The organism is Streptomyces sp. NPDC054849, assembly GCF_053610945.1.
In genome coordinates, this window is record NZ_JBSGZI010000007.1 from 1 (window position 1) to 56,832 (window position 56,832).

Below are 56,832 nucleotides of genomic sequence, written 5' to 3' on the forward strand. Positions count from 1 at the left end.
TTCGGCGGGGCGGCGGACAATTACGCCACCCCGCCGACCACGAAGTGGACTAGCGGGATCCCACAATGCGGCCGGTGACCTCGCCGAGGCCGACACGCGTGCCGTCCGGGCCCGGGGCCCAGGCGGTGAGGGTGACGATGTCACCGTCCTCCAGGAACGTGCGCTTGCCGTCGGCGAGGTCGATGGCGTCGCGGCCGTTCCAGGTCAGCTCCAGGAGCGAGCCGCGCTGGCCGGTCTCCGCACCGCTGACGGTGCCCGAGCCGTAGACGTCGCCGGTGCGCAGGGAGGCGCCGTTGACGGTCATGTGCGCGAGCTGCTGGGCGGCGGTCCAGTACATCGACGAGAACGGCGGCTGCGCCACCTCCTGCCCGTTGATGGACACGGTGATGCGCAGGTCGAAGCCGCCGGGCCGGTCGACGGCGGCGTCGTCCAGGTAGGGCAGGAGCGGGAAGTCCCGGGCGGGCGGGGCGACACGGGCGGCGTCCAGGGCCTCCAGCGGGGTGACCCACGCGGAGACGGAGGTGGCGAAGGACTTGCCGAGGAAGGGGCCGAGCGGCACGTACTCCCAGGCCTGGATGTCCCGCGCCGACCAGTCGTTGAGCAGGAACAGCCCGAAGACGTGGTCCTCGAACGCGCCGAGCGGCACCGGGCTGCCCAGTTCGGAGGGGGCGCCGACGACGAAGCCGACCTCGGCCTCGATGTCGAGCTTGACGGACGGGCCGAAGACGGGCGCCGGGTCGGTGGGCGCCTTGCGCTGCCCGGAGGGCCGTACGACGTCGGTCCCGGAGACCACGATCGTTCCGGAGCGGCCGTGGTAACCGATGGGCAGGTGCTTCCAGTTGGGCGTCAGCGCATCGCCGTCGGGACGGAAGATCCGGCCGACGTTGGTGGCGTGGTGCTCGCTCGCGTAGAAGTCGACGTAGTCGGCGACCTCGTACGGAAGGTGCAGCGTGACCTCGTCGAGCGGCAGCAGGTGCGGCTCGACCGTGGGGCGGTGGCCGGGGTCGGTCACCCAGGCGGTCAGTGCGCGGCGCACATCGCGCCAGGCGGTGCGCCCGGCGGCCAGCAGCGGGTTGAGGGAGGACCGCCCGAGCAGCCCGGCGTACGGGGAGCCGAGCGCGAGCGCGGCCGCCCCCGCGTCGAGCACGTGCCCGCCGATCCGCACGCCGATCCGGCGGCGGTCCTCCCCGGCGGTCGAGAAGACGCCGTAGGGGAGGTTGTGCGGCCCGAACGGGTCGCCCTCGGGGACATCGAGGGGGCTCTGCTGGGGCATGGGGTACTGCCTCGCTTTCGACGCGGTCCGGGGGTGTCCCGGGGGCTGGTTGACACGTTACGTGGCTGATGGGGCCTGCGGGAGGCCGGATTCGGGCTCTATTTGTAGGACTTGTCCAATGGGGTCCGTATCCTTGGCGCCGTGACTTCCGCCCCGCCTCCGGCCCTCCCCTATGCCTTGATCGCCACTGACCTGGACGGGACTCTGCTGCGCGCCGGAGACACCGTCTCGGCCCGCTCCTGCGAGGCGCTCGCGACGGCCCGCGCGGCCGGCGCCCGACACATCATCGTCACCGGACGCCCGGTTCCACAGGTCCGACATGTCCTGGACGCTCTCGGTTACACAGGGCTTGCGGTGTGCGCGCAGGGCGCGCAGGTGTACGACGCGGCGCGCGGACGCCTGCTGCACTCCGTGTCCATGGACCGGGAACTGGCCGAGGTGGCCCTCGGCAAGATCGAGGCGGAGATCGGCGAGGTCTGGGCGGCGGTCAACCAGGAGGGTCTGGACGCGGAGATGCTGATAGGGCCGGGCTACCGGATGTGGCACCCGCACCTGCCGACGGTACGGGTGCCGCGCCGCACGGACCTGTGGTCGGCGCCGATCAACAAAGTGCTGCTGCAGCACCCCGAGCTGGACGACGACGAGCTGACGCGGGTGGCGCGGGCGGTGGTCGGGGACCTGGTGAACGTCACGATGGCGGGGGAGCACACGGTGGAACTGCAGCCGCTGGGCATCGACAAGGCCGGCGGGCTGGCGCGGGCGGCACACGTCCTGGGGGCGTCCCCCGCCGGGACGATCGCCTTCGGGGACATGCCGAACGACATCCCGATGTTCGCGTGGGCCGCGCACGGGGTGGCCATGGCCAATTCCCACCGCGAGCTGGTGTCCGTGGCCGACGAGGTCACGCTGTCCAATGAGGACGACGGCATCGCGGTGGTGCTGGAGCGATTGTTCGGCTGACCGCCCGCCGTACTCGTACGTGGACAGCCCGGGGAGCGTGTCCGGGGGCCCGGGTCGGCGCCCCGGGACCGCCCGCCAGGGCGGTTCGGCCGGCTCAGCCCGCCGCCCGCGGGAGCCGGCGTTCCCACGTGCGGTGGAAGACCACCTCGTCCCCCTCCCGGCACACCACCTCGTTCGACGTCAGGAAGCCGCCCTCGTCGCAACGGATCTCCGACCGGGTCTCCACCCGCACGTCCCAGCCCAGGTCCGGCCGGTGCAGGCGGATCCTCCACTGTGAACGGGTCCGCGCCGACAGTGCGTCGCCGTCCTGGATCTCGTACACCTCCTCCGCGTCCTCGCCGTACTCCAGACCGTCCGGGTACACCCGGGTGCCCCCGTACCGGGGGTCCACCTCCAGCCGCCACGTCCCGCGCGCGACGTCCCGTACGACCAGCCGTTCCGGCCGCGGTTCGTCCAGCGTGGCCGGGACGGCGACGCCCAGCGGCGGGGCCTGCTCCGGGGGCTCGAACACGATCCCCGCGTCTACGGACGACGCGGAGGACGAGGAGGACGCCGCCCGCACCGGAAGGGTCAGCGCGCTGCCCACCGGGTCCAGGGTCCAGCCGGCCTCGGACCCGGCCCGCGGCCAGATCCACGGCCAGTACGCGGAGGACACGGCGAGGCGGATCCGGTGCCCCGGCGGGAAGGCGTGGCCGATGCCGTTCAGCTCGAAGGTGACGTCTTCGTACGAGCCCACCCGCCACGGCACGGCCCGGTCGCGGCCGTGGCGGGCGGAGAGGTTCAGGGCGCCCCGCGTGACCAGCGTCGAGGAGCCGTCCGGGGCGACGTCGCACAGCCGGGCCACGACCTGCCCGTACGGCACGTCGAGCCGCAGCCGCAGGGTCACCGACGGCCGGCCCAGGATCTCCACCGGCTCCTCGCGGCCCACCGGGAACTCGAAGCAGGCGGACTTCGCGTCCTCCTCCCGCTGGTCCGGCGGCAGGTCGGCGTCGTTGCCGAAGGGGAAGAACCGGCCCGCGTCCAGTCCGGTGTGCTGCGGGGAGGCGACGGCCACCGGCGCGCCCTGGAGCACGTACGCGACGGGGATGACGGACGCCGAGGGCCAGGCCTTCTCGCCGACCCAGCGGCCGGGGAGCTCCTCGTACGCCGTCGCCGGCGGGTGCGAGTCGCTGATCCAGGCGCGCAGCAGCGGCTCGTCCATCACCCCGGTGTCGGCGCCCCTGAGCCAGTGGTCCCACCAGCGCAGGGTCTCCTGGAGGAAGCCGATCGCCGGCCCTGGCGGCAGCCCGCGGTCCGGGTACTGCTGCGACCAGGGCCCGATCAGACCCCGTACGCGCGTGGCCGGCAGGTGCTCGACGAGCCGCAGCACCGTGTCCCGGTACGGGTCGTGCCAGCCGCCGACCGCGAGCACGGCCGCGCCGATCGCCGGGTAGTCCTCGCAGACGCTGCCGTGGCGCCAGTAGGCATCGCGGGTCTGGTGCGACAGCCAGGTGTGGATCAGCGGTTCCACGGCCTCCAGCCGGTCCAGCCACTGCCGGCGCCAGCCGTCTGCGACGAACAGCGGGTCCGGCGGCCGGGAGGCGAAGGCCAGCGTGGCCGCCGCCCGGGCGTGCATGTCCACGGCCAGCACCGAGCCGCCCATGTAGTGCACGTCGTTGTCGAAGCGGTCGTCCGTGGAGCAGACGGTGACGATCGCCTTCAGCGGCTCGGGGGCCAGGGCGGCGATCTGGAGGGAGTTGCATCCGCCCCACGCGATCCCGAACATACCGACGGCCCCCGTGCACCACGGCTGCGCCGCCAGCCACTCCACCACCGCGACCCCGTCGGCCAGCTCGCGGGCGTCGTACGCGTCGCCTGGACGGCCTTCGCTGCACCCGTGCCCGCGCACGTCCACCCGTACCGAGGCGTAGCCGTGCCCGGCGTACCAGGGGTGGCGTTGCCGGTCGCGCGGCGAGGTCCAGTCGGTGAGCCGGTGCGGCAGGTACTCCAGCAGCGCCGGAACGGGCTCGTCCGTCACCGGGCGCCAGATCCGGGCGTACAGCTCGACGCCGTCGGGCAGTGGGATCCGGACATCCTCGTGGGTGGTCTCGTACGGGAACTCGGTTCGGATGATCATGTGCGAACCACCTCGGCGAACTCAGTGGACGGGGTGCGTCGCGGGAGCGGCCACGGCGCGGGCGCGCGCGAGGCCAGACCCACCGCCACCGCGACGCGCGCGCTGATCATGGCGGTCGCAGTTCTGGACAAAACGTATGCTCCGGTTGTTTCGGCTCTCGACGAACATACCGGTGCAGATCGGGCGGTGCGCGGGAGGTGGCCGGGAAGGCGCTCTCGGTGATCGAAAACAGACCCGATACGCTGGCTTGAGTGATGGCAGCGACACATCGACAATCCATGTGATCGTCAGCGTGATCGTCAGCAGACAGGAGTACCCCTCGTGACCGTCGTCGGGCCGTTCGGACTGAGCGTGCGGGACCAGGCTCTTGAGACCGATGTCCAGGCCGGACTGGCCGCCGTCGAGGCGGGTCTGCTGGAAGCCACCAAGAGCGAAGTCCCCTTCATCACCGAGGCCGCGCAGCACCTGGTCCGGGCCGGAGGCAAGCGGTTCCGGCCGCTGCTGGTGATGCTCGCATCCCGCTTCGGGGATCCGTACGCGCCCGGCATCGTGCCGTCCGCCGTCGTGGTCGAACTCACGCACCTGGCGACGCTCTACCACGACGACGTCATGGACGAGGCGGACGTCCGCCGCGGCGTGGACAGCGCCAACACCCGCTGGGGCAACTCGGTGGCCGTCCTCACGGGTGACTTCCTGTTCGCCCGCGCCTCCCACATCCTGGCCGACCTCGGACCCGAGGCCGTCCGCATCCAGGCCGAGGCCTTCGAGCGGCTGGTGACGGGTCAGATCCTGGAGACGGCGGGTCCGCGCGACGGCCGCGACCCCGTCGCCCACTACCTCGACGTCATCGCCGGCAAGACCGGCTCGCTGATCGCGGTCTCCGGCCGCTTCGGCGCGCTCATGTCCGGCGCCGACGAGTCCGTCGTCGACATCCTGACCCAGTACGGAGAGCGGCTCGGCACCGCCTTCCAGCTCGCCGACGACGTCCTCGACATCGCCTCCGACGCCCACGAGTCCGGCAAGACCCCGGGCACCGACCTGCGCGAGGGCATCCCGACGCTGCCCGTGCTGCGGCTGCGCGAGATGGCGGCCCAGGGCGGCGCTCCGGACGACCTGGAACTCGTGCGCCTCCTGGACGGCGACCTCACGGACGACGCCCGGCACGCCGAGGTGCTCACCCGGCTGCGCGCGCACCCCGCCCTGGAGCAGGCCCGCCGCGACACCATCCGGTACGCGCAGGACGCGCGGGCCACGCTCGCTCCGCTGCCGGAGTGCTTCGCGAAGTCGGCGCTCGAAGAGCTCTGCGACGCGGTCGTGCACCGCGCCGGCTAGGAACCGCAGTTGGCGCAACGGGCCCTTCGGCCCCACGACCCCTACGGGTCGGGGGAGGAGGGCCCCTTCCGTGTCATCCCACGGTCGTACGTCCAATTGCGTCCGGGGACTGACGCCCGCACGCCGCCGATTTGGTCAGATGGAGTCATCAACCCCACCAGATCGGGTGAGCGCGGCGACACTGGGTTTCGCCGCCGTCGACACAGAGGGCAGGGCACTGACATGGCAGCGAAAACGAAGACTTCTCGCAAGGTCGCCCGGTACGCCGTACCGGTTGCGGTGGCGGGTGTGGCCGCGGCGACCGTGGCGATGGTCCCCGCATTCGCCAACGCCGGCGGGCCCGACCTGCCCAAGGTGACGGCGCAGCAGCTCATCGAGAAGATCGCGGCCTCGGACGTGCAGCAGCTGTCGGGCACGGCCCGGATCAGCACCGACCTGGGCCTGCCGAAGATCGCGACCGGACTGCTCGGCGGGGGTGGCGTCGCGGGCGGCTCCGCCAACCCGGAGGACAAGGTCGCGCAGCTGGCGAACGGGACGCACACCGTGCGTGTCGCGGCCGACGGCCCGGACCGCCAGCGGCTCACGTTCCTCGACGGCAAGGACGAGTACAGCCTCATCCACAACGGCGACGACGTCTGGGGCTACGACTCCAAGTCGAACGAGGTCTTCCACGAGAAGAACCCCGAGCCGGGCGAGGGCAGCGGCAAGGACGCGGGCAAGGACGCGGGCAAGGAGCACAAGACGGGCGACCGGCTGGCCGCCTCTCCCCAGCAGATGGCCGAGGAGGTCCTGAAGGCCGCCGGCACCACCACGGACGTCAGCGTGGGCGAAACCGCGCAGGTCGCCGGTCGCGACGCCTACCAGCTGGTGCTCAAGCCCAAGCAGAGCGGCTCCACGGTCGGCTCGGTCCAGATCGCGGTGGACGCCAAGACCGGCGTGCCGCTGCGCGTGCAGCTGCTCTCCTCCCAGGGCGGCAAGCCGATCGTGGACGCGGGCTTCACCAAGGTGGACTTCACCAAGCCGTCCGCCGACACCTTCGCCTTCACCCCGCCCAAGGGCGCCAAGCTGACCGAGGGCACGGACGGCGCGGGCAAGGGCGACAAGGACGACGCGTTCAAGGCGCTGGAGTCCTTCCCCGGCCTGGACGGCCTGATGGGCGGGCCGAACGGCAAGGGCGACGTGAAGGTGCTCGGCGAGGGCTGGGCGACCGTCGCGCGGATCGACTCGGGCGCGGGCAAGGGCCTGAAGGATCTGGAGAACGACAAGAACGCCCCGAAGGAGGCCAAGCAGTTCCTCGACTCCCTCGGGGACAAGGTCACCGGGAAGTTCGGTGAGGGCCGGGTCCTGTCGACCCGCCTGGTCAACGCCCTGATCACGGACGACGGCAAGGTCTACGTCGGTGCGGTCACCAAGGACGCCCTGGTGAAGGCGGCCGACGCCAACAAGTAGTCGCGCACCGCGAGCGCGCCGGAAGGGTGGGCGGGGACTGTGTCCCTGCCCACCCTTCCGGCATTCCTGCTGCCCGTACAGCGCGCCCGCTGTACGGTGTTGGGCATGTCGAGACACGTCACCATCCGCCTGGACGAGGACTTCCACGAGCGCCTGAAGGCGCGTGCGGCGGCCCTGGGGACGACGGTCACCGCGCTGATCACCGAGGTCACGGAACGCGAACTCGACGAGGACCGGAAGAACTTCCTGTCCGGCATAGAGGAGTTCGCCGACCACTGGGGCTACTTCCAGGAGCGGTTCGGCAATTGAAGATCACCATGGAGTGGGCCTGGACCGCTCTGGCCCACCATCTCCCGTCCGACCCCGCCGTGTGGGATCCCTCCGGGGTGGCCGCCGCGGTCGCCCGGCACCAGAACGACCTCGTCCTGGTACCCGAACAGCCCGCCCCGGACACCGCGTGGCGGGCCGCCGCGTTTCTGCACACCCTCGCGGTGTGCCCCGCGCTGGAATCCCCGATGAACGAGTTCTACGCGGCCGCCGCGACCCGCTCGTACCTGCGCGTGGCCGGGGCCAGACAGCTCCCCTCGCCGGAGGAGCTCGGCGACCTGGTCGAGGCGGCGAAGCTGGGCCGCGCGGACGTCGCGGCCGTGGCCGAGGAGCTGCGCGCCCGGATCCGGGAACCGCTGCCGGCCTCGCTGCAGGGCCGCACCGACGACGCGTAGCACCCGCCGGCTCCCCGGGGTGCGGCCGGGCAGGCGCCGGTCAGGGTGGCGAAGACACTCCGGCGTGATCCGATCGAGTCGGATCACGCCGGATCTGCAGCTGGAGCTGGATCGGAGCTTTCGGGGGAGGGCCCCGGCGCCCGGAGGGCTAGAAGGTGATCTTCCAGCTGTTGATGTAGCCGACGTCCTGCGCTGCCCCGTCCTTGACCCGGAGCTGCCAGACCCCGTTCGCGACCTCGCTGGAGGCGTTGACGGTGTAGGACTGCACGAGGTTGTCCGCGCTGCCACCGCTGCGGTTGTGCAGGTTGTAGACCGTGCCGTCCGGCGCGAGCAGGTCGACCACCAGGTCACCGCGGTAGGTGTGGACGATGTTCACGTCGACCTTGGTGGTCGCGGGAGCGTTGCCCGTGACTCCGGAGGCCGTGATCGGCGAGGTCACCGCGGCCGCGGGGGAGTCCGGGATGGTCACGTCCGCCGTGTTCTCGAAGGACGGGCCGGGCGGGACCGGGGTGGAGGCGCCGAGGTTCCAGATCGCGTAGGCGACGGCGTCCGAGTTGCGGTCGAGGGCGGTGTCGCTGATGTTCGACAGGTTGTCGCACGAGGAGTGGTAGCAGCGGTCGAAGGCCTGACCGGAGGTGCCGCCCCACTTCTGCACCTGCGCCGCCGTCTTCGTCCGGCTGGCGCCGGTGAAGAGGCCGCCGACGGGGATGCCCACGTTCTTGAAGGAGGCGTGGTCCGAGCGCCCGTCGCCCTCGGTCTCGATCTCCGTCGCGACGCCGATCCCGGCGTAGTAGTTCTTGAAGGTCTGCTCGATCGTCGGGTCGTCGTCGTAGACGAAGTAGCCCGGGTTCGGCGAGCCGATCATGTCGAAGTTCAGGTACCCGGCGAACTTGGCGCGCTCGGCCGTCGGCAGGTTGTTGACGTAGTACTTCGAGCCGATCAGGCCCAGCTCCTCCGCGCCCCACCAGCCGAAGCGCAGGTGCTTGGTGGGCTGCAGGCCGGCCCGGGAGACGGCGAGAGCCGTTTCGAGGACGGCCGCGCTGCCGGAGCCGTTGTCGTTGATGCCCGCGCCCGACGTCACCGAGTCCAGGTGCGCGCCGGCCATCAGGACCGAGTTCGGGTCGCCGCCCGGCCAGTCGGCGATCAGGTTGTAGCCGGTGGCGCCGCTGGAGGTGAAGGTCTGCAGGGTGGTCGTGAAGCCGGCTGCGTCGAGCTTGGCCTTCACGTAGTCGATCGAGGCTTTGTAGCCGGTCCTGCCGTGGGCGCGGTTGCCGCCGTTGTTCGCGGCGATCGTCGAGAACTGCGACAGGTGGGCCTTGACGTTGGCCAGCGGTATGTCGGGCGGAGTCGGCGCCGCGGCGACCGCCGTGGGGGCGGCGAGCGCGGTGGGGGCGGTGGCGGCGAACAGGCCGGCGACCGCGAATGCGGTCACGGCGGCAAGGCGCCGGGAGACGGACAGGCTCATGTGGGGGCTCCGGGATTCCGCGGGGATATGACGGAACGAGCGGGATAGAGCAGGTGAGCGTTAGTGCGTCAGTGCGAGCCTGATGTTCAGTGAGGATGTGACTGTCCGTCAAGACCACAATTCGGTCAGGGTGGTTCGGATAACGGACGATCCCCGGTACGGGGTGTCCGTACCGGGGATCGTGAGGGTGAGGGGTTTGCCGGTGCGCGCCCACCGGGGGCGGCCCGCTGCGCCGTTTACGCGGGCTCGCGGGCCGGCGGCGCCACGACGGCCGGCGCCACTGCGAGCCTGACCCGGGACCGCCGCGCCGTACGCAGTGCATCCCAGGTGAGGAGGGCCAGCGCGGCCCACACCAGGGAGAAGCCGGCCCAGCGCTCGGGCGGCATGGCCTCGTGGAAGTACAGGACGCCGAGCCCGAACTGGAACACCGGGGCCATGTACTGCAGCAGCCCCAGCGTGGAGAGCGGGACCCGGATCGCGGCGGCGCCGAAGAACACCAGCGGGATCGCGGTGACCAGGCCGGTCGCGGCCAGCAGGAGCGAGTGCCCGACGCCGTGCGAGGCGAAGGTGGACTGGCCGTGCGCGCCCAGCCACAGCACGTACCCGAGGGCCGGCAGGAACAGCACGGCCGTCTCGGCCGTCAGCGACTCCAGGCCGCCCATGTTGAGCTTCTTCTTGATCAGCCCGTACGTCGCGAAGGAGAAGGCCAGGATCAGCGAGATCCACGGCGGCCGCCCGTAGCCGACGGCGAGCACCAGCACGGCGGCGAAGCTCAGGCCGACCGCCACCCACTGCGCGCGGCGCAGCCGCTCGCCGAGCACCAGCACGCCGATGGCGATGCTGACCAGGGGATTGATGAAGTAGCCGAGGCTCGCCTCGACGACGTGACCGTTGTTGACGGCCCAGATGTAGAGGCCCCAGTTCACGCTGATCACCAGGGCGGCGAGCGTGGTCAGGCCGAGCTTGCGCGGCTGGCGTGCCAGCTCCCGTACCCAGCCCCAGCGGCGCAGGGCGAGCAGCGCCAGGCCGACCACGGCCAGGGACCACACCATGCGGTGGGCGAGGATCTCGACGGCCCCGGAAGGCTTGAGGAGTGGCCAGAAGAGGGGCACCAGCCCCCACATCCCGTAAGCGCCGAATCCGTAGAGCAAACCCGTGCGCTGCTCGTTGTCCGCCTTCACGGGGCCTCCTGTGCGACTTCCAGCCAACTTCACGACGGTATCGCCGTGCGAGCCGGATGTCATGCCCGTAATCGGGAGATACTCATGACATCTTCAGGGGCTTGCGTGGCCGCAGCCACCTCGGCTCAGGCCAGCGCCGCACTGATCGCCTCGGCGACCGGGGTCGTCGGCCGCCCGATCAGCCGGGACAGGTCCCCGCTGGTGCCCGCCAGCCGGCCGCGGGCGATCGCCGCGTCCACGTCGACGAGGATGGCCGCGAAGCCCTCCGGCACCCCGGCGCCGGTCAGGATCGAGAGGTGCTCGTCCGCCGGGACCTCGGTGTACGCGATCTCCTTGCCGGCCTGCGCCGACACCTCGGCCGTGTACTCCGTGAGGCTCCAGGCGGTGTCGCCGGAGAGCTCGTAGACCCGGTTCAGGTGGCCGTCCGTGGTGAGCACCACGGCCGCGGCGGCCGCGTAGTCGGCCCGCGCCGCCGAGGCGATCCGGCCCTCGCCCGAGCTGGCCACGACAGCGCCGTGCCCGAGGACGGTGGGCAGGTTCCGCGTGTAGTTCTCGTGGTACCAGCCGTTGCGCAGGAAGGTGTACGGGATCCCGGAGCCGAGGATGGCCCGTTCGGTCGCGGTGTGCTCGGCGGCCAGGTCGAAGTCCGCCTCGGGGCCGCCCAGGATGCCGGTGTAGGCCAGCTGCGCCACGCCGGCCGTCCGCGCCGCGTCGAGTACGGCGGTGTGCTGGGCGACGCGCCGCCCGATCTCGTTGCCGGAGATCAGCAGGACCCGGTCACCGGCCCGGAAGGCGGCGGCCAGGGCGGCGGGGTCGTCGTAGTCGGCGACGCGGACGTCGACGCCGCGTTCGGCCAGGTCGGCGGCCTTCTCCCCGTTGCGGACGACGACGGCGACGCGGTCGGCGGGGACCCGCTCCAGCAGCTCCTCGACGACGAGACGCCCGAGGGCTCCGGTGGCTGCGGTCACGACGATGCTCATGGCTGCTCTTCTCGTTCGGCGGCGCATTGCGATAGTGCCACCCTACGGTAAGCGCTAACTTTTAGAAAGTGGTCGCTGTCGAGGTGCCGGCCGGCACGCCGAAGCCCGGACCCGTCGGGGGGTCCGGGCTTCGTCATGCCGGCGGTGTGGCGCGGCTCAGCCGACGACGGTCCAGGTGTCGTTTCCGGCCAGAAGTGCACCGAGGTCGCCCTTGCCGCTGCGGTCGATGGCCGCGTCGAGCTGGTCGGCCATCAGGGTGTCGTAGACGGGCCGCTCGACACTGCGGAAGACCCCGATGGGCGTGCGGTGCAGGGTGTCGGGATCGGCGAGCCGGGAGAGCGCGAACGCGGTGGTGGGGCTGGCCGTGCTCGCGTCGTGGACGAGGATCTGCGCCTCGTTGGCCGCGGTGACCTCGACGACGTCCAGGTCTCCGGTGGCCGGATTGCGTACGACGCCCTTCGCGTCGTCCGCGCCGAAGCGGATCGGCCGGCCGTGCTCCAGCCGGATCACGGCCTCCCGCGCCTGCTCGTGGTCCTTGAGGACCTCGAAGGCGCCGTCGTTGAAGATGTTGCAGTTCTGGTAGATCTCGACCAGCGCCGTGCCCTGGTGGTCGGCCGCCTGGCGCAGGACCTCGGTGAGGTGCTTGCGGTCGGAGTCGATCGTGCGGGCGACGAACGAGGCCTCGGCGCCGATCGCCAGAGACACCGGGTTGAAGGGCGCGTCCAGCGAGCCCATCGGCGTCGACTTGGTGATCTTGCCGACCTCGGACGTGGGGGAGTACTGGCCCTTGGTCAGCCCGTAGATCCGGTTGTTGAAGAGGAGGATCTTGAGGTTGACGTTGCGGCGCAGCGCGTGGATCAGGTGGTTGCCGCCGATGGACAGCGCGTCGCCGTCCCCCGTGACGACCCACACGGACAGGTCGCGGCGGGAGGTGGCGAGGCCCGTGGCGATGGCGGGGGCGCGGCCGTGGATGGAGTGCATCCCGTATGTGTTCATGTAGTACGGGAAGCGGGAGGAGCAGCCGATCCCGGAGACGAAGACGATGTTCTCCTTCGCCAGGCCCAGCTCGGGCATGAAGCCCTGTACGGCGGCGAGCACGGCGTAGTCACCACAGCCGGGGCACCAGCGGACCTCCTGGTCCGACTTGAAGTCCTTCATCGACTGCTTGCCCTCGGCCTTGGGCACCAGCGAGAGCAGGGTGCGTGCCCCTTCGGACACCTCTTGGGTCACCTCAGTCATCGATGGCCTCCTTGAGGACCGTGGCGAGCTGCTCCGCCTTGAACGGCATTCCGTTGACCTGGTTGTACGACCGGGCGTCGACCAGGTATTTCGCCCGGATCAGCAGGGCGAGCTGCCCGAGGTTCATCTCCGGCACCACCACCTTCTCGTAACGCTCCAGAACCTCGCCGAGATTCCGGGGGAAGGGGCTGAGGTGGCGCAGGTGGGCCTGGGCGATGGGGAGTCCGGCGATCCGCAGCCTTCGGACGGCGGCGGTGATGGGGCCGTAGGTGGACCCCCAGCCCAGGACCAGGGTGGTGGCACCGTCCGGGTCGTCGACGTCGAGGTCCGGGACCCGGATGCCGTCGATCTTGGCCTGGCGGGTGCGGACCATGAGGTCGTGGTTGGCCGGGTCGTACGAGATGTTGCCGGTGCCGTCCTGCTTCTCGATGCCGCCGATGCGGTGTTCGAGGCCGGGGGTGCCGGGGACGGCCCAGGGCCGGGCGAGGGTTTCCGGGTCCCGCTTGTAGGGCCAGAACACGTCGGTGCCGTCGGCGAGGGTGTGGTTCGCGCCGGTGGCGAACTTGACCTTCAGGTCGGGCAGGTCCGTGATCTCCGGGATGCGCCAGGGTTCGGATCCGTTGGCGAGGTAGCCGTCGGAGAGCAGGAACACCGGCGTCCGGTAGGTGAGCGCGATGCGGGCCGCGTCGAGGGCGGCGTCGAAGCAGTCCGCGGGCGTCTTCGGGGCCACGATCGGAACGGGGGCCTCGCCGTTGCGGCCGAACATGGCCTGGAGGAGATCTGCCTGCTCCGTCTTCGTCGGCAGGCCGGTGGAGGGGCCGCCGCGCTGGATGTCCACGATCAGCAGCGGAAGCTCCAGCGACACCGCGAGACCGATCGTCTCCGACTTCAGCGCCACACCGGGCCCGGAGGTGGTGGTCACCGCGAGCGCCCCGCCGAAGGCCGCGCCGAGCGCCGCGCCGATGCCGGCGATCTCGTCCTCGGCCTGGAAGGTCCGCACGCCGAAGTTCTTGTGCTTCGAGAGCTCGTGCAGGATGTCCGATGCGGGGGTGATCGGGTAGGAGCCCAGGTAGAGGGGCAGGTCGGCCTGCTGGCCCGCGGCGATGAGGCCGTAGGAGAGGGCCAGGTTGCCGGAGATGTTGCGGTAGGTGCCGGTGGGGAAGGCGCGGGTGGCCGGGGCGACCTCGTAGGAGACCGCGAAGTCCTCCGTCGTCTCGCCGAAGTTCCAACCGGCCCGGAAGGCGACGATGTTCGCCTCGGCGATCTCGGGCTTCTTGGCGAACTTCTGCCGCAGGAAGGACTCGGTGCCCTCGGTCGGCCGGTGGTACATCCACGACAGCAGGCCCAGCGCGAACATGTTCTTGCTGCGCTCGGCCTCCTTGCGGGAGAGGCCGAAGTCCTTCAGCGCCTCGACCGTCAGGGTCGTCAGCGGCACCGGGTGCAGGTTGTACGCCGCCAGGGAGCCGTCCTCCAGCGGCGAGGTCTCGTAGCCGACCTTGGCCATGGGGCGCTTGGTGAACTCGTCGGTGTTGACGATGATGTCCGCGCCGCGCGGCACGTCGCCGATGTTCGCCTTCAGCGCGGCCGGGTTCATCGCGACCAGCACGTTCGGGGCGTCCCCGGGCGTGAGGATGTCGTGGTCCGCGAAGTGGAGCTGGAACGACGACACGCCCGGCAGGGTTCCGGCGGGAGCGCGGATCTCGGCGGGGAAGTTGGGCAGCGTCGACAGGTCGTTCCCGAACGACGCCGTCTCGGAGGTGAAGCGGTCACCGGTGAGCTGCATACCGTCACCGGAGTCGCCCGCGAATCGGATGATCACACGATCGAGGCGACGGACTTCCTTGCCGCCCGGGCTCTGCGAGGTGCGCTGTCCACCGACAACCGCACCCCCGGCCCCGTCGGCCTGCTCGGCTGGACTGCTGACCTGGCTGGTCACTGAACTGGACCTCCTTCGAGGCGTGACACCCCCATAACCCACCCTACGTCGGTAGGGATCAGGTCCCCAGGAGCGACCACAGTCTGGACCGTAGGACCGCCCCTTGAGACGACCCGACCGGTATGGCATATCTGACAGAGTGTCAGTCGATCAAGATTTCAGATAGGTGAGAACGGCCAGTACACGCCGGTGATCCCCGTCACTCGGCGACAGGCCCAGCTTCATGAAGATGTTGCTGACGTGCTTTTCCACCGCTCCGTCGCTCACGACCAGCTGCTTCGCCACGGCGGAATTGGTACGGCCCTCGGCCATCAGCCCGAGCACCTCGCGCTCGCGCGGGGTCAGACCCACCAGGACGTCCTGCTTCCGGCTGCGGCCGAGCAGCTGCGCGACGACCTCGGGGTCCAGTGCCGTGCCGCCCCGGGCCACCCGGACCACCGCGTCCAGGAATTCCCGCACCTCGGCCACCCGGTCCTTGAGCAGGTACCCCACCCCGGTGCTCGAACCGGCCAGGAGCTCGGTGGCGTACTGCTCCTCCACGTACTGCGACAGCACGAGCACACCTATGCCGGGGTAGTCGCGCCGCAGCCGCACGGCCGCCCGCACGCCCTCGTCGGTGTGCGTCGGCGGCATCCGCACGTCCGCCACCACCACATCCGGCAGCGCATCCTCGGCGGCCAGCTCCGCCACCGTCTTGAGCAGGGCTTCCGCGTCCCCGACGCCGGCCACGACGTCATGCCCCCGGTCGGTCAGCAACCGGGTCAGGCCCTCGCGCAGCAGCACTGAATCCTCGGCGATGACCACCCGCACCCTGTCGTCCACGATTCAGCAGCTCCCGCGTCCACTCGTTGCCCGCATCAACACGACTCAGCCAAGCATCCCAGCCTCAAGCCCCGCTGAAGGCAGAGCCGGGACAACACGTGGGCCTGCGGAGGGAGTTTTCGCATGTGAAACGCCGGATGCCGCAAACGGACGGTGCGAACGGATGTCGCAAACGGATGGTGCGAACGGGTGGCGAGTACGGATGGCGCGGACAGGTGCGGCGCAGACCGGGAGCCGCGCGTGCCGGAGATGACGAAGGGGCGGGCAGCCGGGGCCCGCCCCTCCGCCCCGCCCCTCCGCCCCGCCCCCCCACCCCGCCCCTCCGCCCCGCCCCTCCGCCCTGTCTTCGCTTACGCCCGCACGTTCGCCCGCAGGTACGCGCCCACGACCGCGCGCTCACGACCGCGCGCTCATGCCCTCGAGCCTTACGCGCGCCAGGGCAGCTCGGCGGTGACCGTCGTCCCGCCACCCGTGGGGGAGTCGACGACCAGCACCCCGTCCACGGCGTCCAGCCGCTCGTTCAGCCCCGCCAGCCCCGTCCCGGCCCGGGTGCTCGCCCCGCCCCGGCCGTCGTCGGCGACCTGGATCAGCAGCCGGTCCCCGGACTTCCACACGTCCACCGAGGCCGACCGGGCCAGGGCGTGCTTGCTGATGTTCTGCAGCAGCTCCGAGACCGTGAAGTACGCGATCCCCTCGATCGCCGCCGCGGGCCGGGCCGGGAGATCCACGGCCACCCGCACCGGCACCGCGCACCGCGAGGCCACCGAGGACAGCGCCGCGTCCAGCCCGCGGTCGGTCAGCACGGCCGGGTGGATCCCGCGGGCCAGGTCACGCAGCTCCTGGAGGGCGATCTTCACCTCTCCGTGCGCCTCGTCCACCATGCGGGCGGCGGCCTGAGGGTCCTCCGTCAGCTTCTCCTTCGCCAGCCCCAGATCCATGGCGAGCGCCACCAGCCGGGCCTGCGCCCCGTCGTGCAGATCACGCTCGATGCGCCGCAGGTCGGCGGCCGCGGTGTCGACGACCACGCCCCGGTCGGACTCCAGCTCGGTGACACGGGTGGCCAGGCGGGACGAGCCGAGCAGTCCGCCGACCACGACCCTGTCGACGGTGGTCAGGGCCCGGATCACCCACGGGGTGGCGAGGGTGAGGAGCAGTCCGGCGAGGAAGGTGAGGGCGATCGCCAGGGGCGAGTCGAGGTACAGGGTGTACTCGCCGTTCTGGACGAGCTGCAGGCCGGGCTGGTCGGTGTAGGCCGGGAAGACCCAGAACCAGAGCGGGTACAGCAGGAGGGACCAGCCCGTGGCCCAGAACGTCAGGGCCAGGCAGAAACCGAACAGCGCCCACGGGAAGTGGATCACGGAGTACAGCACGTGCCGCCAGGCGCTCCCGCTCTTGAGCAGCGCACCCATGGCGGCGAGGGCTCCGGCCTTCTCGGCGCGGATCGGAGCGGGGTCGGCGATGCCCGCCCCGAGCAGTGTCCGCACCCGGGCCCGCTCCAGGTGCCCGAACCCGCGGCACATGGCGAGCACGCCGGCGAGGACCGGAACACCGAGGAAGGTGACGAGCAGCCCGGCGCCGAGGCTCACGCCGGTGATGGTGAGCGAGAAGTACAGCGTGCTCAGCGGCAGCCCCGTCAGCAGGTACCCGAACTCCCGCCACGTCCGTCCCTCGACCGGAGCCCGCAACACCCCGCCGACACCGCCACCGCTGCCCTTGCCGTTGCCCATGATCCCGCCCCGCCCTTCCGGTCCTCCGCTACGCCTCCACCCTGCCGCCCCATACCCCGCCGAACCATGCAGCGAGTAGGCATCTCCACCGGGGGGTTAACCCCACCCCACGCCTGAGCAGCCTCGTCGGCGTTCGAGGCGCGGGGGTCCGGGGCGGGGCCGCGGGAAGCGGCGCGGCACCGGCCACACGCCGGGGCGCATTCAGCCGCACCGACACCCGTGGCGCGGAGCCCGGCCATTCCAGCCTCGTCGGCGTTTGAGGCGCGGGGTCTGGGGCGGGGCCCCGGGAGACGGCGCTGCACCGGCCACGCGTATCGGGCCCCCGCCCACCTCGGTATTCAGCCTCGTCGGCGTTTGAGGCGCGGGGTCTGGGGCGGGGCCCCGGGAGGAGGCGGTGCACCGGCCGCACGTATCGGGCCCCCGCCCACCTCGGTATTCAGCCTCGTCGGCGTTTGAGGCGCGGGGTCCGGGGCGGGGCCCCGGGAGACGGCGCTGCACCCGCCACGCGTACGGGCCCCCGCCCACCCGGCAGGGGCCCGCTCACCACCACACCCCGCACGCCTCAGCCCCGCCCCCGCCACGGCAGCTCCGCCGTGACCACGGTCCCCGCCCCCTCGGGCGATTCCACGACCAGCACCCCGTCCACCGCGTCGAGCCGCTCCGCGAGCCCCGCCAAGCCGCTCCCCCCGGACGTCCGCGCCCCGCCCCGCCCGTCGTCCGACACCCGGATCAACAGCCGAGCCCCCGCCCGCCACACCTCCACCTTCGCGCCCCGCGCCTCCGCCCCCGCGTGCTTGCTCACGTTCTGCAGGAGCTCGGACACCACGAAGTACGCGATCCCCTCGATCGCCTCCGCCGGCCGCGTCTCCGGCAGATCCACCGCCACCTTCACCGGCACCACGCACCGCGCCGCCACCGACGACAGCGCCGCGTCCAGCCCCCGGTCCGTCAGCACCGCCGGATGGATCCCGCGCGCGAGGTCCCGCAGTTCCCGGAGCGCGAGCTTCACCTCCCCGTGGGCCTCGTCGACCATCGCCGCCGCGCCCTCCGGGTCCTCCAGCAGCTTCTCCTTCGCCAGGCCCAGCCCCATCGCCAGCGCCACCAGCCGGGCCTGCGCCCCGTCGTGCAGATCCCGCTCGATACGCCGCAGGTCCGCCGCCGCGGTGTCGACCACCACGCCCCGGTCGGACTCCAGCTCGGCGATCCGCCGCTCCAGGTCGTCGGACGGCGACAGGAGCCCCCGTACCAGCGCCCGGTCCGCGTTCGCCATCAGACGCACCAGATACGGCAGCACCGGCCACAGCACGAACAGCCCGGTCAGGGCTACCGTGAAGGTGAGAACCCCCCACGGCAGCCGGACGAGCTGATACAGCACCGTCCGCCAGCCGACCGGGTCCTTGATGCTCGTCCACAGCCAGGGGAAGAATCCGCCGGACCGCTTCGGACCGGGGATCGGGGTCGGCTCCTCCACCCGCACGCCCAGCAGCCAGCGGGCGCGTGCCCGGTCCAGCCGTCCCAGTTGCCGAGACAGATAAAGACCGCAGGCGAGCAGCGGAAGCCCGATCGCGGTCATGGAAAGACCGCCCGTCCCGGCAACCATGACAACTGCGTAAACGAAACCGACGATCGCCATCGGCAGATTGCTCACCAGAAAGGCGATCTCCTTCCACGTCACGGCGCTGAACACGGCGCGTACGGGGGGAGGTCGATCGTCGTCGGGGAGGACGTGGCTCGTGGTCATGCGCCACAGCCTGTCAAGCGCGCCTCGCCGATGCCATGGGGCGGCCGGGGTGCTGTGAACGGGGGATAACCCCACCCCGTGTGAGGCAGGCCCTAGACTCCCGTCCGTACCAGATCGTCGACAGTGACCGAGGAGCGAGGAACGGACGTGCCCGAACCAACGGTATCGACCGCAACCGTGCTCGCGGCGGACTACTTCCGGAGTTATTCGGTCGTCGGTCTGCTGGCCGCTCTCGGTGTGCTCTTCGTGGCCGTGGCGTTCGGAGCAGGCCGCCTGCTGCGACCCGTCGTCCCCACCCACGAGAAGCTGCTGACGTACGAATGCGGTGTGGACCCGGTCGGCGAAGGCTGGGCGCACACCCAGGTCCGCTACTACGTCTATGCGTTCCTCTACGTCATCTTCGCCGTCGACTCGATCTTCCTGTTCCCGTGGGCGACGGTGTTCGCCGCCGCCGGCTACGGCGCCACGACGCTGGTGGAGATGTTCATCTTCCTGGGCTTCCTGGCCGTCGGCCTGCTCTATGCGTACAAGAAGGGCGTCCTCGAATGGACGTGACACCGGCTGTGACGCCGACCGAGGGCGTGCTGCTCCCGGAGCCCAAGCGCCTCGGAGTCCTCTCCCGCCTGGCCCCGGAACCGATGAAGGTGGTCCTGAACTGGGGCCGCCGCTACAGCCTGTGGGTCTTCAACTTCGGCCTGGCGTGCTGCGCGATCGAGTTCATCGCCGCGTCCATGGCCCGCCACGACTTCATCCGCCTCGGCGTGATCCCCTTCGCGCCGGGACCCCGCCAGGCGGACCTCATGATCGTCTCGGGCACCGTCACGGACAAGATGGCACCGGCCGTCAAGCGGCTCTACGAGCAGATGCCCGAGCCCAAGTACGTCATCTCGTTCGGTGCCTGCTCCAACTGCGGCGGCCCGTACTGGGACTCGTATTCGGTGACCAAGGGCGTCGACCAGATCATCCCCGTCGACGTCTACGTGCCCGGCTGCCCGCCGCGCCCGGAAGCGCTCCTCCAGGGCATCCTCAAGCTCCAGGAGAAGATCGCCCGCGAGTCGCTGGCGGAACGCTACGCCGAGGGTCCGTCGGTCACCCAGCTCACGAGCGGCCTGGTCACGCCCCCGCCCGCACCCGCCCCGGGGGCCGGCGCATGAACCTCTACGACTCCCTCCCCGACGCGGCTCCGGCGGTCTTCGGCGCCGAGGCCGTCGCCGAGTTCTCGTACGACGTCCTCACGGTGGACGTGCCCGTCGGCAGCTGGATCTCCTCCCTCGAGATCGCCCGGGACAAGCTGGGCTGCACCTACTTCGACTGGCTGAGCGCGGTCGACGAGCCCGGCACCGGCTTCCGGATCTGTGCGCACGTCGCCTCGCTGGAGAACCACCGCGTACGCCGCCTCCTGCTGCGCACCACCGTCCCGCACAGCGCCCCCTCCCTGCCGTCGGCGGTCGCCGTCTATGCGGGAGCCGAATGGCACGAGCGCGAGACGTTCGAAATGTTCGGCGTCGTCTTCACCGACCACCCGCACCTGGTCCACCTCCTCCTGCCGGAGAACTTCGAGGGCCACCCGCTGCGCAAGGACTTCGTCCTGGCGGCGCGCGTCGCCAAGGCCTGGCCGGGCGCCAAGGAGCCGGGCGAGGGCGCGGACCCCGACGGCCCGAAGCGCCGCCAGATGCTCCCGCCGGGCGTCCCGGACCCCAACGACTGGGGTCCGATGAAGGGCCAGCTCCCGCCGGCCCCGGCCCGCCCGGCCCGTACCCCCCGCGCGGCCGGAGCGGCGGGCGCCGCCGCCCGCACCCCGCGCGAGGGCGCCCCGCCCCGCCGCACCCGCTCGGTCACCGAGGGCTCGGCCACCCAGCCCCCGGCAACCGCGGCAGCCTCGGAAACCCCGGAATCCGACACCCCGCGCCCGCCCCGCCGCACCCGCTCGGTGACGGAGGGCTCGGCCAGCCAGACCCCGACGCCCCCGGCAACCGCGGCAGCCTCGGAAACCCCGGAATCCGACACCTCGCGCCCGCCCCGCCGCACCCGCTCGGTGACGGAGGGCTCGGCCAGCCAGGCAGCACCCCCCGCGCCCGCTCCCCAGCCCGAAGCAGCAGCTCCGAAGCGCCCGGCCCCCCGCAGCACCGACGCCCCCTGGCACGACCCGAAGCCCGCCTTCGAGGACCCCGCGGCGAAGCCGGCGCCCCCGCCGACCGCTCCGGAGGCGACCGCGCAGGCGCCGACGCCCGCGTCCGAGGACCCCTCGGCGAAGCCGGCCACGCCCGGCGGGCCGACGGAGCCGCCGGCCACGGCGAAGCCGGAGCCCACCGAGCCCGCGGCCGAGACCGGGCCGATCGCGCCGGAGGCGACCGCGCACGCGCCGACGCCCGCGTCCGAGGACCCCTCGGCGAAGCCGGCCATGCCCGGCGGGCCGACGGAGCTGCCGGCCACGGCGAAGCCGGAGCCCACCGAGCCCGCGGCCGAGACCCCGCCGACCGCGCCGGAGGCGACCCGGCCGACCGCGCCGGAGGCGACCCGTGCTCCCAAGACCACCCCCACCCCCCATTCCACCCCCGACAACGGAGGCGACGCGTGAACGACGTCCTCGACGTCGCCCTGCGGCTGATCGTCGTCTTCGCCGTCTTCCTCGTGCTCCCGCTCGTCGTCGGGCAGACCGAGCACAAGGTGATGGCCCACATGCAGGGCCGCCTCGGCCCCATGTACGCCGGCGGCTTCCACGGCTGGGCCCAGCTCGTCGCCGACGGTGTGAAGTTCGCGCAGAAGGAAGACATCGTCCCGGCCAACGCCGACCGCCGGATCTTCCAGCTGGCCCCCGCCGTCGCCCTGCTGCCGTACCTCCTCGTCCTCCTCGCCATCCCGATCGGCCCGGGCGAGGGCGCGGTCGGCCAGGTCATCGACGCGGGCGTGTTCTTCGTGCTCGCCGTCATGGGCGTCGGAGTCCTCGGCTCGCTCATGGCCGGCTGGGCCTCCGCGAACAAGTTCTCCCTGCTCGGCGGCCTGCGCACCGCCGCCCAGCTGCTCGCCTACGAGCTCCCCATGCTGCTCGCCGCCGCCTCCGTCGCGATGGCCGCCGGGACGGTCTCCCTCCCCGGCATCGTCGAGAGCTTCGAGTGGTGGTGGCTGCCCTGGCAGATCGTCGGTGCGCTCGTCTTCTTCACCGCCGGCCTCGCCGAACTGCAGCGGCCCCCCTTCGACATGCCCGTCGCCGACTCCGAGATCATCTTCGGCGCGTACACCGAGTACACGGGCCTGCGCTTCGCCCTGTTCCTGCTCGCCGAGTACGCCGGCATCGTGGTCCTCTGCGCCCTCACCACCGTCCTCTTCCTCGGCGGCTGGCAGGGCCCCTTCGGCGCCGACGGCCTCGGCTGGGTCTGGACCCTGCTCAAGACCGCGATCCTCGCCTTCGTCGTGATCTGGCTCCGCGTGAGCTACCCGCGCCTGCGCGAGGACCAGCTCCAGAAGCTCGCCTGGACCACACTCATCCCGCTCGCGCTCGCCCAGATCGCGCTCACCGGCATCGTGAAGGTGGCGATCCAGTAATGCCCATCCCCGGATCCGGCCTCGCCAAGGGCCTGGCCGTCACCCTGCGCACGATGACGAAGCGCTCGCACACGGCCCAGTACCCCGACGTCCAGCCCGAACTGCCGCCCCGCTCCCGCGGGGTCATCGGCCTGTTCGAGGAGAACTGCACGGTCTGCATGCTGTGCGCCCGTGAGTGCCCCGACTGGTGCATCTACATCGACTCCCACAAGGAGACGGTCCCCGCGTCCACCCCCGGTGGCCGCGAGCGCAGCCGCAACGTCCTCGACCGCTTCGCCATCGACTTCTCCCTCTGCATGTACTGCGGCATCTGCATCGAGGTGTGCCCCTTCGACGCCCTCTTCTGGTCGCCGGAGTTCGAGTACGCGGAGACCGACATCCACGAGCTGACCCACGAGCGCGACAAGCTCCGCGAGTGGATGTGGACCGTCCCGGCCCCGCCCGCGCTGGACCCTGCCGCCGAGGAGCCCAAGGAGATCGCCGCCGCCCGCAAGGCAGTGGAGAAGGCCGAAGCCGCTGCGGCGGCCGCCGCCGCGGCCGAAGCAGCCTCCCGGGCCGCCGAGGCCGCCGAGGCCGCCGAGGCCGAACCGCCGACCACCCCGACCCCCGAGGGAGACGCGTGACCCCCGCCGCCACCCTGGCCGCAGCCACCGTCACGGGGCCCGGCTTCCTCTCCCCGACCGGCGTCGAGATCGCCTTCGTCCTCGTCGGCCTCGCCACCCTCGGCGCGGCCCTCGTCACGGTCACCACCAAGCAGCTGGTCCACGCCGCCCTGTGGCTGGTCGTCGCGCTCGGCGGCATCGCCGTCGAGTACCTGCTGCTGACCGCCGAGTTCATCGCCTGGGTCCAGGTCCTCATCTACCTCGGTTCCGTGGTCGTCCTCCTCCTCTTCGGACTGATGCTCACCAGGGCGCCCATCGGCCGCTCCCCGGACGCGGACTCCGGCAACCGCCGGATCGCGCTCGGCGTCGCCGTCGTGGCGGCCGGGGCGCTGGTCTGGGTCGTCGTCGACGCCTTCCGCACGACCTGGATCGACCTCGACGGACCCGTCCAGGGCTCGACGAAGGTCTCCGGCGAGATCCTCTTTCAGCACTGGGTGCTGCCCTTCGAGGCGCTCTCGGTCCTCCTCCTCGCGGCCCTGATCGGGGCCATCGTGCTGTCCCGCAGGAACGACCCCGCCGAAGCCGCCACCCCGGCCGGACCCGGCGAGAAGAAGGGCCGGCGCTGATGCACCTCGCCTACCCCGCCGTGCTCGCGGCGCTCCTCTTCTGCACGGGCCTGTACGGAGTACTCGCCCGCCGCAACGCCATCCTGGTCCTGATGTCCGTCGAGCTGATGCTCAACGCCGTCAACCTCAACCTGGTGGCCTTCGACGTCTGGCTGCGCGACGCCCTGCACGCCGGTCAGGCCCTCACCCTCTTCACCATCGCCATCGCCGCCGCCGAGATCGGCATCGGTCTCGCGATCGTGCTGATGGTGTACCGCAACCGCGGCACCTCGGACGTCGACCGGCTGCGCGACACCGCCGAAGGCCACGAGCCCGCCGAGAACAACCAGAGCGAGGTCACCGCGTGAGCACCACGACCCTCGCCGTCCTCGTCCCGCTGCTGCCCTTCCTGGGTGCGGTCGCGGGACTGCTGTTCGGCCGCAGCGCCCCCGGGTTCGTCCGGCCGCTCGCGATCCTGCCGACGCTCGCCGCCGCCGTACTGGCCGTGCTCGTCGCCGTCCGCCAGGGCGGCGGCACGGCGATCAGCACCGCGACCGAGCTGACCCCGACCGGCTCGGTGCCGATCGACCTATCGCTCTACATCGACGGCTTCGCCGCGCTGGTCGCCGTCCTGGTCGGAGTCGTCGCCACCTGCGTACAGCTCTACTCGACGGCGTACCTCCGTGAGGACCCGCGCTACCCGTCGTATGCCGCTCTCGTCTCACTGTTCACCTCCGCCATGCTGCTCGTCGTCTACTCCGGCGACCTGATGGTGCTGCTGGTCGGCTGGGAGGTCATGGGCATCTGCTCGTACTTCCTCGTCGGCCACTACTGGGAGACCGAAGCGGCCCGCTCCGCCTCCCTGAAGGCCTTCCTCGTCACCAAGCTCGGTGACGTCCCCTTCCTGATCGGTCTCTTCGCGCTCGCCACCGACGCCGGCTCCTTCCGGATCACGAAGATCCTGGGCACCGTCGCCGCGGGCGGTCTCGACCACCCGACGCTGATCGCGCTGCTCCTGCTCGCCGGAGTCGCCGGCAAGTCCGCGCAGTTCCCGCTGCACACCTGGCTGCCCGACGCCATGGCGGGCCCCACCCCGGTCTCCGCGCTGATCCACGCCGCGACGATGGTCGCCGCCGGCGTCTACTTCATCGCCCGTCTCCTGCCCGTCTTCGCGGCCTCCCGCGCTGCACTGGTGGTCATGGCCGTCATGGCGGCCGTCACGATGATCGGCTCCGGCCTCGCCGCCCTCGCCCAGGACGACATCAAGCGGGTGCTCGCCTACTCCACGGTCGGCCAGCTCGGCTACATGATCGGCGCCCTGGCCGTCGGCGACCGCGGAGCGGCCGTCTTCCACCTCCTGTCCCACGGCGCCTTCAAGGCGCTCCTCTTCCTGGGCGCGGGCGTGATCATCCACGCCGCCGGTACGAACTCCCTGGCCGCCATGTCCCGGATGGACGGCCTGTCCAAGCGCATCCCCGACGCCTTCTGGACGATGACGATCGCGCTCCTCGCGCTCGCCGCCATCCCGCCCTTCGCCGGCTTCTTCTCCAAGGAAGCCGTCCTCGTCGCCGCCGAGCAGACCGCCACCGGACACTCGGACCTCGCTCCCAGCGCCGCCGGCTGGGTGGTGCTGGTCGCCGGACTGCTGACCGCCCTGCTCACCGCCGCCTACGCCACCCGGCTCTGGCTGATGGCCTTCCGCGGCAGGGGCGCAGCCGCCCCCGACCACGGCAGGGAACCCTTCGCCATGACCGGCGTCCTGTGGCTGCTCGCGATCCCGACGGTCGGCTTCGGCCTCGCGGCGGGCCTTCTCGCCGACTGGTTCGACGGCAGGGCCCTCACCCCGACCGTGGTCACCTCGGTCCTCGGCACGGGCGCCGCGGTCATCGGCGTGATGCTCACCTACGCCCTCTGGCAGCGCGCCACGGCGAAGGCCGCCGCAGGCACCGCAGCCGGCGTGCCCGCCTCCGTCGCCGCCGCCGAATCCGCCGCGGAAACCCCCGAGGTGGCCGAGGTGACCCACGATCACCCCGCCGTCTCGGCCCGCCCCGCCGCCGACCCCGGCAAGGCGCTCCTCGGCCCGCTGCACCGCCACGCGGCCGACGGCTTCCAACTCGACGCCGTCTACGACCGGCTCTTCGTCCGCCCCGTCCGGGCGTCGGCGGGCCTGGTCCGCTTCCTCGACCGCGAGGTCGTGGACACGTACGTCCGCGGCGCGGGCACCGGCACCCGGCTGCTCGGCAGCCTCGTACGCCGCGCCCAGACCGGCAACGTGCAGAGCTACCTGAGCGCCCTGCTCGCCGGCGCCGTGGTCCTGGCGATCGCCACCGCCGTCCTCGCCAACGTCAACGCCGGATCGTGAGCCGTGAGTCAGCCGTGATTGATATCAGCCCGTCCGTGATGCAGTTCCTTCTGGCGTTCATCGTGGCCGCACCGCTCCTCGGCGCCGCCGCGGCCCTGCTGCCGGCCCCGCCCGGCCTCAAGGGCCGCAGCCCCGAACAGGCCGTGCTCCGCCACGGCGTGACCGTGACCGGCGTGATCCTCGCCGCGGCTATCGCCCTCACCGTGGGCTTCGACCACGACGCCCCGTCCCGCTTCCAGGCGACGACGGACATCAGCTGGATCCCGGCGCTCGACGTCCGGATCCACCTCGGTGTCGACGGCATCTCGCTTCCCCTCCTCCTGATGACCGCGCTGCTGTTCTTCCTCTGTGCGCTCTACAGCTATTTCAAGCTTCCCGAGGGCCCCTCCCCGAAGGCCTTCGTCGCGCTGCTCCTCGTCCTCGAGTCCGGCACCCTCGCGACCTTCGCCGTCCTCGACCTGCTGCTCTTCTTCCTCGCCTTCGAGATGGTCCTCATCCCGATGTACTTCCTCATCGCCCGCTGGGGCGGTGCTCAGCGGCAGCCCGCCGCCTGGAAGTTCATCCTCTACACCCTCCTCGGCTCCGTCGTCATGCTGCTCGGTCTGCTGCTGATCGGACTGAAGAGCGGCACATTCGACATGGTGGCACTCGCCTCTGACAACGGCCGCGAACTGTCCCACACCACCCAGCTGCTGGCCGTCCTCGCCATCGGCATCGGCCTGGCCGTGAAGACCCCGATGTGGCCCCTGCACAGCTGGCTGCCGGACGCGCACACCGCGGCGCCCACCGTCGGCTCCGTCCTGCTGGCCGGCGTCCTGCTCAAGATGGGCACGTACGGGTTCGTCCGCATCCTGCTCCCCGTCACCCCCGACGGAATGCAGACCTTCGCCCCCTACCTGGGCGCCTTCGCCGCCGTGGGCATCGTCTACGGATCGCTCGCCTGCCTCGCGCTGGCCCGCCAGGGGAGCAAGGGCGACCTCAAGCGCCTCATCGCGTACTCCTCCGTCGGCCACATGGGCTTCGTCCTCCTCGGCATCGCGAGCATGACCCCCACCGGAGTCAACGGCGCGCTCTTCGCCAACATCGCCCACGGCCTGATCACCGGCCTGCTCTTCTTCCTGGTCGGGGCCCTCAAGGACCGTTACGGCACCGCCGACCTCGACACCCTCGCCGGGGCCACCGGCGCCGCCCTCTACGGCCGCGCCCCCCGCTTCGGCGCGTTCCTCGCGTTCGCCGCCGTCGCCTCCCTCGGCCTCCCGGGCCTGGCCGGCTTCTGGGGCGAGATGCTGGCCCTCTTCGGCGCCTTCGACCCCGCCGAGGGCCTGTCCCGCCCCGCGTTCCTCACGTACACGGCCGTCGGCGCGTTCGGCACCCTGCTCACCGCCGCCTACCTCCTGATCGTCGTACGGCGCGTCTGCATGGGAGACCCGAAAGCGGGACCCGAGCTCGCCGTCGCGGACATCCAGCGCTACGAGTTCGCCGCCTGGACCCCGCTCGTCGCCCTCACCGTCCTCGCCGGCCTGTGGCCCGCGGTCCTCCTCGGCCTCACCGACCCGGCCGTTCAGAAGCTCCTCGCAGGAGGCAACTCATGACGGCCCTGACGGTCCTCTCCGCCGAAAGCCCCAGCCTCGTCCAGTCCGTCGACTGGCTGGCCATCGCGCCCGTGGTGATCACCGCCGCCGTCGGCCTGGTGGTCCTCGTCGCGGATCTCTTCGTGTCCGAGCGCCGGGGGCCGCTCCTCGGCTGGATCTCGGTGGCCGGCCTGGCCGCCGCGATCGCCACCCTGGTGCCGCTGCGCGCCGGCGACCGCAGCACCTTCTGCCTCACCGGCGACCCGGCGGCCTGCAGCTACACCGCGGACCACTTCACGCTCGTCATCCAGTTCCTTGTGCTGGCCGGCGCCCTGGTCACCGCCCTCCTGTCGGTCACCGCCGTCCGTGACACGAGCATGCCGGCCGGCGAGTACTGGTTCCTGCTGCTCTCCTCCGCAGCCGGCGCGGCCCTGCTGCCCGCCTCCCGCGACCTCGCCACCCTGATCGTCGCGCTCGAAGTCGCCTCGCTGCCCGCCTTCGCCCTCGTCGGCATGCGTCGCGGCGACCGGCTCTCCTCCGAGGCCGCCCTCAAGTTCTTCCTCTCCTCCGTCACGGCCACCGCCGTGTCGCTGATGGGCGTCAGCTTCGTCTACGCCGCGACCGGCTCGCTGCACCTCACCCAGGTCGCCGACCGCCTCGAAGACGTCCCCGGGCAGCTCGACACCCTCGCCATGGCAGGCGTCGCGCTCACCCTCGTCGGCTTCGCCTTCAAGACCGCGGCCGTCCCCTTCCACTTCTGGGTCCCCGACACCTACGTCGGCGCCCCCCTGCCCATCGCCGGCTACCTCTCGGTGATCGGCAAGGCCGTCGGCTTCACCGGCCTCATCCTCGTCACGGTGATCGCCTTCCCGGCGTACTCCGACATCTGGGGCCCGGCCCTCGCCGTCCTCGCCGCGCTCACCATGACGCTGGGCAACGCCGCCGCACTGCGCCAGTCCCCGGACCGCCCGAACAGTGCCGTGCGGCTGCTCGCCTGGTCCTCGGTGGGCCAGGCCGGCTACCTGCTGGTCCCGATCGCCGCCGCCGCGTACTCCGAGCGCGACCAGATCGGCTCCACCGTCGCCTACGCCCTCATGTACGCCGCCGTGAACCTCGGTGCCTTCGCCGTCGCCGCCCTCGTCGCCCGTACGAAGCCGCTCCACCGCATCAGCGACTACCGCGGCCTGTACGCCGAGCGCCCGCTGGCCGCCCTCTCGCTGGCCTTCTTCCTGCTGTGCCTGGCGGGCCTGCCACCGGGCATCATCGGCCTCTTCGCCAAGGTCACCGTCTTCCGCTCCGCGGTCGACGCGGGCCTGGGCTGGCTGGCCGTGGTCATGGCGATCAACGTCGTCATCGCCCTGTACTACTACCTGCGGTGGACCGCCCTCCTCTTCCGGATGCCGGAAGGGGCCGAGGGCGCCGAGGGCGCGGCGGGCCGTGCGAAGGCCCCCTGGCCGGTGACGGCGGCCATCGTGCTCACCGCGATCACGGCGGTCGTCCTGTCGGGCGCCCCGCAGCTGGTCCTGCGCGTCGCGTCGGGCAGCCTCTTCGCGCAGTAGCCCGTACACCTGACCCGTACGGAGTAACGCCCGCCGCAGCCGTCCGCAGCCCTGCCGCCGCCCCGCCGCCCCTCCCGAGGGGGCGGCGGCGGGCGGCCGCCCCGGTGCGCCCCGGGAACCGGACGCCCCCACCTCGCGTTGACCAGGAAGGGAGGGTCCACTGGACCGTAGACCCTCAGATCCATGACGGGGCTCCCCTGCCGCACCACTTGGAGGGCGTACCGTGCACCGCCGGCACAACGGGCTCAAAACCGCCGTACTCCTCGGCGGGCTGTCCGCACTCATCATCCTCATCGGAAGCTTCTTCGGGCGCGGCGGCCTGATCGTCGCCGTCCTCATCGCCCTCGGGACGAACGCCTACGCGTACTGGAACAGCGACAAGCTGGCTCTACGCGCGATGCGCGCCCGCCCCGTCAGCGAGTTCGAGGCGCCCGAGCTCTACCGCATGGTGCGCGAGCTCTCCACGTCCGCGCGCCAGCCCATGCCACGCCTCTACATCTCGCCGACCGAGGCGCCCAACGCGTTCGCCACCGGCCGCAACCCGCGCAACGCCGCGGTCTGCTGCACCGAGGGCATCCTGCGCATCCTCGACGAGCGCGAGCTGCGCGGGGTGATCGGCCACGAGCTCAGCCACGTCTACAACCGCGACATCCTGATCTCGTCGGTCGCCGGAGCACTCGCCTCGGTGATCATGTTCCTGGTGAACTTCGCCTGGCTCATTCCGGTCGGTCGGTCGAACGACGACGAGGGCCCCGGCCTCTTCGGCATGCTGCTGATCATGATTCTGGGCCCCCTGGCCGCCTCCGTGATCCAGCTCGCCATCAGCCGCTCTCGCGAGTACGAGGCCGACGCCTCCGGCGCCCAGCTCACCGGCGACCCGCTCGCCCTCGCCAGCGCCCTGCGCAAGCTCGACGCGGGCACCAAGCAGCTCCCGCTGCCGCCCGAGCCGCGACTGGAGACGGCGAGCCACATGATGATCGCCAACCCGTTCCGTCCCGGAGAAGGCCTTTCTAAGATGTTCTCCACACACCCTCCGATGGCCGAGCGCATCGCCCGGCTCGAACAGATGGCAGGCCGCCGCCCGTGAAGACACTCCTGAACGTCATTTGGCTCATCCTCAGCGGTATATGGCTGTTCCTGGGCTACCTCCTCGCGGGCGCGCTGCTCTGCATCACCATCATCGGCATCCCCTTCGGCATCGCCGCCTTCCGCATCGCGATCTACGCCCTCTGGCCCTTCGGCTACACCACGGTCGAGCGCCGCGACGCCGGGGCGGGCTCCGCCATCGGCAACGTCCTGTGGCTGGTCCTGGCGGGCTGGTGGCTGGCGCTGAGTCACATCTTCACCGGCATCGCGCTCTGCATCACGCTCATCGGCATCCCCTTCGGCATCGCCAACTTCAAGATGGTCCCGCTCGCCCTGCTCCCGCTGGGCCGCGAAATCGTCCCCACGGACGCTCCCTTCGCCTCTCGGTGACCTCGTCCGCCCTGGGGGGCGAGGGCGACGACCACGACGATGGGGCAACTGAGGCCCGGCTGTGGGCCCGTGCGGGGCGGCGGAGAACCTCTTCGCCGCCCCGCTGGCGCACGTACGACGCCGCAACGGCGTCCGACCGCGGGACAAAGGCGCCGGCATCGTGCCCGACTGGGTTGTCCACAGGCCCGGGCGGCTGTCAGTGGTGTGCGTCACCATGAACGCATGAACGAGACCGAGCAGTTGCTGGAGCAAGTCGCAGACCACGTGCGCAACTCCGTGCGCCGGCACGGAAAGGCCCTGCCCGCACCGCTGGGCAGCGGGGAGATCGCCCGGGCCGAAGGCATACTCGGCTTCACCCTGCCGCCGCTGCTCGCCGCGCTCTACACCCACATCGGCGACGGAGGATTCGGCCCCGAGCGCGGCCTGCTGCCATTGCGCGAGACCGTGCTGGCGTACGAGCAGCGGAGGTCCGCCGGATGGCGATGGCCCGAGGGCGTGCTGCCGATAGCCGACTTCGGCTGCGGCGTCGTCGCCTGCGTGGACGGCCGCTCCGACACCGCCCAAGTCCTGCTGTTCGACCCGAATCCGGGGGAGCCCGACCTCGCCTGGTCCATCGACAGCCCCAGCCTGGCGGGCTGGTTCCACGGCTGGCTCGACGGCACCGCCTGGTTCTGCGAGGAGTCCGCCCTCGGCGAGGAGTACGACCTGGAGCCGGCGCCCTGGGCCGGGTTCAGATCCCGGATCTGAGCCGACTCCTCACCCCGTAGGCCAGCGCGCCCAGCGCCAGCACCGCCGCCCCCGCGACCACCGACACGAGGGGCAGCGCGCACGCCAGCACCACACAGCCGGACAGCCCGACCGCTGCCACGGCCCGACCCTTGACAGCTGAACCGAGAGTCCACGCGGAGGCGTTCGCGATCGCGTAGTAGGCGAGCACTCCGAAGGAGGAGAAGCCGATCGCGCCCCGCAGATCGGCGGTTGCCGCGAGCACCGCCACGACCGCACCCACTGCCAGCTCCGCATGGTGCGGCACCTGATGCCGTGGATGTACGGCGGCCAGCGCACGCGGGAGATGGCCGTCCCGGGCCATCGCCAGGACCGTCCGCGACACCCCGAGCACGAGGGCCAGCAGCGAGCCCAGTGCGGCCAGGGCCGCGCCCACCCGTACGACCGGCGCCGACTCCGGCCGACCGGCCGCCCGAACCGCGTCGGCGAGCGGGGCCGCCGACTGCGCCAGCCCGTCGGCGCCGAGCACCGACAGCGCCGCCACCGCGACCGCGGCGTACACGAGCAGGGCGAGCCCCAGCGCGAGCGGCACCGCCCGCGGGATCGTCCGCGCCGGGTCGCGCACCTCCTCGCCCAGGGTGGTGATCCGGGCGTAGCCCGCGAAGGCGAAGAACAGCAGGCCGGCGCCCTGCAACAGCCCTATGGCGGTCCAGTCCGAGCCGCCCAGCCGCCCCGGATCGGCGGCGCCGGAGGACAGGCACACCACGACCACCCCGGCCAGCACCGCCAGGACCGCCGCCACGATCAGCCGGGCGATGCGGGCCGACTTCTGAACCCCGCCGTAGCTCGCCGCGGTCAGCGCCACCACCGCCGCGACGGCCACGGCGTGCTGCTGCCCCGGCCAGACGTACGCACCCACGGTGAGGGCCATCGCCGCACAGGACGCGGTCTTGCCGACCACGAATCCCCAGCCGGCCAGATACCCCCAGAAAGGACCGAGCCGCTCCCGTCCGTAGACGTACGTGCCGCCGGAGGACGGGTACCGGGCGGCGAGACGCGCAGAGGAGTGCGCGTTGCAGTAGGCCACGAGCGCCGCCAGGCCCAGAGCGGCCAGGAGCGCACCGCCCGCCGCGCTCGCCGCCGGGGCGAGGGCGGCGAAGATGCCGGCGCCCACCATCGCGCCGAGTCCGACGACGACGGCGTCGGACACTCCCAGGGTGCGCTTCAACTCGTTTTCCACGAGCGGAGGGTAGCCGGGCTAGATGACGCCCTCCCGGCCGGGGAGCGGCGCCCGGGTGCGCTCCCACCCCTCCAGGGCGGTCAGACAGGCGTGATCGAGGTGGCGCAGCCCGCTCAGATCGAGCCGCACCGGGTTTCCGTGCGGCAGCGCGTCCAGCGCGTCGAGTAGTTTCGGCAGCCGCAGGAAGCTGGCGTTCCCCACGACCCGCACGCACAGCTCCTCGCCTTCCCACACCTCCTCGATGTGCACGTGGGAGGTCTCCCAGGCGGCCTTGGCGACGGCGAGCCCCAGCCCGACCAGCACCCCCTCGAAGAGATTGGTCACCACGATCGCGAAGGCCGTGGCCAGCAGTACCACCGCCTCGCCCCGGTGCGTCCGCCACAGCGCGGCCACCGCCTTGGCGGGCAGCAGCTTCCAGCCCGCGTGCAGCAGCACCCCGGCCAGTGCGGCCAGCGGCACGATCTCCAGCACCTGGGGGAACGCCACGGCGAAGAGCAGCAGCCAGCCACCGTGCAGCACCCTGGCCGCCCGCGTGCGCGCGCCGGCCTCCACGTTGGCGGCGCTGCGCATGATCACGGCGGTCATCGGCAGCGCCCCGAGCAGCCCGCACACGCTGTTGCCCACGCCCTGGGCGATGAGCTCCCTGTCGTACTCCGTCCGCGGCCCGTCGTGCATGCGGTCCACGGCGGCCGCGCTGAACAGCGTCTCGGCGGAGGCGATCAGCGCCAGGGCGACCACGGTCCCGGCCGCGCCGACGGTGGCCAGCACCCCGAAGTCACCCCATGCGGGCGGGGACACCGCCGCCAGGACCCCCGTCACCCGCACCTTGTCGACGGGCAGCCGCAGCAGGACGGCCGCGGCGGTGGCGGCGGCCACCCCGACGAGCGCGCCGGGCACGACCCGCAGCCGGGCGGGCATCCGGCGCCAGGCGACCATGGCGGCGATCGTCCCGACTCCGAGCAGCACGGCGGCCCAGTCGGCCTGCGCCCCGAGCTCGTGCACCCCGCGCAGCTTCGCCAGGGTCTGCCCGGGAGCCTCCACACCGCCCAGGGCGTACAGCTGCCCGCAGATCAGGACCAGCCCGATCCCGGCCAGCATTCCGTGCACGACGGCGACGGAGATCGCCCGGAACCACCGCCCGAGCCGCAGAACCCCCATGCCCAGTTGCGCCACGCCCGCGGCCAGCACCAGCACGCCGAGCGCGGGCAGACCGTACGCCTGCACCGCCTCGTAGACGAGCACGGTCAGCCCCGCCGCGGGCCCGCTCACCTGGAGCGAGCTGCCGCGGAACCATCCGGTGACCAGACCGCCGACCACCCCTGTGACGATCCCCAGCTCGGCCGGCACCCCGGAGGCGACCGCCACCCCCACGCACAGGGGCAATGCGACCAGCGCGACGACGACGGACGCCCCGAAGTCATCGCGAAACGTGCCGGCCCCAGGCATGCGAGAACCCCCTGCCACGCGGTGATGTGATGCCACCCAGCGTGCTGGGCGCACTTCACGCACCCCAAGTGCCCACAGGAGCCCGTGGTGGCGCGTGCGCCGCACACGCCCCGCTCACACACCCCGCAACCGCCGCGGCCCGGCGGTCGGTGAAGACCGCCGGGCCGGCGTGGTGGCAGGTCGCAGACCTGGGTCAGCGGTAGTTCACGAACTGGATCGCGAAGTCCAGGTCCTTGCCCTTGAGCAGCGCCTGGACCTCCTGGAGGTCGTCACGGCTCTTGGAGCTGACGCGCAGCTCCTCGCCCTGGACCTGGGCCTTGACGCCCTTGGGGCCCTCGTCCCGGATGATCTTCGCGACCTTCTTGGCGTTCTCCTGGGAGATGCCCTCCTCGATCGTGGCGAAGATCTTGTACTCCTTGCCGGACAGCTGCGGCTCGCCGGCGTCCAGCGCCTTGAGCGAGATGCCGCGCTTGACCAGCTTGGTCTCGAAGACGTCGAGGACGGCCTTGACGCGCTCCTCGGAGTTCGCCTCCATCAGGATCTTCTCGCCGGACCAGGCGATCGTGGCGCCGGTGCCCTTGAAGTCGTAGCGCTGCGAGAGCTCCTTGGCGGCCTGGTTGAGGGCGTTGTCGACCTCCTGCCGCTCGACCTTCGAGACGATGTCGAAACTGGAGTCGGCCATGTGCTGTGGCTCCTTGAAGTCGGTTGTGATCGCCCCTGAGGGCGCGGCCGGACATCCCCGGCCCGCTCCGCAAAGCCTAGCCACCGCACTCACCCCCAGCGCTGATCAATCCGGTGGCGAAGCACCCCCGGTCATCAGGTATCGTTTACGTCGTTGCCAGGGAGCGCCGCCGCAAGGCGGAAAAAATGGCAGCAAATCTTGGCGGTGTGCCCGAGTGGCCAAAGGGAGCAGACTGTAAATCTGCCGGCTCAGCCTACCCAGGTTCGAACCCTGGCGCCGCCACGCGATGAAAGACCCCCGTTACTCGTAACGGGGGTCTTCACGTATGCCGCGCGACCCCCGGCGTGAAAAGCGTGGGGCCGGGGCGCACCGGGCGGACATCGGCCGCATCGTCGTGCGCTCCTGTTCGTTCACCGTGGGTGAAGTGGACATCTGACACGCGGGGGAAGGTCGGCGGCGGAGTGCTCATCGCTCTGCTCGGCGCGGGGATTCCGGCTCTGATGGGAGCGGCCCTCCACACGGAGGTGGGTGCGCCCTACCAGGAGACCCGGCTGTACTTCGGCACCGAACGCTCCGACGGGCGGGGGCCGGTCGGGGAGAAGGAGTTCATGCGGTTCCTGGACCGGGAGATCACCCCCGCCTTCCCCGAGGGGCTGACGCTCCACGACGGGTACGGGCAGTGGCGCGGCCAGGACGGCAAGATCGTCCGAGAGGCGTCCTACGAGGTGGTCCTGCTGTACCCCGAGAAGGAGGCCGGCGAGCGCAGTACGCGCATCGAGCGGATCCGGCAGGCGTACGAGGACGGGTACCAGCAGGATTCGGTCGGGCGTTCCGACGACAAGGTGAGCGCCGAGTTCTGAAGCGCCGCCGCGCGGCGGGTCGTCAGTTGCCGGCCACGGCCTTGACGGCCACCTGGACCGGTGTGGAGCCGGAGACCAGCTCCAGGGTCAGACCCGCCGTCGCCGGGGTCTCGATGAGTTCGGCCAGCACCGCCGCCACGTCGTCGCGCGGGACGGCCCCGCGGCCCGTCCGGGCCTCCAGGCTGACCAGGCCCGTCCCGGCGTCGTCGATCAGCGAGCCAGGGCGCAGCACCGTCCATTCCAGGCCCAGCCGGGTGCGTACGTGGTCGTCGGCCTCGCCCTTGGCGCGCAGGTAGACGTCGAAGACCTCGTCGCCCTCGTGGTGCGCGTCCGCGCCCATCGAAGAGACCATCAGGAAGCGCCGTACACGGGCCCGTTCGGCGGCGTCGGCGAGGAGTACCGCCGCGCCCCGGTCCACGGTGTCCTTGCGCCCGACACCGCTGCCGGGGCCCGCGCCGGCCGCGAACACCGCCACGTCCGCGCCCTGCAGGATCCCCGCCACGTGCTCGACCGTGGCCGACTCCAGATCGCAGAGCACCGGCTCGGCGCCCGCCTCCCTGAGGGCGTCGCCCTGTGCCGGGTCGCGGATGATGCCCGCGACCTCGTACCCGCGCGCGGCGAGCAGGCGCTCCAGCCGCAGCGCGATCTGACCGTGTCCACCCGCGATGACGATGCGCATGTCCCGACGGTACGACGAGCCGGGCACGCACGCCCGCGAACGAACGGCGAACTTCAGGGTCCTGGCTCCGTACGGCCCTGCCGGGGCAGGTCCAGGGCCACCGCGACGGCGGAGTCGCAGTACTCCCGCACGGCACTCGTACGGGCTACCACGCGCCCGCGGTGGATCACGATCCTGCTGTAGGCGAGGGACAGCACGCCCGCGATCCGGTCCCCGCGCACCGCGAGCAGCTCTGCGGGGAAGCCGGCCTCGACCCGTACCTCCGGCAGGCCCATGGCCTCGCGGGCACAGGCGCTGACCGACGCGTAGGCCTCGCCCGCCCGGAGGCCGCCCTGGGAGGCCAGCAGGTACGCGGCCTCCAGCGGGTCGCCCCGGCCGACCGGGTTCCCGGCGTCCCGCAGCGCTCCGCTGCCGGCCGCGACCCGTACGCCGGCGGCCCGCAGCAGCCGTACGGGGGCGGTGCGCAGCCCGCGGCGTTCCAGGGCCGCGCAGTCGCCCTGGGGCAGGCAGGTCACCCGTACGCCGGCCGCGGCCAGCTGGTCGGCGGCGCGGGCCGCCGCGTCCATCGGGAGCCGGGACAGGCCGCCGCAGGGGCCGATGGTCACCCCGGGGCGCAGCCCGCCGGCCATCGTCGCGAGCCGGGAGAGTCGGGCGGGATCGTCACCGTCCGTGTGCAGATCCACGGGGCAGCCGTGCTCGTCGGCGAGTTGCAGGACGGCTTCGAGGAAGCCGGTGGGGTCCGGGTCCAGGTCCGGGCAGCCGCCGATCACGGAGGCGCCCATCTTGACCGCGTCCCGCAGCATGGCGAGCCCGTCCGCACCGGCCACCCCGGTCAGCAGGCGGGGGACGGCCACGGAGGTCAGGTCGGTGAGCCCGCGCAGGGAACGTCGGGCCTGGAGCACGGCCTCCATGGGTCCGAGCCCGTGCACGTCGCCGATCCGTACGTGGGAGCGCACGGCGGTGGCGCCGTGGCCGAGCTGGAGCAGGGCTGCTTCGGTGGCCCGGCGCTGGACCTCGTCGGGGGTGTAGGAGACGGGCCCCTCGCCGTCGGCGGTCAACGCGGTGTCCCCGTGGGCGTGGGGCTCGGCCGGGGCGGGGAGCAGCAGGTAGCCGCTCAGGTCCACCCGGGACAGTGCGGGGGAGGGGAGGCTGCCCGCGGTGCCGACGGCCTGGATCCGGCCGCCGCCGAGGCGGACGTCGACGGTACGGCCGTCGGTCAGGCGGGCGCCTGTGAGAAGCAGGGTGGTCGCCTCGGCGGCGGCCGCATTGCCGTTGCCGCTGCGGGGGCATGGGGACGGCTGCTGCGGCGGGCTGTCGGACATCGCGCTCCTGCGGTGGCTCGGGCGGTTCCTGGAGCCGTGGCCGCGACCCGCGGCCCAAGATCACGCAGCGTGCTCAGAGCCTAGGGCGCGGCGCACCCCGCTTCACGGAAGAGCGCAATAGTCGTACCGGTGTGGTGCCCGTGCGCCGTGGCGCGCACGCGCACGCCCAGCCGGCCGGGGTGGCTCCGATCGACGGCCGTCGGGGTGTGAGCCCGCACACATTTCGCCCCAGAAGTGGGCCGGGAGGGACCTGCGGGGTGATCGGGAAGAGCGGGGGAACCCCCTCGGAGCCCTGTTCCCGCAAAGGATTTGGGCGATCGGTAGGCAACCGTGTAATGTCTTCATCGCTCGCCCCAATAGCTCAGTCGGTAGAGCGTCTCCATGGTAAGGAGAAGGTCTGCGGTTCGATTCCGCATTGGGGCTCTGGTGAGAGAGGTTCCCTGCCCTCGGGTGGGGAGCTGATCACATCAAAGCGGCGTAGCTCAGTCGGTAGAGCAAGCGGCTCATAATCGCTGTGTCACCGGTTCAAGTCCGGTCGCCGCTACACACAGTAGCCGATTGCGGGGTCGGTCTCCCGATCGGCTACTCTTTTATGCGTTCATCCGTCCCATATTCCGTCAAGGAGCACTCACGTGGCTGCCACCGACGTCCGCCCGAAGATCACGCTGGCCTGCGTGGAGTGCAAGGAGCGGAACTACATCACCAAGAAGAACCGGCGTAACAACCCGGACCGTCTTGAGATGAAGAAGCACTGCCCGCGTTGCAACTCGCACACCGCGCACCGCGAGACCCGCTGACCCCAGCGAAGTCTCGTATACAGGCACCGTCATGAGGTCGTCCCCTTCATTGGGGGGCGGCCTTGTGTCGTTTCCGTGTCCGTACCTTCTGTCTTTGTTCTTGCGTCTTTCGTGTCCCTTCATCAGGAGGTAGTGAGCATGGCTCTCGACCAGTCCTTCGTGGGGCGGAGCTACCCGCCCACCGATCCGTACGAGGTCGGCCGGGAGAAGATCCGCGAATTCGCGGTCGCGGTGGGTGACGCCAATCCCGTCTACACCGACCCCGAAGCCGCCAAGTCGTACGGCTACTCCGATGTGATCGCCCCGCCGACCTTTGTGTTCGCCATCACCTTCAAGGCGGCCGGGCAGGTCGTCGAGGACCCGCAGCTGGGCCTGGACTACAGCCGCGTCGTGCACGGCGACCAGAAGTTCGCCTACTCCCGCCCGGTGCGTGCCGGTGACCGGCTCTCGGTGACCTCCACCATCGAGGCCGTGAAGTCGCTCGCGGGCAACGACATCATCGACATCCGCGGCGAGGTCCACGACGAGACCGGCGAGCACGTGGTGACGGCGTGGACGAAGCTCGTCTCCCGCGCCCCCGAGGAGGCCTGACATGGCAGCGCAGATCCAGTACGCCGACGTCGAGGTCGGCACCGAGCTGCCGGCGGCGTCCTTCCCCGTGACGCGCGCCACGCTCGTCCAGTACGCCGGCGCCTCGGGCGACTTCAACCCGATCCACTGGAACGAGAAGTTCGCCCGGGAGGTCGGACTGCCGGACGTGATCGCGCACGGCATGTTCACCATGGCCGAGGCGATCCGCGTGGTCACCGACTGGGTGGGCGACCCGGGTGCGGTCGTCGAGTACGGCGTGCGCTTCACCAAGCCCGTCGTGGTGCCGAACGACGACCGGGGCGGACTGATCGAGGTCACGGCCAAGGTCGCCGCCAAGCTGGACGACAAGCGCGTCCGGGTCGACCTGACGGCCATGAGCGCCGGGCAGAAGGTCCTGGGCATGTCCCGGGCCGTGGTCGAACTGGCCTGAGGAAGAGCGAGGGTGGCGGGGAGGGGCCCTCCCCGCCACCCTCTACCCCCTCTGCGCTCCTCGCTGCCCCCGCCCGCCTTCCCCCGCGCCGGACCGGCGGTCGCCCTCCCCCCCGTTTCCGAGCTCCGCGCGCTCCCACCCCTTGCGAAGTTAGTGATTGAGTACTAACTTAGCCGCATGGTGAGGATGAGCGCAGATGAGCGGCGTGAGAGCGTCATTCGCGCGGCGATGCACGAGTTCGCCCGTGGCGGTTACTACGGGACCTCCACGGATGTGATCGCCAAGCGGGTGGGGGTTTCGCAGCCCTATCTCTTCCGGCTCTTCCCCAACAAGCAGGCGATCTTCCTGGCTGCCTCCGAGCGCTGCCTGAAGGACACGCGAGAGGTCTTCGCCGCGGCGTCCGAGGGGCTGCACGGCGAGGAGGCGCTGCAGGCCATGGCCGATGCGTACGCCCGGTTGATCGCGGAGGACCCGGACAAGCTCCAGATGCAGCTCCAGGTCTACGTGGCGGTGGCCGCGGCCGAAGCGGCCGGTGACCACGCCTTCGGCGAGGCCGTCCGCGCCGGCTGGATGGAGCTCTGGGACACCGCCCATCTGCCGCTGGGGGGCGACGAGAAGGACACCACGACCTTCATGGCGTACGGGATGCTGATCAACACCCTTGCCGCCATGGGGTTCCCGCCCGGCCACCGGGTCTGGGAGGGTCTCTACCCCTCGGCCCGGACCAAGGGCCACCTGGAGAAGTGAGGGCGTGCGCGATCTGCCCGCGCATGCTCATGGCCGCACAAGTTAGTCAGCAATAACTAACAAATCGCAGGGGGAATCGAATCGTGCACAGCCAAGACTCGGACACCAAGCTCCGCGGGCCCGCCGTCTGGGCCCTCGTCCTCACCGGCGTGGCCAGCTTCATGGCCGCACTCGACAACCTGGTGGTCACCACCGCCCTCCCCGCCATCCGCGAGGACCTCGGCGGCCGGCTGGAGGACCTGGAGTGGACGGTGAACGCGTACACGCTCACCTTCGCCGTCCTCCTCATGTTCGGCGCCGCCCTCGGCGACCGCTTCGGCCGCCGCCGGCTCTTCATCGCCGGCCTCACCGTCTTCACCGGCGCCTCCGCCGCGGCCGCGCTCTCGCCCGGCATCGACGCCCTGATCGCCGCCCGCGCCGTGCAGGGCGTCGGCGCAGCGGTCATGATGCCGCTCACCCTCACCCTGCTCACCGCCGCCGTCCCGGCCGCCCGCCGCGGCATGGCCCTCGGCATCTTCAGCGCCGTCGGCGGCGTCGCCGTCGCCAGTGGCCCCCTCATCGGCGGCAGCCTCACCGAGCACATCTCCTGGCAGTGGATCTTCTGGCTCAACGTGCCCATAGGCCTCGCCCTGATCCCGCTCGCCCGCCTGCGCCTCGCCGAGTCCACCGCCCCCGGGGCCCGCCTCGACATCCCCGGCACCCTGCTCATCAGCGGCGGCCTCTTCGGCATCGTCTACGCCCTGGTCAACGCCAACGCCGAGGGCTGGACCAGCGCACCCGTCCTCACCGGCCTGATCGTCGGCGCCGCGCTCGTCGGCGGCTTCATCCACCACGGCTTCACCCACGCCGATCCCATGCTCCCCATGCGGCTCTTCCGCGACCGCGGCTTCCTCGGGATCAACCTGGCCGGCCTGCTGATGTTCCTGGGCATGTTCGGCTCGATCTTCCTGCTCAGCCAGTTCCTCCAGGGCGTCGCCGGCCACTCGCCCACCGAGGCCGGACTGCGCATGCTCCCCTGGACCGGCATGCCGATGCTCGTCGCCCCCCTGGCCGGGATCCTCTCCGACCGCATCGGCGGCCGCCCCGTCGTCGTCGCCGGGCTGGCCCTCCAGGCCCTCGGACTCGGCTGGTTCGCGGCGATCCTGAGCACGGACGTCTCGTACACGGCCCAGCTCCCGCCGCTGATCCTCAGCGGGATCGGCATGGCCCTCTACTTCGCCCCCGCCGCCAACGTCCTGATGTCCACCGTCGCCCCGGCCGACCAGGGCAAGGCCTCCGGCGCCAACAACGCCCTGCGCGAGGTCGGCGGAGCCCTCGGCGTCGCGATCCTGGCCTCGGTCTTCTCCGCCCAGGGCGGCTTCGAGTCCCCGCAGGCCTTCACCGACGGCACCGTCCCCGCGCTGTGGATCGGAGCCGCCGCCGTCGCCCTGGCCGCCGCAATGGCCCTGCTGTTGCCGCGCAGGCCCAGGACCTCCGCGGCCCCCGCGGACCGGACCGTCACCCGCACCGAGAAGGTCCCGGCCGTCGGCTGACCCCGTTCCCCGCGCACGGACCCGTACGCCCGCCTCACAGCCAAGGAGTGCCCGTCATGCCCGACATCCCCTGGTCCACGCCCACCGCACCGGCCCCCGACGCTGAGGTCTACGTCATGGCCTCCCGCTTCGAGACCGAGACCCTCGCCGGCGCCTTCAGGTTCTTCCTCAAGGCCCCCGGCATCATCGGACAGATCCGCAAGGCCCCCGGCGCCCACGGCGTCGCCCTGCGGGCACGCGTCCTCAGTCGCACCTTCCTCACCCTCTCCGCGTGGGAGGACCGGGACGCGCTCTACCGCTTCGCCCGCAGCGAGCCCCACCGTTCCAGCTCCCGCGCCGCCAGCGGGTACATGAGGGAATCGGCCTTCACCTTCTGGACGGTACGGGCCGCCGAGCTGCCCCTCGGCTGGGCCGAGGCCGAGCGCCGCCTCGCCGAGCAGAAGACGGACTACTGATTCCCCCGGCACGGGGGACGAACGAGGACGGTCCGTGGCCCCGCAGGGATGCGAGGGGCACGGACCGTACTCTTGTCCACGTGCAGGAACTCCACGACGCCCCCCTCGCCCCGCTGACCACCTTCCGCCTCGGTGGCCCCGCCGCCCGCCTGGTCACCGCGACCACCGACGCCGAGGTGGTCGCCGCCGTGCGCGCCGCGGACGAGAGCGGCACACCGCTCCTGATCATCGGCGGCGGGAGCAATCTGGTCATCGGCGACCACGGCTTCGACGGCACCGCCGTGCGCATCGCGACCACCGGCTTCGTCCTGAACGGCACCACCCTGGAGCTCGCGGCCGGCGAGAACTGGAGCGACGCCGTCGCACGCACCGTCGAGGCCGGACTCGCGGGCATCGAGTGCCTCGCCGGAATCCCCGGCTCGGCCGGCGCCACGCCCATCCAGAACGTGGGGGCGTACGGCCAGGAGGTCTGCGACACCATCACCGAGGTCGTCGCCTACGACCGCACCACCGGCGAGACGGTCACCCTCAACGCCGCCGAGTGCGCCTTCCGGTACCGCAACAGCACCTTCAAGGACCAGCCCGACCGCTACGTCGTGCTGCGCGTGCGCTTCGCCCTGGAGGACGCCGGCGGGCTCTCCGCGCCGATCAAGTACCCCGAGACCGCCCGCGCCCTCGGCGTCGAGGCCGGCGACCGGGTGCCCGCCGCCACCGCCCGCGAGACGGTGCTGCGCCTGCGCGCCGGCAAGGGCATGGTCCTCGACCCGGCCGACCACGACACCTGGTCCGCCGGCTCCTTCTTCCACAACCCGATCCTGACCGACGAGGCCTACGCCGCCTTCCTCGCCCGCGTCCAGGACCGCCTCGGCCCCGACACCGCCCCGCCCGCGTACCCCGCCGGCGACGGCCGTACGAAGACCAGCGCGGCCTGGCTGATCGACAAGGCAGGATTCACGAAGGGCTACGGCGCCGGCCCCGCGCGCATCTCCACCAAGCACACCCTCGCGCTGACCAATCGCGGCGAGGCCACCACCGAGGACCTCCTCGCCCTGGCCCGCGAGGTCGTCGCGGGCGTCCACGCGGCCTTCGGCGTCACCCTCGTCAACGAGCCGGTGACGGTCGGCGTCAGCATCTGAGGAGTCCCGGCCGCCCATGCTCTGTCCCCTGCACGGGGCCGGTACGGACCCCACCCGCCTCGTGGGTCGCACACTCAGCAGAGTCGTCGCGTCCTGGCACATCAGCGAGGGGGAACGCTCCGAGGCGCCCCTCGACGTCTGGCTGATCGACAGCGTCGGCGACTCCATCCGGATCACCACGGGGTCCGACCAGTGCCTCATCGTCGAGTCGTCGGCGCCGCACGAGCCGTACGACATGGGGGAGTGGGGCCGCATCGAGGTCGGCGAGGACCTCGGCGACCACCCCTTTCTGCGGCACCTCGGCGAGACCGTCTTCTCGGTCGCCGAGTTCGCGCTGCCCGAGCAGGGCCGCACCCACCTGGAGATCGGCTTCCCGGACGGCGGCCGGGTACGTGCCGACTGCTACGAGGGGGATCTGCGGCTCACCCGGTGAGCCAGTGGTCGATCCCGCCCAGCAGCTTGGCCTGTACGTCCTCCGGCGCAGCCGAACCGCGCACCGACTGGCGGGCCAGCTCGGCGAGCTCCGCGTCCGTGAAGCCGTGGTGGCGGCGGGCGATCTCGTACTGCGCCGCCAGCCGGGAGCCGAACAGCAGCGGGTCGTCCGCGCCGAGCGCCATCGGCACCCCGGCCTCGAAGAGGGTGCGCAGGGGCACGTCCTCGGGCCGCTCGTACACCCCGAGGGCGACGTTGGAGGCCGGGCAGACCTCACAGGTGATCTGCCGGTCGGCGAGCCGCTTGAGCAGTCGCGGGTCCTCCGCGGCCCGCACGCCGTGCCCGATGCGGGCCGCGTGCAGATCGTCGAGGCAGTCGCGGACCGAGGCCGGGCCGGTGAGCTCGCCGCCGTGCGGGGCCGCCAGGAGGCCGCCCTCGCGGGCGATGGCGAAGGCCCGGTCGAAATCGCGGGCCATGCCGCGGCGCTCGTCGTTCGAGAGGCCGAAGCCGACGACGCCGCGGTCGGCGTACCGGACGGCCAGACGGGCCAGGGTGCGGGCGTCGAGGGGGTGCTTCATGCGGTTGGCGGCGATGAGGACCCGCATGCCGAGGCCGGTCTCGCGGGACGCCGCGTCGACGGCGTCGAGGATGATCTCGACGGCCGGGATCATCCCGCCGAGGAGCGGGGCGTAGGAGGTGGGATCCACCTGGATCTCGAGCCAGCCGCTGCCGTCGCGTACGTCCTCCTCCGCGGCCTCGCGGACCAGGCGGCGGATGTCGTCGGGCTCGCGCAGGCAGGAGCGGGCGGCGTCGTAGAGGCGCTGGAAACGGAACCAGCCGCGCTCGTCGGTGGCCCGCAGCTTGGGGGGCTCGCCCGCGGTGAGGGCGTCGGGGAGGCGCACGCCGTACTTGTCGGCGAGTTCCAGGAGGGTCGAGGGGCGCATCGACCCGGTGAAGTGCAGGTGGAGGTGGGCTTTCGGCAGAAGCGTGAGATCGCGTGCGTGCTCCATTCGCTGATCCTGCCGTACCGCTGCGCTGGACGGGAGGGGGTTTTACCTTTTGGGGGCTTGCCCGAACGGGCGAGCGAGGTCGGGGGCGGGGCAGGGGCCGCTGCGCGGGGCCTCCCGGGCGCTGCGCGCATCCGCACCTCACACACCGGCGGGCTGGAGGGGGCGGCGGCGCTCGGCGGTGCGGCGACGCTCGGCGGTGCGACGGTGCTCGGCGGGGCGAGAGTGCTCGGCAGGCCACGGGGCCGGATACGCCTGAGCGGCGGGTCCCCTTCGGGGAGCCGCCGCTCAGGTGTGGCTGTGCGGGGGGTGTCAGGCCTTGGCCTCCGCCAGGAGCTTCTGGACGCGGGAGACGCCCTCCACCAGGTCCTCGTCGCCCAGGGCGTAGGACAGGCGCAGGTAGCCGGGGGTGCCGAAGGCCTCGCCCGGGACGACCGCGACCTCGGCCTCGTCCAGGATCAGGGCGGCCAGCTCGACGGAGGTCTGCGGGCGCTTGCCGCGGATCTCCTTGCCGAGGATCTCCTTGACCGACGGGTACGCGTAGAACGCGCCCTCGGGGGTCGGGCAGAAGACGCCGTCGATCTCGTTGAGCATCCTGACCATCGTCTGGCGCCGGCGGTCGAAGGCCTTGCGCATCTCCGCGACCGCGTCCAGGTTGCCCGAGACGGCGGCCAGCGCGGCGACCTGGGCCACGTTGGAGACGTTGGAGGTGGCGTGGGACTGCAGGTTGGTCGCCGCCTTGACGACGTCCTGCGGGGCGATGACCCAGCCCACGCGCCAGCCGGTCATCGCGTACGTCTTGGCGACCCCGTTGACGACGATGCACTTGTCACGCAGGGCCGGGACCAGGACCGGCAGCGAGGTGAACGTCGCGTCGCCGTAGACCAGGTGCTCGTAGATCTCGTCCGTCAGGACCCACAGTCCGTGCTCGGCGGCCCACTCGCCGATCGCGCGGGCGTCGGCCTCGCTGTAGACCGAGCCGGTCGGGTTGGACGGGGAGACGAACAGGACGACCTTGGTGCGCTCGGTGCGCGCGGCCTCCAGCTGCTCGACGGAGACCCGGTAGCCGGTGGTCTCGTCGGCGACGACGTCGACCGGGACACCGCCTGCGAGACGGATGGACTCCGGGTAGGTGGTCCAGTACGGAGCCGGGACGATGACCTCGTCACCCGGGTCCAGGATGGCCGCGAAGGCTTCGTAGATCGCCTGCTTGCCGCCGTTGGTCACCAGGACCTGGGAGGCGTCCACCTCGTAGCCGGAGTCGCGCAGCGTCTTGGCGGCGATCGCGGCCTTCAGCTCGGGCAGGCCGCCCGCCGGCGTGTAGCGGTGGTACTTGGGGTTGCGGCAGGCCTCGACCGCGGCCTCGACGATGTAGTCCGGGGTCGGGAAGTCGGGCTCGCCGGCGCCGAAGCCGATCACCGGGCGCCCGGCGGCCTTGAGGGCCTTGGCCTTGGCGTCGACTGCGAGGGTCGCGGACTCGGAAATGGCGCCGATACGGGCGGACACCCGGCGCTCGGAGGAAGGCGTTGCAGAGGTCATGCGAGCAATCGTCCCAGACGGCCCAGAAGCGCCGCACACCGTTTCAGTCAACGGACTGCTGCATGTCAGGTCGGGTGCTGTTCGACGACAGGGCGTGGTTCACGTACACTCACCTGTCGTTGGACCTCGCCAGCCGCTCAAAGCGTGAGCACTCCGTGCACTCGCCCGGATGCGGTAGGTTGGGGGACGCAAAGGGTCGTAGCTCAATTGGTAGAGCACTGGTCTCCAAAACCAGCGGTTGGGGGTTCGAGTCCCTCCGGCCCTGCTCCACACTCCTTCTCGGATGTGTGTGCGCAGGTACGTACTTAGATGCAACGCCGTGCGGCGCAACCGGGCGCGGTACGGCCACGACCCGGATTCAGGTGAGAGACGTGACGGACGCCCTGGGCTCCATCGACATGCCTGACGCCGAGGACGAGACGCGCGAGAAGAAGGCCCGCAAGGGCGGCAAGCGCGGCAAGAAGGGTCCTCTGGGCCGGCTCGCGCTTTTCTACCGCCAGATTGTCGCGGAACTCCGCAAGGTTGTTTGGCCCACTCGCAACCAGCTCACGACGTACACCACCGTGGTGATTGTCTTCGTGGTCATCATGATCGGTCTGGTGACCGTGATTGACTATGGGTTCCAGGAAGCCATCAAGTTCGTCTTCGGCTGATCCCCGCGGAGGGCGGCGCCTTGATGGGTGCCGCCCGTTTTCGCATGTTCCACCACCTTTTGTATCCAGGAAGAAGCAGCCACCGTGTCTGACCCGAACCTGAACGTGAGCCACGACTCCGTCGAGTCCGTCGAGGACGAGCTCGACATCGTCGAGGCGGCAGACGCTGTGGACCCCGATGAGGCCGAGCACGCCGACGCCAAGGCGGGTGTCGCAGCCGAGGAGGCCGCGCTGCACGTCGAGGACGAGAGCGCCGCCGACGCCGAGATCGAGGACGACGCCGAGGTCGAAGAGGCCGACGACGACGCCGAGGCCGACGTCACCGCCGAGACCGGCGAGGAGGCCGAAGAGGCCGCCGAGGCCGAGCCCGCCGAGCCCGTCGACCCGATCCAGGCCCTCCGCGAGGAGCTGCGCCTCCTTCCCGGCGAGTGGTACGTGATCCACACCTACGCCGGCTACGAGAAGCGCGTGAAGGCCAACCTGGAGCAGCGCGCCGTCTCGCTGAACGTCGAGGAGTTCATCTACCAGGCCGAGGTGCCCGAGGAAGAGATCGTCCAGATCAAGAACGGCGAGCGCAAGAACGTCCGGCAGAACAAGCTGCCCGGTTACGTTCTCGTCCGCATGGATCTGACGAACGAGTCCTGGGGCGTCGTCCGCAACACGCCTGGCGTCACCGGCTTCGTCGGCAACGCGTACGACCCGTACCCGCTGACCCTGGACGAGATCGTCAAGATGCTCGCCCCGGAGGCGCAGGAGAAGGCCGCCAAGGCCGCCGCGGAAGAGGCCGGTCTGCCCGCGCCCGCCGTCAAGCGGACGATCGAGGTGCTGGACTTCGAGGTCGGCGACTCGGTCACCGTCACCGACGGTCCGTTCGCCACGCTCCAGGCGACCATCAACGAGATCAACCCCGACTCGAAGAAGGTCAAGGGCCTCGTCGAGATCTTCGGCCGCGAGACCCCGGTCGAGCTCAGCTTCGACCAGATCCAGAAGAACTGATCCACCTTCGCGTGCATCACGGCTTCTGAGCCACAGCTTCCGGACAGGTCAGATCGCCCCGTAAAGGGGGGTCTGACCTGCTCGGTTTTCAGCCCCGCACCGATACCCGTTATCGTGGTGCGGTATGCCTCCATCCGGATGACCGGTTGGCGGCGAAAAACTCTCACTAGGACCCGGAGAGAGCAATGCCTCCCAAGAAGAAGAAGATCACGGGGCTCATCAAGCTCCAGATCAAGGCCGGTGCGGCCAACCCGGCTCCGCCGGTCGGCCCCGCGCTCGGTCAGCACGGCGTCAACATCATGGAGTTCTGCAAGGCCTACAACGCCGCGACCGAGTCGCAGCGTGGCATGGTCGTGCCGGTGGAGATCACGGTCTACGACGACCGTTCCTTCACCTTCATCACCAAGACTCCGCCGGCCGCGCGCCTCATCCTGAAGCACGCGGGCGTGGAGAAGGGCTCCGGCGAGCCGCACAAGACCAAGGTTGCCAAGCTCACGGCCGCCCAGGTCAAGGAGATCGCCGAGCTGAAGATGCCCGACCTGAACGCCAACGACATCGACGCCGCCGTGAAGATCATCTCCGGCACCGCGCGCTCGATGGGCATCACCGTCGAAGGCTGATCCAGCCACCCTCCAGCACCACCAGTGGTAGGGCCAAGCGCTGGTCCGCACCACGACTCCACGCCTGAAGAAACAACACAGGAGCAGAAGTGAAGCGCAGCAAGACTCTCCGCGCTGCGGACGCCAAGGTCGACCGGGACAAGCTGTACGCCCCGCTCGAGGCCGTCCGTCTCGCCAAGGAGACCTCCGCGACCAAGTTCGACAGCACCGTCGAGGTCGCCTTCCGCCTGGGTGTAGACCCGCGCAAGGCCGACCAGATGGTGCGTGGCACCGTGAACCTCCCGCACGGCACCGGCAAGACCGCCCGGGTCCTGGTCTTCGCGACCGGTGACCGTGCTGCGGCCGCGGAAGCCGCCGGCGCCGACATTGTCGGCGACGACGAGCTGATCAACGAGATCGCCAAGGGCAACCGCCTGAACGAGTTCGACGCCGTTGTGGCCACCCCGGACCTCATGGGCAAGGTCGGCCGCCTCGGCCGCGTGCTCGGTCCCCGTGGCCTCATGCCGAACCCGAAGACCGGCACCGTCACGATGGACGTCGCGAAGGCTGTCACCGAGATCAAGGGTGGCAAGATCGAGTTCCGCGTCGACAAGCACTCGAACCTGCACTTCATCATCGGCAAGGTCTCCTTCTCCGATGAGCAGCTGGTCGAGAACTACGGCGCGGCCCTGGACGAGATCCTCCGTCTGAAGCCGTCCGCCGCGAAGGGCCGCTACATCAAGAAGGCCGCCCTGAGCACCACCATGGGCCCCGGCATCCAGCTGGACTCCAACCGCACCCGGAACCTCCTCGTCGAGGAAGACCCGGCTGCTGTCTGAGCCTGACGGCTCGCTGAGTGGCTGAACGGGCCCTCTGCCCCCTTTCCGGGGCGGGGGGCCCGTTTTCTTGTGTGAGCGCTGCCTTCTTGTGCGCGCTGCGCGAATTCTCAAGTGCTGTGCGAACCCTGTGCGATTAGTGTCAGAGGCTCGACGTAGGGTGATTGTCGGCAAAAGTCGCCGAGCCGGTCTGACCGACCGGCACAACGGGGTGGGGAAACGCATGAACACGTACCGCAAGAAGACCACCGGCGCGCTCCTGGCCGCCGTCCTGCTCGTGGGGGGCGCCACGGCGTGCGAGGACGGCAAAGACGCGAAGAAGGACAACGGGGCCCCCTCGGCCCCGTCCAAGGCGGCGGAGAAGCCGGCGGAGGTCGCGCCGGCCGCGTACCTGCAGAAGACGAAGAAGAAGTCGGAGGAGATCACCTCCCTGCGCTACACCATGGTCGGCGAGGCCGCGGGGCAGAAGGTCACCGGCGAGGTCTCCATGCGGCTCAAGCCCACCGTGGGCATGACGATGACGATGGACTCTCCCGAGAAGCCGGGCGAGAAGGTCGGCATCCGCCTGATCGACGGTGCCATGTACATGGGCTCCGGGGACAAGTGGCTGAAGTTCGACCTCAAGACCCTGGCTCCTGAGCAGGCCAAGCAGCTGGACTCGCTCGGCTCGGCCCAGCAGGGCCAGAACCCGGGCGACTCGGCCGACAGCCTGAGCGCCGCCAAGGACCTCAAGAAGGTCGGCGAGGAGACCATCGACGGCCAGAAGACGACGCACCTCACCGGCACCGTCACGCTCGACGAGATGCGGGCCGCCAGCGCCTCCGCCGCGCCCGAGACCAAGGAGCGCCAGGAGAAGAACATCAAGGCGCTGGAGGACGAGGGCATCAAGAGCCTGGTCATGGACATCTGGATCGACGAGGCCGACCAGGCCAAGCAGGTCCGCACCCGGGGTACCGGCACCTCCGGCCCGATGGACATCACCATCAAGTTCCTGGACTTCAACAAGCCGGTCGAGATCACCGCGCCGCCGGCCGACCAGGTCATGGACCTGGCCGAGATGATGAAGGACTCCGAGGGCACCGCCTGATCGGCGCCGCACCACCGCAGTACAGAAACAGGCACATGGGGGAGAACAAATGAACACGGCTGTCCTGACGCGGTTGTGCGTCGGCGCGGCGGGGGCCGCACTGCTCATGGGCGGCCTCACGGCCTGCGGGGGCGGCAAGGCCGGCACGGGGGATGAGGGGAAGCCGGACGGGGGCAAGGCCGCGCAGGCCGAGCAGACGCCCGCGGACGCGGTGAAGGCCTCGTACCTGAAGACCGTGCCGGCCAAGTTCGCCACGATGGACATGACCATCACCGGCAGCTCCGGCAAGCCGGAGCGGATCACGGGGACGAAGGGCTGGTACCCGGCGACCACGGCCATCCGGGACCAGGGCGAGGGCAAGGGCGATCAGATCCTGATCGGCGACGACATCTACACCCACAGCGACAAGCCCGTGCAGGGCAAGTCCTGGATGAAGATGAACCTGAACAAGGACGGCAAGCCCCGGTACCGGCTCAACGACGACCCGGCCGAGTACCTCGCGCTGCTCCTGGGCCAGGACAAGCTCACGCTCGTCGGCGCGGAGCAGCCCGACGGGGTCGAGGCCCGGCACTTCAAGGGCAGCTTCACCAACGCGGACCTCCTCAAGGCTGACGAGGCCACCAAGGTGATGGAGGCGGCGAACCGCCAGTACCTCCGCGAGGCGGTGAAGGACGTCACCCGCCTGGAAGTGGACCTGTGGATCGGCAAGGACGGCCATCCCGTCCGCGTCGACACGGTACGGACGATCGGCACCGGCACCACGACGGTCTCGGCGAAGTTCTCCGGTTACGGGACGGCCCAGCCGGTCGTCGCGCCGCCCGCGGACCAGGTGGCCGACTTCGACGCGGTCATGAAGGGCATCGAGGAGAGCCGCAAGGAGACCGAGCGGACGCTGGAGGAGGCCGACCAGACGCTGAAGGACGCCGGACTGGGAGGTTTGAAGCGGTCCTGAGGGCGATTTGCCTTGGGTCGACCGCTTCACGTACGCTTCACCAGAAGCCAAAGACCGCTGGTCGTTGCCGTGCTCGCAAGGGTGCGGCGGCCGAAGGATCCGCTGAGTGCGGACGTCCTGCGCAGGTGTTCGTGGAGAAGCTCCCGGAGTGATTCGGTCGAGCTTACGCCCCGTGCGCTTGCGCCGGGGCGTTTCGTTTTGTTCAGCCCCTTCTGAGCGGTCCTCATCACCCGGAAGGAGGCCGACGCTCTATGGCAAGGCCCGACAAGGCTGCCGCGGTAGCCGAGCTCACGGACCAGTTCCAGAGCTCGAACGCCGCCGTGCTGACCGAGTACCGGGGTCTCACCGTTGCGCAGCTCAAGACGCTGCGTCGTTCGCTCGGTGAGAACGCCCAGTACGCCGTGGTGAAGAACACGCTGACCAAGATTGCGGCCAACCAGGCCGGGATCACCGCGCTGGACGAGCACTTCGCTGGTCCGACCGCGGTCGCCTTCATCACCGGTGACCCGGTGGAGTCGGCGAAGAGCCTGCGTGACTTCGCCAAGGACAACCCGAATCTCATCATCAAGGCGGGTGTCCTTGATGGTAAGGCGCTCACCGCCGATGAGATCAAGAAGCTTGCGGACCTCGAGTCCCGCGAGGTTCTGCTCAGCAAGCTGGCCGGCGCGTTCAAGGGCAAGCAGTCTCAGGCTGCCTCGCTCTTCCAGGCGCTGCCGTCGAAGTTCGTCCGCACCGCGGAAGCGCTTCGCGTCAAGCTCGCCGAGCAGGGCGGTGCCGAGTAATTCGGCTCGCGCACTGATCCACGCCGCCTAGTGCGTGGGTCGTAGCGGGCCGTTACGCCCGCCTCTATATACATCCGGCACCTGCCGAATTAGTGGAAGGATCGCCCATCATGGCGAAGCTCTCTCAGGACGACCTCCTCGCCCAGTTCGAGGAGATGACCCTCATCGAGCTCTCTGAGTTCGTGAAGGCCTTCGAGGAGAAGTTCGACGTCACCGCCGCCGCGGCCGTCGCCGTTGCCGGCCCCGCGGGCCCGGGTGCCCCGGCCGAGGCCGCCGAGGAGCAGGACGAGTTCGACGTCATCCTCACCGGTGCCGGCGACAAGAAGATCCAGGTCATCAAGGTCGTGCGCGAGCTGACCTCCCTGGGCCTCAAGGAGGCCAAGGACCTCGTGGACGGCGCCCCGAAGCCCGTCCTCGAGAAGGTCGCCAAGGAGGCCGCTGACAAGGCCGCCGAGTCCCTCAAGGCTGCCGGCGCGGCTGTCGAGGTCAAGTAACACCTCTGGGGCCTTCCTGAGGCCTCAACCAAGGGCGATCACCCGTAAGGGTGGTCGCCCTTTGGCGTACCCGCAGTGCCTGACTTGCCCTGGTCTCGTTGGGGAGTAGGGTGATCTTCGTTGCCTCGAGGCTGGGTCGAAAGATGATCCGCTCGGAGCAGGGGGCCTTGACGAACGGGACGTGGCGCGCAATTCTCAGACCCGTCGAGAGGTCGACCACCTCGATCCGAGATCTGAGGCATGGATCGACTACGAAGAGGGCAGTACTGATACGCGCTCTGTGTACGAGAGCCGCAGCGTTGGACGCGGTGTTGGATGAACACGGTGTCGGTTGAACGAGTTGGGGAAGGCCTGTTGCCGGTTTCCGGAAACCTGGTCTGGACATCAGTGAGCCGAGTGGCTACACTGACCCTTTGCGCTGCCTGTTAGCTGTCCCCTGCCCGTCGCCAGGGACATGCCCACGCTTGAGCACACTTGATTGATCCGCCCTGACCCGGCCTTTCAGCTGGATTCGGGGGGCTTGTCTTCTGTGTCTGCTGGGACCGGTACGCGCGTAGTGAGTCCGAGCCCTCGGAAGGACCCCCTCTTGGCCGCCTCGCGCAACGCCTCGACCAATACGAACAACGGTGCCAGCACCGCCCCGCTGCGCATCTCCTTTGCAAAGATCAAGGAGCCCCTCGAGGTTCCGAACCTCCTGGCGCTGCAGACCGAGAGCTTTGACTGGCTTCTCGGCAATGCTGCCTGGAAGTCTCGCGTCGAGTCGGCGCTTGAGAGTGGACAGGACGTCCCCACCAAGTCCGGTCTGGAAGAGATCTTCGAGGAGATCTCGCCGATCGAGGACTTCTCCGGGTCGATGTCGCTGACCTTCCGCGACCACCGTTTCGAGCCGGCGAAGAACTCTGTCGACGAGTGCAAGGAGCGCGACTTCACGTACGCGGCTCCGCTGTTCGTCACGGCCGAGTTCACGAACAACGAGACCGGAGAGATCAAGTCTCAGACGGTCTTCATGGGCGACTTCCCGCTCATGACCAACAAGGGCACCTTCGTCATCAACGGCACCGAGCGTGTCGTCGTGTCGCAGCTTGTCCGTTCCCCTGGTGTCTACTTCGACTCCTCCATCGACAAGACGTCCGACAAGGACATCTTCTCCGCCAAGATCATCCCGTCCCGGGGTGCCTGGCTGGAGATGGAGATCGACAAGCGCGACATGGTCGGTGTCCGCATCGACCGCAAGCGCAAGCAGTCCGTCACCGTCCTCCTGAAGGCTCTCGGCTGGACCACCGAGCAGATCCTCGAGGAGTTCGGCGAGTACGAGTCCATGCGCGCCACCCTGGAGAAGGACCACACCCAGGGTCAGGACGACGCGCTGCTCGACATCTACCGCAAGCTGCGCCCGGGCGAGCCGCCGACCCGCGAGGCCGCTCAGACGCTGCTCGAGAACCTCTACTTCAACCCGAAGCGCTACGACCTCGCGAAGGTCGGCCGCTACAAGGTGAACAAGAAGCTCGGCGCCGACGAGCCGCTCGACGCCGGTGTGCTCACCACCGACGACGTCATCGCGACGATCAAGTACCTGGTCAAGCTGCACGCCGGCGAGACCGAGACGACCGGCGAGTCCGGCCGTTCGATCGTGGTCGAGACCGATGACATCGACCACTTCGGCAACCGTCGTCTGCGCAACGTCGGCGAGCTCATCCAGAACCAGGTCCGCACGGGTCTGGCTCGTATGGAGCGCGTCGTCCGCGAGCGCATGACGACTCAGGACGTCGAGGCCATCACGCCGCAGACCCTGATCAACATCCGGCCGGTCGTCGCCTCCATCAAGGAGTTCTTCGGCACCAGCCAGCTGTCGCAGTTCATGGACCAGAACAACCCGCTGTCGGGTCTGACCCACAAGCGCCGCCTGTCGGCGCTGGGCCCCGGCGGTCTGTCCCGTGAGCGGGCCGGCTTCGAGGTCCGTGACGTTCACCCGTCGCACTACGGCCGCATGTGCCCGATCGAGACCCCTGAAGGCCCGAACATCGGTCTGATCGGCTCGCTCGCCTCCTACGGCCGCGTCAACGCGTTCGGCTTCGTGGAGACCCCGTACCGCAAGGTCATCGACGGCGTCGTCACCGACGAGGTCGACTACCTGACGGCCGACGAGGAAGACCGCTTCGTCATCGCCCAGGCCAACGCCGGCCTGTCCGAGGACATGCGCTTCACCGAGAACCGCGTGCTGGTGCGCCGTCGTGGCGGCGAGATCGACTACATCGCCGGCGACGACGTCGACTACATGGACGTCTCCCCGCGCCAGATGGTGTCCGTCGCGACCGCGATGATCCCCTTCCTGGAGCACGACGACGCCAACCGTGCCCTCATGGGCGCGAACATGATGCGCCAGGCCGTTCCGCTCATCAAGGCGGAGGCCCCGCTCGTCGGCACCGGCATGGAGTACCGCTGTGCGGTCGACGCCGGTGACTCGATCCGTGCGGAGAAGGACGGTGTGGTCCAGGAGGTCTCGGCCGACTACATCACCGTCGCCAACGACGACGGCACGTACACCACGTACCGCGTCGCCAAGTTCTCCCGCTCGAACCAGGGCACCTCGGTCAACCAGAAGGTCATCGTCAACGAGGGCGACCGGATCATCGAGTCCCAGGTCCTCGCCGACGGACCGGCGACCGAAGAGGGCGAGATGGCCCTCGGCAAGAACCTGCTCGTCGCGTTCATGCCGTGGGAAGGTCACAACTACGAGGACGCGATCATCCTGTCGCAGCGCCTCGTGCAGGACGACGTCCTCTCCTCGATCCACATCGAGGAGCACGAGGTCGACGCCCGTGACACCAAGCTCGGCCCCGAGGAGATCACCCGGGACATCCCGAACGTCTCCGAGGAGGTCCTCGCGGACCTCGACGAGCGCGGCATCATCCGCATCGGTGCGGACGTCGTCGCGGGCGACATCCTGGTCGGCAAGGTCACGCCCAAGGGTGAGACCGAGCTGACCCCGGAGGAGCGCCTGCTCCGCGCGATCTTCGGTGAGAAGGCCCGCGAGGTGCGTGACACCTCGCTCAAGGTCCCTCACGGTGAGATCGGCAAGGTCATCGGTGTCCGCGTCTTCGACCGTGAGGAGGGCGACGAGCTTCCTCCGGGCGTGAACCAGCTGGTCCGCGTCTACGTCGCCCAGAAGCGCAAGATCACCGACGGTGACAAGCTCGCCGGCCGCCACGGCAACAAGGGTGTCATCTCCAAGATCCTTCCGATCGAGGACATGCCCTTCCTTGAGGACGGCACGCCGGTCGACATCATCCTGAACCCGCTGGGTGTCCCGTCCCGAATGAACCCGGGACAGGTCCTGGAGATCCACCTCGGCTGGCTCGCCAGCCGCGGCTGGGACGTCTCCGGGCTCGGCGAGGAGTGGGCCGAGCGTCTGAAGGTCATCGGTGCCGACCGTGTCGAGCCCGGTACCAACGTCGCCACCCCCGTGTTCGACGGTGCCCGCGAGGACGAGCTCGCCGGCCTCTTCGAGCACACCATCCCGAACCGTGACGGGGACCGCCTGGTCCTCCCGTCCGGCAAGGCGCGTCTGTTCGACGGCCGCTCCGGCGAGCCGTTCCCGGACCCGATCTCGATCGGGTACATGTACATCCTCAAGCTCCACCACCTGGTCGACGACAAGCTCCACGCTCGGTCGACCGGTCCGTACTCGATGATCACGCAGCAGCCGCTGGGTGGTAAGGCGCAGTTCGGTGGCCAGCGCTTCGGTGAGATGGAGGTGTGGGCGCTCGAGGCTTATGGCGCCGCTTACGCCCTCCAGGAGCTGCTGACGATCAAGTCCGACGACGTGACCGGCCGCGTGAAGGTCTACGAGGCCATCGTCAAGGGCGAGAACATCCCCGAGCCGGGCATTCCCGAGTCCTTCAAGGTGCTCATCAAGGAAATGCAGTCGCTCTGCCTCAACGTGGAGGTGCTGTCCTCGGACGGCATGTCCATCGAGATGCGCGACACCGACGAGGACGTCTTCCGCGCGGCGGAGGAGCTCGGTATCGACCTGTCCCGGCGTGAGCCGAGCAGCGTCGAAGAGGTCTGACGGGCCTGACGGGGGGCTCGCTCAAGAGCCCCCCGTCATCCCCGGGACCGTTCAGACCATGATTGAGACTCGACCCCGAAAG

At 70.6% G+C, this 56,832-nt stretch carries 53 protein-coding genes and 4 tRNA genes; 40 read left to right on the plus strand and 17 right to left on the minus strand.

Features of this window, described 5'->3' with window-relative positions; genetic code table 11:
* Positions 1–49: 49 nt before the first annotated feature.
* Positions 50–1,273, minus strand: coding sequence for a fumarylacetoacetase (gene fahA / locus ACWGIF_RS05025; RefSeq protein WP_453491231.1), 1,224 nt, complete (start codon positions 1,271–1,273; stop codon positions 50–52).
* A 141-nt stretch (positions 1,274–1,414) separates the two neighbouring features.
* Between fahA and ACWGIF_RS05030 the strand changes: the two genes are divergently transcribed.
* A complete protein-coding gene (locus tag ACWGIF_RS05030) occupies positions 1,415–2,233 on the plus strand; it encodes an HAD family hydrolase (protein ID WP_453491234.1) in 819 nt (272 codons plus the stop codon).
* A gap of 94 nt (positions 2,234–2,327) precedes the next feature.
* Here ACWGIF_RS05030 and ACWGIF_RS05035 read toward each other — a convergent pair whose 3' ends face one another.
* Positions 2,328–4,349 carry a CocE/NonD family hydrolase gene (locus tag ACWGIF_RS05035; protein WP_453491237.1) on the minus strand — a complete coding sequence of 674 codons (2,022 nt, stop codon included), beginning with the start codon at positions 4,347–4,349 and terminating at the stop codon, positions 2,328–2,330.
* A gap of 321 nt (positions 4,350–4,670) precedes the next feature.
* Here ACWGIF_RS05035 and ACWGIF_RS05040 point away from each other — a divergent pair, with 321 nt between their 5' ends.
* The 4 genes from ACWGIF_RS05040 (at position 4,671) to ACWGIF_RS05055 (ending at position 7,852) form a co-directional block, all read left to right on the plus strand.
* Positions 4,671–5,681: a polyprenyl synthetase family protein gene (locus tag ACWGIF_RS05040; RefSeq protein WP_326588563.1), complete on the plus strand. Its 1,011-nt coding sequence runs from the start codon at positions 4,671–4,673 to the stop codon at positions 5,679–5,681.
* Positions 5,682–5,903: 222 nt separating this feature from the next.
* Positions 5,904–7,130, plus strand: coding sequence for a LolA family protein (locus ACWGIF_RS05045; RefSeq protein WP_453491241.1), 1,227 nt, complete (start codon positions 5,904–5,906; stop codon positions 7,128–7,130).
* A 105-nt stretch (positions 7,131–7,235) separates the two neighbouring features.
* Positions 7,236–7,439 (plus strand): hypothetical protein, encoded by a 204-nt coding sequence (locus ACWGIF_RS05050; RefSeq protein ID WP_326588561.1) that lies wholly within the window; start codon positions 7,236–7,238, stop codon positions 7,437–7,439.
* Complete coding sequence (locus tag ACWGIF_RS05055; RefSeq protein WP_453491244.1) at positions 7,436–7,852, plus strand: hypothetical protein; 417 nt, start codon at positions 7,436–7,438, stop codon at positions 7,850–7,852. Before ACWGIF_RS05050 ends, ACWGIF_RS05055 begins: the two co-directional genes overlap by 4 nt.
* Positions 7,853–8,000: 148 nt before the next feature.
* Here ACWGIF_RS05055 and ACWGIF_RS05060 read toward each other — a convergent pair whose 3' ends face one another.
* The 8 genes from ACWGIF_RS05060 to ACWGIF_RS05095 all read right to left on the minus strand — a co-directional run bounded on the left by ACWGIF_RS05060 (position 8,001) and on the right by ACWGIF_RS05095 (position 18,943).
* On the minus strand, positions 8,001–9,317 hold the full coding sequence (locus ACWGIF_RS05060; RefSeq protein ID WP_453491247.1) for a M28 family metallopeptidase: 1,317 nt from the start codon (positions 9,315–9,317) through the stop codon (positions 8,001–8,003).
* Positions 9,318–9,553: 236 nt separating this feature from the next.
* Complete coding sequence (gene rarD / locus ACWGIF_RS05065; RefSeq protein ID WP_453491250.1) at positions 9,554–10,498, minus strand: EamA family transporter RarD; 945 nt, start codon at positions 10,496–10,498, stop codon at positions 9,554–9,556.
* A 125-nt stretch (positions 10,499–10,623) separates the two neighbouring features.
* The gene (locus tag ACWGIF_RS05070) at positions 10,624–11,478 is read right to left on the minus strand and encodes an SDR family oxidoreductase (RefSeq protein ID WP_453491253.1); all 855 of its coding nucleotides are present in this window, start codon (positions 11,476–11,478) and stop codon (positions 10,624–10,626) included.
* 156 nt (positions 11,479–11,634) lie between these two features.
* Positions 11,635–12,717, minus strand: coding sequence for a 2-oxoacid:ferredoxin oxidoreductase subunit beta (locus ACWGIF_RS05075; protein ID WP_453491256.1), 1,083 nt, complete (start codon positions 12,715–12,717; stop codon positions 11,635–11,637).
* Positions 12,710–14,653: a 2-oxoacid:acceptor oxidoreductase subunit alpha gene (locus ACWGIF_RS05080; RefSeq protein ID WP_453491259.1), complete on the minus strand. Its 1,944-nt coding sequence runs from the start codon at positions 14,651–14,653 to the stop codon at positions 12,710–12,712. Before ACWGIF_RS05080 ends, ACWGIF_RS05075 begins: the two co-directional genes overlap by 8 nt.
* 150 nt (positions 14,654–14,803) lie before the next feature.
* A complete protein-coding gene (locus tag ACWGIF_RS05085; protein ID WP_453491458.1) occupies positions 14,804–15,463 on the minus strand; it encodes a response regulator transcription factor in 660 nt (219 codons plus the stop codon).
* Positions 15,464–15,900: 437 nt separating this feature from the next.
* Positions 15,901–17,202 (minus strand): sensor histidine kinase, encoded by a 1,302-nt coding sequence (locus ACWGIF_RS05090; RefSeq protein WP_453491261.1) that lies wholly within the window; start codon positions 17,200–17,202, stop codon positions 15,901–15,903.
* A 562-nt stretch (positions 17,203–17,764) separates the two neighbouring features.
* On the minus strand, positions 17,765–18,943 hold the full coding sequence (locus ACWGIF_RS05095) for a sensor histidine kinase (protein WP_453491264.1): 1,179 nt from the start codon (positions 18,941–18,943) through the stop codon (positions 17,765–17,767).
* Between the two features lie 147 nt (positions 18,944–19,090).
* Here ACWGIF_RS05095 and ACWGIF_RS05100 point away from each other — a divergent pair, with 147 nt between their 5' ends.
* From ACWGIF_RS05100 to ACWGIF_RS05160, 13 genes are all read left to right on the plus strand, one after another.
* Complete coding sequence (locus ACWGIF_RS05100) at positions 19,091–19,498, plus strand: NADH-quinone oxidoreductase subunit A (RefSeq protein ID WP_453491267.1); 408 nt, start codon at positions 19,091–19,093, stop codon at positions 19,496–19,498.
* Positions 19,489–20,097 (plus strand): NADH-quinone oxidoreductase subunit B, encoded by a 609-nt coding sequence (locus ACWGIF_RS05105; RefSeq protein WP_453491270.1) that lies wholly within the window; start codon positions 19,489–19,491, stop codon positions 20,095–20,097. The genes ACWGIF_RS05100 and ACWGIF_RS05105 overlap by 10 nt, the downstream gene beginning before the upstream one ends.
* Positions 20,094–21,521, plus strand: a complete 1,428-nt coding sequence (locus ACWGIF_RS05110; RefSeq protein WP_453491273.1) for an NADH-quinone oxidoreductase subunit C — start codon at positions 20,094–20,096, stop codon at positions 21,519–21,521. The genes ACWGIF_RS05105 and ACWGIF_RS05110 overlap by 4 nt, the downstream gene beginning before the upstream one ends.
* On the plus strand, positions 21,518–22,486 hold the full coding sequence (locus tag ACWGIF_RS05115; protein ID WP_453491276.1) for a complex I subunit 1/NuoH family protein: 969 nt from the start codon (positions 21,518–21,520) through the stop codon (positions 22,484–22,486). The genes ACWGIF_RS05110 and ACWGIF_RS05115 overlap by 4 nt, the downstream gene beginning before the upstream one ends.
* The gene (locus ACWGIF_RS05120) at positions 22,486–23,109 is read left to right on the plus strand and encodes a NuoI/complex I 23 kDa subunit family protein (RefSeq protein ID WP_453491279.1); all 624 of its coding nucleotides are present in this window, start codon (positions 22,486–22,488) and stop codon (positions 23,107–23,109) included. The genes ACWGIF_RS05115 and ACWGIF_RS05120 overlap by 1 nt, the downstream gene beginning before the upstream one ends.
* The gene (locus tag ACWGIF_RS05125; RefSeq protein ID WP_453491282.1) at positions 23,106–23,714 is read left to right on the plus strand and encodes an NADH-quinone oxidoreductase subunit J family protein; all 609 of its coding nucleotides are present in this window, start codon (positions 23,106–23,108) and stop codon (positions 23,712–23,714) included. The genes ACWGIF_RS05120 and ACWGIF_RS05125 overlap by 4 nt, the downstream gene beginning before the upstream one ends.
* Positions 23,714–24,061, plus strand: a complete 348-nt coding sequence (gene nuoK, locus ACWGIF_RS05130) for an NADH-quinone oxidoreductase subunit NuoK (RefSeq protein WP_453491285.1) — start codon at positions 23,714–23,716, stop codon at positions 24,059–24,061. The genes ACWGIF_RS05125 and nuoK overlap by 1 nt, the downstream gene beginning before the upstream one ends.
* Positions 24,058–26,055 carry an NADH-quinone oxidoreductase subunit 5 family protein gene (locus ACWGIF_RS05135; RefSeq protein WP_453491288.1) on the plus strand — a complete coding sequence of 666 codons (1,998 nt, stop codon included), beginning with the start codon at positions 24,058–24,060 and terminating at the stop codon, positions 26,053–26,055. Before nuoK ends, ACWGIF_RS05135 begins: the two co-directional genes overlap by 4 nt.
* A gap of 38 nt (positions 26,056–26,093) precedes the next feature.
* Positions 26,094–27,647: a complex I subunit 4 family protein gene (locus ACWGIF_RS05140; protein WP_453491461.1), complete on the plus strand. Its 1,554-nt coding sequence runs from the start codon at positions 26,094–26,096 to the stop codon at positions 27,645–27,647.
* Entirely contained in the window at positions 27,644–29,185 is a 1,542-nt protein-coding gene (locus ACWGIF_RS05145; protein WP_453491291.1) for an NADH-quinone oxidoreductase subunit N, read from the plus strand. The genes ACWGIF_RS05140 and ACWGIF_RS05145 overlap by 4 nt, the downstream gene beginning before the upstream one ends.
* A gap of 223 nt (positions 29,186–29,408) precedes the next feature.
* Positions 29,409–30,272: a zinc metalloprotease HtpX gene (gene htpX / locus ACWGIF_RS05150; protein ID WP_453491294.1), complete on the plus strand. Its 864-nt coding sequence runs from the start codon at positions 29,409–29,411 to the stop codon at positions 30,270–30,272.
* Positions 30,269–30,661 carry a YccF domain-containing protein gene (locus tag ACWGIF_RS05155; protein WP_453491297.1) on the plus strand — a complete coding sequence of 131 codons (393 nt, stop codon included), beginning with the start codon at positions 30,269–30,271 and terminating at the stop codon, positions 30,659–30,661. Before htpX ends, ACWGIF_RS05155 begins: the two co-directional genes overlap by 4 nt.
* 222 nt (positions 30,662–30,883) lie before the next feature.
* Positions 30,884–31,408, plus strand: a complete 525-nt coding sequence (locus ACWGIF_RS05160; RefSeq protein ID WP_453491300.1) for an SMI1/KNR4 family protein — start codon at positions 30,884–30,886, stop codon at positions 31,406–31,408.
* On the opposite strand, the gene ACWGIF_RS05165 is transcribed toward ACWGIF_RS05160, so the two are convergent.
* The 3 genes from ACWGIF_RS05165 to ACWGIF_RS05175 all read right to left on the minus strand — a co-directional run bounded on the left by ACWGIF_RS05165 (position 31,392) and on the right by ACWGIF_RS05175 (position 34,755).
* Entirely contained in the window at positions 31,392–32,627 is a 1,236-nt protein-coding gene (locus ACWGIF_RS05165; protein WP_453491303.1) for an APC family permease, read from the minus strand. The two genes, ACWGIF_RS05160 and ACWGIF_RS05165, sit on opposite strands and share 17 nt — an antisense overlap.
* 18 nt (positions 32,628–32,645) lie before the next feature.
* Positions 32,646–34,073: a SulP family inorganic anion transporter gene (locus ACWGIF_RS05170; protein ID WP_453491306.1), complete on the minus strand. Its 1,428-nt coding sequence runs from the start codon at positions 34,071–34,073 to the stop codon at positions 32,646–32,648.
* 193 nt (positions 34,074–34,266) lie between these two features.
* On the minus strand, positions 34,267–34,755 hold the full coding sequence (locus tag ACWGIF_RS05175) for a YajQ family cyclic di-GMP-binding protein (RefSeq protein ID WP_030009008.1): 489 nt from the start codon (positions 34,753–34,755) through the stop codon (positions 34,267–34,269).
* A gap of 200 nt (positions 34,756–34,955) precedes the next feature.
* On the opposite strand from ACWGIF_RS05175, the gene ACWGIF_RS05180 reads away from it, so the two are divergent.
* A tRNA-Tyr gene (locus ACWGIF_RS05180) sits at positions 34,956–35,037 on the plus strand.
* A 137-nt stretch (positions 35,038–35,174) separates the two neighbouring features.
* Positions 35,175–35,615 carry a DUF3574 domain-containing protein gene (locus tag ACWGIF_RS05185; protein WP_453491309.1) on the plus strand — a complete coding sequence of 147 codons (441 nt, stop codon included), beginning with the start codon at positions 35,175–35,177 and terminating at the stop codon, positions 35,613–35,615.
* Between the two features lie 22 nt (positions 35,616–35,637).
* Here the strand turns inward: ACWGIF_RS05185 and ACWGIF_RS05190 are convergent, their stop codons facing one another.
* On the minus strand, positions 35,638–36,294 hold the full coding sequence (locus tag ACWGIF_RS05190) for an SDR family oxidoreductase (protein ID WP_453491312.1): 657 nt from the start codon (positions 36,292–36,294) through the stop codon (positions 35,638–35,640).
* Positions 36,295–36,347: 53 nt separating this feature from the next.
* Positions 36,348–37,616, minus strand: a complete 1,269-nt coding sequence (locus ACWGIF_RS05195) for an amidohydrolase family protein (RefSeq protein WP_453491315.1) — start codon at positions 37,614–37,616, stop codon at positions 36,348–36,350.
* A 350-nt stretch (positions 37,617–37,966) separates the two neighbouring features.
* Here ACWGIF_RS05195 and ACWGIF_RS05200 point away from each other — a divergent pair.
* The 10 genes from ACWGIF_RS05200 (at position 37,967) to ACWGIF_RS05245 (ending at position 43,737) form a co-directional block, all read left to right on the plus strand.
* A tRNA-Thr gene (locus tag ACWGIF_RS05200) sits at positions 37,967–38,039 on the plus strand.
* Positions 38,040–38,087: 48 nt separating this feature from the next.
* A tRNA-Met gene (locus ACWGIF_RS05205) sits at positions 38,088–38,160 on the plus strand.
* An 88-nt stretch (positions 38,161–38,248) separates the two neighbouring features.
* Complete coding sequence (gene rpmG, locus ACWGIF_RS05210; protein WP_003956487.1) at positions 38,249–38,413, plus strand: 50S ribosomal protein L33; 165 nt, start codon at positions 38,249–38,251, stop codon at positions 38,411–38,413.
* A gap of 138 nt (positions 38,414–38,551) precedes the next feature.
* Complete coding sequence (locus ACWGIF_RS05215; RefSeq protein WP_362851929.1) at positions 38,552–39,004, plus strand: MaoC family dehydratase N-terminal domain-containing protein; 453 nt, start codon at positions 38,552–38,554, stop codon at positions 39,002–39,004.
* Between the two features lies 1 nt (position 39,005).
* On the plus strand, positions 39,006–39,434 hold the full coding sequence (locus ACWGIF_RS05220; RefSeq protein WP_453491319.1) for a MaoC family dehydratase: 429 nt from the start codon (positions 39,006–39,008) through the stop codon (positions 39,432–39,434).
* Positions 39,435–39,611: 177 nt separating this feature from the next.
* The gene (locus ACWGIF_RS05225; RefSeq protein WP_453491322.1) at positions 39,612–40,181 is read left to right on the plus strand and encodes a TetR/AcrR family transcriptional regulator; all 570 of its coding nucleotides are present in this window, start codon (positions 39,612–39,614) and stop codon (positions 40,179–40,181) included.
* Positions 40,182–40,264: 83 nt separating this feature from the next.
* Positions 40,265–41,713, plus strand: coding sequence for an MFS transporter (locus ACWGIF_RS05230; protein ID WP_453491325.1), 1,449 nt, complete (start codon positions 40,265–40,267; stop codon positions 41,711–41,713).
* Positions 41,714–41,769: 56 nt separating this feature from the next.
* Positions 41,770–42,168, plus strand: coding sequence for a DUF3291 domain-containing protein (locus ACWGIF_RS05235; protein WP_453491328.1), 399 nt, complete (start codon positions 41,770–41,772; stop codon positions 42,166–42,168).
* Positions 42,168–43,304: a UDP-N-acetylmuramate dehydrogenase gene (locus ACWGIF_RS05240; RefSeq protein WP_453491464.1), complete on the plus strand. Its 1,137-nt coding sequence runs from the start codon at positions 42,168–42,170 to the stop codon at positions 43,302–43,304. Before ACWGIF_RS05235 ends, ACWGIF_RS05240 begins: the two co-directional genes overlap by 1 nt.
* A gap of 16 nt (positions 43,305–43,320) precedes the next feature.
* Complete coding sequence (locus ACWGIF_RS05245; RefSeq protein ID WP_453491331.1) at positions 43,321–43,737, plus strand: hypothetical protein; 417 nt, start codon at positions 43,321–43,323, stop codon at positions 43,735–43,737.
* Here ACWGIF_RS05245 and ACWGIF_RS05250 read toward each other — a convergent pair.
* Both ACWGIF_RS05250 and ACWGIF_RS05255 read right to left on the minus strand, forming a co-directional pair.
* A complete protein-coding gene (locus ACWGIF_RS05250) occupies positions 43,727–44,746 on the minus strand; it encodes an adenosine deaminase (protein ID WP_453491334.1) in 1,020 nt (339 codons plus the stop codon). The genes ACWGIF_RS05245 and ACWGIF_RS05250 overlap by 11 nt on opposite strands.
* 309 nt (positions 44,747–45,055) lie before the next feature.
* The gene (locus ACWGIF_RS05255) at positions 45,056–46,282 is read right to left on the minus strand and encodes a pyridoxal phosphate-dependent aminotransferase (protein WP_453491337.1); all 1,227 of its coding nucleotides are present in this window, start codon (positions 46,280–46,282) and stop codon (positions 45,056–45,058) included.
* Between the two features lie 192 nt (positions 46,283–46,474).
* On the opposite strand from ACWGIF_RS05255, the gene ACWGIF_RS05260 reads away from it, so the two are divergent.
* From ACWGIF_RS05260 to rpoB, 10 genes are all read left to right on the plus strand, one after another.
* Positions 46,475–46,547: transfer RNA gene (locus ACWGIF_RS05260), tRNA-Trp, on the plus strand.
* A gap of 106 nt (positions 46,548–46,653) precedes the next feature.
* A complete protein-coding gene (gene secE / locus ACWGIF_RS05265) occupies positions 46,654–46,935 on the plus strand; it encodes a preprotein translocase subunit SecE (protein WP_030825982.1) in 282 nt (93 codons plus the stop codon).
* An 84-nt stretch (positions 46,936–47,019) separates the two neighbouring features.
* The gene (nusG, locus tag ACWGIF_RS05270) at positions 47,020–47,931 is read left to right on the plus strand and encodes a transcription termination/antitermination protein NusG (RefSeq protein ID WP_453491340.1); all 912 of its coding nucleotides are present in this window, start codon (positions 47,020–47,022) and stop codon (positions 47,929–47,931) included.
* Positions 47,932–48,116: 185 nt separating this feature from the next.
* Positions 48,117–48,551, plus strand: a complete 435-nt coding sequence (gene rplK, locus ACWGIF_RS05275; protein ID WP_030710298.1) for a 50S ribosomal protein L11 — start codon at positions 48,117–48,119, stop codon at positions 48,549–48,551.
* A gap of 89 nt (positions 48,552–48,640) precedes the next feature.
* Entirely contained in the window at positions 48,641–49,369 is a 729-nt protein-coding gene (gene rplA, locus ACWGIF_RS05280) for a 50S ribosomal protein L1 (RefSeq protein WP_453491343.1), read from the plus strand.
* Positions 49,370–49,589: 220 nt separating this feature from the next.
* A complete protein-coding gene (locus ACWGIF_RS05285; protein ID WP_453491346.1) occupies positions 49,590–50,453 on the plus strand; it encodes an LppX_LprAFG lipoprotein in 864 nt (287 codons plus the stop codon).
* Between the two features lie 49 nt (positions 50,454–50,502).
* Positions 50,503–51,405, plus strand: a complete 903-nt coding sequence (locus tag ACWGIF_RS05290) for a hypothetical protein (RefSeq protein WP_453491349.1) — start codon at positions 50,503–50,505, stop codon at positions 51,403–51,405.
* Positions 51,406–51,656: 251 nt separating this feature from the next.
* A complete protein-coding gene (gene rplJ / locus ACWGIF_RS05295) occupies positions 51,657–52,187 on the plus strand; it encodes a 50S ribosomal protein L10 (protein ID WP_030710304.1) in 531 nt (176 codons plus the stop codon).
* Positions 52,188–52,297: 110 nt separating this feature from the next.
* Complete coding sequence (gene rplL / locus ACWGIF_RS05300; protein WP_453355804.1) at positions 52,298–52,681, plus strand: 50S ribosomal protein L7/L12; 384 nt, start codon at positions 52,298–52,300, stop codon at positions 52,679–52,681.
* Between the two features lie 586 nt (positions 52,682–53,267).
* Positions 53,268–56,750 carry a DNA-directed RNA polymerase subunit beta gene (gene rpoB, locus ACWGIF_RS05305; RefSeq protein WP_030008451.1) on the plus strand — a complete coding sequence of 1,161 codons (3,483 nt, stop codon included), beginning with the start codon at positions 53,268–53,270 and terminating at the stop codon, positions 56,748–56,750.
* Positions 56,751–56,832: the final 82 nt, after the last annotated feature.

Bases quoted from the DNA above. Each gene is read 5' to 3' on its own strand.
- fahA (WP_453491231.1), bottom strand. From the start codon at position 1,273: ATGCCCCAGCAGAGCCCCCTCGATGTCCCCGAGGGCGACCCGTTCGGG.
- ACWGIF_RS05035 (WP_453491237.1), bottom strand. From the start codon at position 4,349: ATGATCATCCGAACCGAGTTCCCGTACGAGACCACCCACGAGGATGTC.
- ACWGIF_RS05045 (WP_453491241.1), top strand. From the start codon at position 5,904: ATGGCAGCGAAAACGAAGACTTCTCGCAAGGTCGCCCGGTACGCCGTA.
- ACWGIF_RS05050 (WP_326588561.1), top strand. From the start codon at position 7,236: ATGTCGAGACACGTCACCATCCGCCTGGACGAGGACTTCCACGAGCGC.
- ACWGIF_RS05060 (WP_453491247.1), bottom strand. From the start codon at position 9,317: ATGAGCCTGTCCGTCTCCCGGCGCCTTGCCGCCGTGACCGCATTCGCG.
- ACWGIF_RS05070 (WP_453491253.1), bottom strand. From the start codon at position 11,478: ATGAGCATCGTCGTGACCGCAGCCACCGGAGCCCTCGGGCGTCTCGTC.
- ACWGIF_RS05075 (WP_453491256.1), bottom strand. From the start codon at position 12,717: ATGACTGAGGTGACCCAAGAGGTGTCCGAAGGGGCACGCACCCTGCTC.
- ACWGIF_RS05090 (WP_453491261.1), bottom strand. From the start codon at position 17,202: ATGGGCAACGGCAAGGGCAGCGGTGGCGGTGTCGGCGGGGTGTTGCGG.
- ACWGIF_RS05095 (WP_453491264.1), bottom strand. From the start codon at position 18,943: ATGACCACGAGCCACGTCCTCCCCGACGACGATCGACCTCCCCCCGTA.
- ACWGIF_RS05105 (WP_453491270.1), top strand. From the start codon at position 19,489: ATGGACGTGACACCGGCTGTGACGCCGACCGAGGGCGTGCTGCTCCCG.
- ACWGIF_RS05110 (WP_453491273.1), top strand. From the start codon at position 20,094: ATGAACCTCTACGACTCCCTCCCCGACGCGGCTCCGGCGGTCTTCGGC.
- ACWGIF_RS05120 (WP_453491279.1), top strand. From the start codon at position 22,486: ATGCCCATCCCCGGATCCGGCCTCGCCAAGGGCCTGGCCGTCACCCTG.
- nuoK (WP_453491285.1), top strand. From the start codon at position 23,714: ATGCACCTCGCCTACCCCGCCGTGCTCGCGGCGCTCCTCTTCTGCACG.
- ACWGIF_RS05140 (WP_453491461.1), top strand. From the start codon at position 26,094: ATGCAGTTCCTTCTGGCGTTCATCGTGGCCGCACCGCTCCTCGGCGCC.
- ACWGIF_RS05145 (WP_453491291.1), top strand. From the start codon at position 27,644: ATGACGGCCCTGACGGTCCTCTCCGCCGAAAGCCCCAGCCTCGTCCAG.
- ACWGIF_RS05160 (WP_453491300.1), top strand. From the start codon at position 30,884: ATGAACGAGACCGAGCAGTTGCTGGAGCAAGTCGCAGACCACGTGCGC.
- ACWGIF_RS05170 (WP_453491306.1), bottom strand. From the start codon at position 34,073: ATGCCTGGGGCCGGCACGTTTCGCGATGACTTCGGGGCGTCCGTCGTC.
- ACWGIF_RS05175 (WP_030009008.1), bottom strand. From the start codon at position 34,755: ATGGCCGACTCCAGTTTCGACATCGTCTCGAAGGTCGAGCGGCAGGAG.
- ACWGIF_RS05190 (WP_453491312.1), bottom strand. From the start codon at position 36,294: ATGCGCATCGTCATCGCGGGTGGACACGGTCAGATCGCGCTGCGGCTG.
- ACWGIF_RS05195 (WP_453491315.1), bottom strand. From the start codon at position 37,616: ATGTCCGACAGCCCGCCGCAGCAGCCGTCCCCATGCCCCCGCAGCGGC.
- ACWGIF_RS05215 (WP_362851929.1), top strand. From the start codon at position 38,552: ATGGCTCTCGACCAGTCCTTCGTGGGGCGGAGCTACCCGCCCACCGAT.
- ACWGIF_RS05220 (WP_453491319.1), top strand. From the start codon at position 39,006: ATGGCAGCGCAGATCCAGTACGCCGACGTCGAGGTCGGCACCGAGCTG.
- ACWGIF_RS05225 (WP_453491322.1), top strand. From the start codon at position 39,612: ATGGTGAGGATGAGCGCAGATGAGCGGCGTGAGAGCGTCATTCGCGCG.
- ACWGIF_RS05235 (WP_453491328.1), top strand. From the start codon at position 41,770: ATGCCCGACATCCCCTGGTCCACGCCCACCGCACCGGCCCCCGACGCT.
- ACWGIF_RS05245 (WP_453491331.1), top strand. From the start codon at position 43,321: ATGCTCTGTCCCCTGCACGGGGCCGGTACGGACCCCACCCGCCTCGTG.
- ACWGIF_RS05250 (WP_453491334.1), bottom strand. From the start codon at position 44,746: ATGGAGCACGCACGCGATCTCACGCTTCTGCCGAAAGCCCACCTCCAC.
- ACWGIF_RS05255 (WP_453491337.1), bottom strand. From the start codon at position 46,282: ATGACCTCTGCAACGCCTTCCTCCGAGCGCCGGGTGTCCGCCCGTATC.
- rplK (WP_030710298.1), top strand. From the start codon at position 48,117: ATGCCTCCCAAGAAGAAGAAGATCACGGGGCTCATCAAGCTCCAGATC.
- ACWGIF_RS05285 (WP_453491346.1), top strand. From the start codon at position 49,590: ATGAACACGTACCGCAAGAAGACCACCGGCGCGCTCCTGGCCGCCGTC.
- ACWGIF_RS05290 (WP_453491349.1), top strand. From the start codon at position 50,503: ATGAACACGGCTGTCCTGACGCGGTTGTGCGTCGGCGCGGCGGGGGCC.
- rplJ (WP_030710304.1), top strand. From the start codon at position 51,657: ATGGCAAGGCCCGACAAGGCTGCCGCGGTAGCCGAGCTCACGGACCAG.
- rplL (WP_453355804.1), top strand. From the start codon at position 52,298: ATGGCGAAGCTCTCTCAGGACGACCTCCTCGCCCAGTTCGAGGAGATG.